The sequence below is a fragment of the Mycobacterium triplex genome, assembly GCF_000689255.1.
Lineage (GTDB): Bacteria > Actinomycetota > Actinomycetes > Mycobacteriales > Mycobacteriaceae > Mycobacterium > Mycobacterium triplex.
The window spans coordinates 1,154,073-1,209,405 of sequence record NZ_HG964446.1 but is presented as its reverse complement, the minus strand read 5'-3'; the positions used below and the strand labels follow the sequence as shown (position 1 = coordinate 1,209,405).

At 67.8% G+C, this 55,333-nt stretch carries 60 protein-coding genes, 2 pseudogenes and 1 riboswitch (2 of these 63 only partly in view); of the genes and pseudogenes, 37 read left to right on the top strand and 25 right to left on the bottom strand.

Translation table 11 applies throughout. The features are described from left to right. The 3 genes from BN973_RS05565 to BN973_RS05555 form a co-directional block, all read left to right on the top strand. A protein-coding gene (locus tag BN973_RS05565; RefSeq protein WP_036466492.1) for a crotonase/enoyl-CoA hydratase family protein crosses the window boundary here: on the top strand, positions 1-45 show its 3' portion. It extends 864 nt beyond the left edge of the window; only the last 45 of its 909 coding nucleotides appear in the window; its start codon lies off the left edge, out of view; the stop codon is at positions 43-45. Positions 46-109: 64 nt separating this feature from the next. Beyond that, positions 110-562, top strand: coding sequence for a DUF5078 domain-containing protein (locus BN973_RS05560; protein ID WP_036466491.1), 453 nt, complete (start codon positions 110-112; stop codon positions 560-562). Positions 563-705: 143 nt separating this feature from the next. Beyond that, on the top strand, positions 706-984 hold the full coding sequence (locus tag BN973_RS05555; RefSeq protein WP_085200668.1) for a hypothetical protein: 279 nt from the start codon (positions 706-708) through the stop codon (positions 982-984). A 4-nt stretch (positions 985-988) separates the two neighbouring features. On the opposite strand, the gene BN973_RS05550 is transcribed toward BN973_RS05555, so the two are convergent. From BN973_RS05550 to BN973_RS05540, 3 genes are all read right to left on the bottom strand, one after another. Beyond that, the gene (locus BN973_RS05550) at positions 989-3,910 is read right to left on the bottom strand and encodes an MMPL/RND family transporter (protein ID WP_232232179.1); all 2,922 of its coding nucleotides are present in this window, start codon (positions 3,908-3,910) and stop codon (positions 989-991) included. A gap of 29 nt (positions 3,911-3,939) precedes the next feature. Next, entirely contained in the window at positions 3,940-4,383 is a 444-nt protein-coding gene (locus tag BN973_RS05545; RefSeq protein WP_232232025.1) for an MmpS family transport accessory protein, read from the bottom strand. Positions 4,384-4,578: 195 nt separating this feature from the next. Next, positions 4,579-5,268 carry a TetR family transcriptional regulator gene (locus BN973_RS05540; RefSeq protein WP_036466486.1) on the bottom strand — a complete coding sequence of 230 codons (690 nt, stop codon included), beginning with the start codon at positions 5,266-5,268 and terminating at the stop codon, positions 4,579-4,581. Positions 5,269-5,379: 111 nt separating this feature from the next. Between BN973_RS05540 and BN973_RS29855 the strand changes: the two genes are divergently transcribed. The 7 genes from BN973_RS29855 to BN973_RS05510 are packed head-to-tail and all read left to right on the top strand — an operon-like array spanning position 5,380 to position 12,528. Further along, complete coding sequence (locus BN973_RS29855; protein WP_051641133.1) at positions 5,380-7,122, top strand: cytochrome c biogenesis protein DipZ; 1,743 nt, start codon at positions 5,380-5,382, stop codon at positions 7,120-7,122. Between the two features lie 56 nt (positions 7,123-7,178). After that, complete coding sequence (locus tag BN973_RS05535) at positions 7,179-8,474, top strand: NAD(P)/FAD-dependent oxidoreductase (protein ID WP_036472073.1); 1,296 nt, start codon at positions 7,179-7,181, stop codon at positions 8,472-8,474. Then, entirely contained in the window at positions 8,468-9,166 is a 699-nt protein-coding gene (locus tag BN973_RS05530; protein WP_036466485.1) for a DUF1365 domain-containing protein, read from the top strand. The genes BN973_RS05535 and BN973_RS05530 overlap by 7 nt, the downstream gene beginning before the upstream one ends. Further along, complete coding sequence (locus tag BN973_RS05525; protein ID WP_036466483.1) at positions 9,163-10,434, top strand: class I SAM-dependent methyltransferase; 1,272 nt, start codon at positions 9,163-9,165, stop codon at positions 10,432-10,434. The genes BN973_RS05530 and BN973_RS05525 overlap by 4 nt, the downstream gene beginning before the upstream one ends. Next, positions 10,431-11,222: a DUF1295 domain-containing protein gene (locus BN973_RS05520; RefSeq protein ID WP_036466482.1), complete on the top strand. Its 792-nt coding sequence runs from the start codon at positions 10,431-10,433 to the stop codon at positions 11,220-11,222. The genes BN973_RS05525 and BN973_RS05520 overlap by 4 nt, the downstream gene beginning before the upstream one ends. Positions 11,223-11,266: 44 nt before the next feature. Then, a complete protein-coding gene (locus tag BN973_RS05515; protein ID WP_036466480.1) occupies positions 11,267-11,830 on the top strand; it encodes a sigma-70 family RNA polymerase sigma factor in 564 nt (187 codons plus the stop codon). Continuing rightward, entirely contained in the window at positions 11,827-12,528 is a 702-nt protein-coding gene (locus tag BN973_RS05510; protein WP_036466479.1) for an anti-sigma factor, read from the top strand. The genes BN973_RS05515 and BN973_RS05510 overlap by 4 nt, the downstream gene beginning before the upstream one ends. On the opposite strand, the gene BN973_RS05505 is transcribed toward BN973_RS05510, so the two are convergent. Continuing rightward, a complete protein-coding gene (locus tag BN973_RS05505) occupies positions 12,525-13,370 on the bottom strand; it encodes a hypothetical protein (protein ID WP_036466478.1) in 846 nt (281 codons plus the stop codon). The two genes, BN973_RS05510 and BN973_RS05505, sit on opposite strands and share 4 nt — an antisense overlap. 9 nt (positions 13,371-13,379) lie before the next feature. Continuing rightward, a complete protein-coding gene (locus tag BN973_RS05500; RefSeq protein ID WP_036466477.1) occupies positions 13,380-13,895 on the bottom strand; it encodes a mycothiol transferase in 516 nt (171 codons plus the stop codon). 162 nt (positions 13,896-14,057) lie between these two features. On the opposite strand from BN973_RS05500, the gene BN973_RS05495 reads away from it, so the two are divergent. From BN973_RS05495 to BN973_RS05480, 4 genes and pseudogenes are all read left to right on the top strand, one after another. Next, on the top strand, positions 14,058-15,800 hold the full coding sequence (locus tag BN973_RS05495) for an N-acyl-D-amino-acid deacylase family protein (protein ID WP_036466475.1): 1,743 nt from the start codon (positions 14,058-14,060) through the stop codon (positions 15,798-15,800). A 38-nt stretch (positions 15,801-15,838) separates the two neighbouring features. After that, a pseudogene (locus tag BN973_RS32160) lies at positions 15,839-16,379 on the top strand (PPE family protein); the annotation flags it as partial. 324 nt (positions 16,380-16,703) lie between these two features. Next, positions 16,704-17,102, top strand: coding sequence for a hypothetical protein (locus BN973_RS05485; RefSeq protein WP_036466473.1), 399 nt, complete (start codon positions 16,704-16,706; stop codon positions 17,100-17,102). Between the two features lie 18 nt (positions 17,103-17,120). Further along, on the top strand, positions 17,121-17,681 hold the full coding sequence (locus BN973_RS05480) for a carboxymuconolactone decarboxylase family protein (RefSeq protein WP_036466472.1): 561 nt from the start codon (positions 17,121-17,123) through the stop codon (positions 17,679-17,681). Here the strand turns inward: BN973_RS05480 and BN973_RS05475 are convergent. After that, a complete protein-coding gene (locus BN973_RS05475) occupies positions 17,670-18,494 on the bottom strand; it encodes an SDR family NAD(P)-dependent oxidoreductase (RefSeq protein ID WP_036466471.1) in 825 nt (274 codons plus the stop codon). The genes BN973_RS05480 and BN973_RS05475 overlap by 12 nt on opposite strands. Positions 18,495-18,504: 10 nt before the next feature. Further along, positions 18,505-19,356, bottom strand: coding sequence for an endonuclease domain-containing protein (locus tag BN973_RS05470; RefSeq protein WP_232232178.1), 852 nt, complete (start codon positions 19,354-19,356; stop codon positions 18,505-18,507). A 162-nt stretch (positions 19,357-19,518) separates the two neighbouring features. On the opposite strand from BN973_RS05470, the gene BN973_RS05465 reads away from it, so the two are divergent. Beyond that, positions 19,519-19,893: a hypothetical protein gene (locus BN973_RS05465; RefSeq protein WP_036466470.1), complete on the top strand. Its 375-nt coding sequence runs from the start codon at positions 19,519-19,521 to the stop codon at positions 19,891-19,893. Between the two features lie 58 nt (positions 19,894-19,951). Here BN973_RS05465 and groL read toward each other — a convergent pair whose 3' ends face one another. Beyond that, positions 19,952-21,577, bottom strand: coding sequence for a chaperonin GroEL (gene groL / locus BN973_RS05460; protein ID WP_036466469.1), 1,626 nt, complete (start codon positions 21,575-21,577; stop codon positions 19,952-19,954). Between the two features lie 301 nt (positions 21,578-21,878). Beyond that, a complete protein-coding gene (locus tag BN973_RS05455; protein WP_036472070.1) occupies positions 21,879-22,445 on the bottom strand; it encodes a TetR/AcrR family transcriptional regulator in 567 nt (188 codons plus the stop codon). A 102-nt stretch (positions 22,446-22,547) separates the two neighbouring features. Between BN973_RS05455 and BN973_RS05450 the strand changes: the two genes are divergently transcribed. Then, the gene (locus BN973_RS05450) at positions 22,548-23,459 is read left to right on the top strand and encodes an SDR family NAD(P)-dependent oxidoreductase (RefSeq protein ID WP_036466468.1); all 912 of its coding nucleotides are present in this window, start codon (positions 22,548-22,550) and stop codon (positions 23,457-23,459) included. A 55-nt stretch (positions 23,460-23,514) separates the two neighbouring features. Here BN973_RS05450 and BN973_RS05445 read toward each other — a convergent pair whose 3' ends face one another. Further along, a complete protein-coding gene (locus BN973_RS05445; RefSeq protein WP_036466467.1) occupies positions 23,515-24,207 on the bottom strand; it encodes a M24 family metallopeptidase in 693 nt (230 codons plus the stop codon). 31 nt (positions 24,208-24,238) lie between these two features. On the opposite strand from BN973_RS05445, the gene BN973_RS05440 reads away from it, so the two are divergent. After that, complete coding sequence (locus BN973_RS05440; protein WP_036466466.1) at positions 24,239-24,730, top strand: cupin domain-containing protein; 492 nt, start codon at positions 24,239-24,241, stop codon at positions 24,728-24,730. Here BN973_RS05440 and BN973_RS05435 read toward each other — a convergent pair. Further along, positions 24,718-25,326: a TetR/AcrR family transcriptional regulator gene (locus BN973_RS05435; RefSeq protein ID WP_051641537.1), complete on the bottom strand. Its 609-nt coding sequence runs from the start codon at positions 25,324-25,326 to the stop codon at positions 24,718-24,720. The two genes, BN973_RS05440 and BN973_RS05435, sit on opposite strands and share 13 nt — an antisense overlap. Positions 25,327-25,412: 86 nt before the next feature. Here BN973_RS05435 and BN973_RS05430 point away from each other — a divergent pair, with 86 nt between their 5' ends. Further along, positions 25,413-27,173 carry a CocE/NonD family hydrolase gene (locus tag BN973_RS05430; RefSeq protein WP_036466464.1) on the top strand — a complete coding sequence of 587 codons (1,761 nt, stop codon included), beginning with the start codon at positions 25,413-25,415 and terminating at the stop codon, positions 27,171-27,173. On the opposite strand, the gene BN973_RS05425 is transcribed toward BN973_RS05430, so the two are convergent. Further along, positions 27,170-28,612, bottom strand: coding sequence for a flavin-containing monooxygenase (locus BN973_RS05425; protein WP_036466463.1), 1,443 nt, complete (start codon positions 28,610-28,612; stop codon positions 27,170-27,172). The genes BN973_RS05430 and BN973_RS05425 overlap by 4 nt on opposite strands. Continuing rightward, a complete protein-coding gene (locus BN973_RS05420) occupies positions 28,603-29,082 on the bottom strand; it encodes a VOC family protein (RefSeq protein ID WP_036466460.1) in 480 nt (159 codons plus the stop codon). The genes BN973_RS05425 and BN973_RS05420 overlap by 10 nt, the downstream gene beginning before the upstream one ends. A 64-nt stretch (positions 29,083-29,146) precedes the next feature. On the opposite strand from BN973_RS05420, the gene moeA reads away from it, so the two are divergent. After that, entirely contained in the window at positions 29,147-30,361 is a 1,215-nt protein-coding gene (gene moeA, locus BN973_RS05415) for a molybdopterin molybdotransferase MoeA (protein ID WP_036466458.1), read from the top strand. Here moeA and BN973_RS30965 read toward each other — a convergent pair. Next, positions 30,358-30,597: pseudogene (locus tag BN973_RS30965) on the bottom strand (MFS transporter); the annotation flags it as partial. The gene moeA and the pseudogene BN973_RS30965 overlap by 4 nt on opposite strands. 129 nt (positions 30,598-30,726) lie before the next feature. On the opposite strand from BN973_RS30965, the gene BN973_RS05410 reads away from it, so the two are divergent. From BN973_RS05410 to BN973_RS05400, 3 genes are read left to right on the top strand one after another with little or no spacing between them, the layout of a single operon-like run. Further along, the gene (locus BN973_RS05410; RefSeq protein ID WP_269147637.1) at positions 30,727-31,458 is read left to right on the top strand and encodes a phosphatidylserine decarboxylase; all 732 of its coding nucleotides are present in this window, start codon (positions 30,727-30,729) and stop codon (positions 31,456-31,458) included. After that, the gene (pssA, locus tag BN973_RS05405) at positions 31,455-32,348 is read left to right on the top strand and encodes a CDP-diacylglycerol--serine O-phosphatidyltransferase (RefSeq protein WP_036466456.1); all 894 of its coding nucleotides are present in this window, start codon (positions 31,455-31,457) and stop codon (positions 32,346-32,348) included. The genes BN973_RS05410 and pssA overlap by 4 nt, the downstream gene beginning before the upstream one ends. Beyond that, the gene (locus BN973_RS05400) at positions 32,345-34,516 is read left to right on the top strand and encodes an AAA family ATPase (RefSeq protein WP_036466454.1); all 2,172 of its coding nucleotides are present in this window, start codon (positions 32,345-32,347) and stop codon (positions 34,514-34,516) included. The genes pssA and BN973_RS05400 overlap by 4 nt, the downstream gene beginning before the upstream one ends. Here the strand turns inward: BN973_RS05400 and BN973_RS05395 are convergent. Next, entirely contained in the window at positions 34,490-35,095 is a 606-nt protein-coding gene (locus tag BN973_RS05395; protein ID WP_036466453.1) for a TetR/AcrR family transcriptional regulator, read from the bottom strand. The two genes, BN973_RS05400 and BN973_RS05395, sit on opposite strands and share 27 nt — an antisense overlap. Positions 35,096-35,116: 21 nt before the next feature. Between BN973_RS05395 and BN973_RS05390 the strand changes: the two genes are divergently transcribed. The 6 genes from BN973_RS05390 to BN973_RS05365 all read left to right on the top strand — a co-directional run bounded on the left by BN973_RS05390 (position 35,117) and on the right by BN973_RS05365 (position 42,048). Beyond that, the gene (locus BN973_RS05390) at positions 35,117-35,938 is read left to right on the top strand and encodes a DUF2867 domain-containing protein (protein ID WP_036466452.1); all 822 of its coding nucleotides are present in this window, start codon (positions 35,117-35,119) and stop codon (positions 35,936-35,938) included. Positions 35,939-36,069: 131 nt separating this feature from the next. Beyond that, positions 36,070-37,524, top strand: coding sequence for an MFS transporter (locus tag BN973_RS05385; RefSeq protein WP_232232024.1), 1,455 nt, complete (start codon positions 36,070-36,072; stop codon positions 37,522-37,524). A 153-nt stretch (positions 37,525-37,677) separates the two neighbouring features. Continuing rightward, complete coding sequence (locus tag BN973_RS05380; protein ID WP_036466451.1) at positions 37,678-39,108, top strand: long-chain-fatty-acid--protein ligase; 1,431 nt, start codon at positions 37,678-37,680, stop codon at positions 39,106-39,108. Beyond that, the gene (locus tag BN973_RS05375) at positions 39,105-40,562 is read left to right on the top strand and encodes an acyl-CoA reductase (protein ID WP_084163308.1); all 1,458 of its coding nucleotides are present in this window, start codon (positions 39,105-39,107) and stop codon (positions 40,560-40,562) included. The genes BN973_RS05380 and BN973_RS05375 overlap by 4 nt, the downstream gene beginning before the upstream one ends. After that, entirely contained in the window at positions 40,559-41,479 is a 921-nt protein-coding gene (locus tag BN973_RS05370; protein ID WP_036466450.1) for an SDR family NAD(P)-dependent oxidoreductase, read from the top strand. The genes BN973_RS05375 and BN973_RS05370 overlap by 4 nt, the downstream gene beginning before the upstream one ends. Beyond that, entirely contained in the window at positions 41,476-42,048 is a 573-nt protein-coding gene (locus tag BN973_RS05365; RefSeq protein WP_036466448.1) for a TetR/AcrR family transcriptional regulator, read from the top strand. The genes BN973_RS05370 and BN973_RS05365 overlap by 4 nt, the downstream gene beginning before the upstream one ends. A gap of 58 nt (positions 42,049-42,106) precedes the next feature. Here BN973_RS05365 and BN973_RS05360 read toward each other — a convergent pair whose 3' ends face one another. The 7 genes from BN973_RS05360 to BN973_RS05330 are packed head-to-tail and all read right to left on the bottom strand — an operon-like array spanning position 42,107 to position 47,300. Beyond that, entirely contained in the window at positions 42,107-42,943 is an 837-nt protein-coding gene (locus BN973_RS05360; RefSeq protein ID WP_036466447.1) for an enoyl-CoA hydratase-related protein, read from the bottom strand. Beyond that, positions 42,940-43,962: a TIGR03617 family F420-dependent LLM class oxidoreductase gene (locus BN973_RS05355; RefSeq protein WP_036466446.1), complete on the bottom strand. Its 1,023-nt coding sequence runs from the start codon at positions 43,960-43,962 to the stop codon at positions 42,940-42,942. The genes BN973_RS05360 and BN973_RS05355 overlap by 4 nt, the downstream gene beginning before the upstream one ends. Positions 43,963-44,009: 47 nt before the next feature. Next, positions 44,010-44,633 (bottom strand): LON peptidase substrate-binding domain-containing protein, encoded by a 624-nt coding sequence (locus BN973_RS05350; RefSeq protein WP_036466445.1) that lies wholly within the window; start codon positions 44,631-44,633, stop codon positions 44,010-44,012. Then, the gene (locus tag BN973_RS05345; RefSeq protein WP_198048973.1) at positions 44,633-45,772 is read right to left on the bottom strand and encodes a glutamate--cysteine ligase; all 1,140 of its coding nucleotides are present in this window, start codon (positions 45,770-45,772) and stop codon (positions 44,633-44,635) included. Before BN973_RS05345 ends, BN973_RS05350 begins: the two co-directional genes overlap by 1 nt. After that, positions 45,753-46,457: a superoxide dismutase[Cu-Zn] gene (gene sodC, locus BN973_RS05340; protein WP_036466442.1), complete on the bottom strand. Its 705-nt coding sequence runs from the start codon at positions 46,455-46,457 to the stop codon at positions 45,753-45,755. Before sodC ends, BN973_RS05345 begins: the two co-directional genes overlap by 20 nt. A 32-nt stretch (positions 46,458-46,489) precedes the next feature. Further along, on the bottom strand, positions 46,490-46,972 hold the full coding sequence (locus BN973_RS05335) for a LytR C-terminal domain-containing protein (protein WP_036466441.1): 483 nt from the start codon (positions 46,970-46,972) through the stop codon (positions 46,490-46,492). Positions 46,973-46,991: 19 nt separating this feature from the next. Beyond that, a complete protein-coding gene (locus BN973_RS05330; RefSeq protein WP_025736979.1) occupies positions 46,992-47,300 on the bottom strand; it encodes a DUF3263 domain-containing protein in 309 nt (102 codons plus the stop codon). A gap of 267 nt (positions 47,301-47,567) precedes the next feature. Here BN973_RS05330 and BN973_RS05325 point away from each other — a divergent pair, with 267 nt between their 5' ends. The 4 genes from BN973_RS05325 (at position 47,568) to BN973_RS05310 (ending at position 50,385) form a co-directional block, all read left to right on the top strand. Beyond that, positions 47,568-48,161 carry a peptide deformylase gene (locus BN973_RS05325; protein WP_036466440.1) on the top strand — a complete coding sequence of 198 codons (594 nt, stop codon included), beginning with the start codon at positions 47,568-47,570 and terminating at the stop codon, positions 48,159-48,161. Then, entirely contained in the window at positions 48,161-48,913 is a 753-nt protein-coding gene (locus BN973_RS05320) for a GNAT family N-acetyltransferase, cg3035/Rv0428c family (protein ID WP_036466438.1), read from the top strand. Before BN973_RS05325 ends, BN973_RS05320 begins: the two co-directional genes overlap by 1 nt. A gap of 56 nt (positions 48,914-48,969) precedes the next feature. Beyond that, positions 48,970-49,776 (top strand): exodeoxyribonuclease III, encoded by an 807-nt coding sequence (locus BN973_RS05315; RefSeq protein ID WP_036472066.1) that lies wholly within the window; start codon positions 48,970-48,972, stop codon positions 49,774-49,776. Between the two features lie 171 nt (positions 49,777-49,947). Then, positions 49,948-50,385, top strand: coding sequence for a hypothetical protein (locus tag BN973_RS05310; protein ID WP_036466436.1), 438 nt, complete (start codon positions 49,948-49,950; stop codon positions 50,383-50,385). 12 nt (positions 50,386-50,397) lie between these two features. On the opposite strand, the gene BN973_RS31990 is transcribed toward BN973_RS05310, so the two are convergent. Continuing rightward, positions 50,398-50,652: an Rv1535 domain-containing protein gene (locus BN973_RS31990; RefSeq protein WP_084163307.1), complete on the bottom strand. Its 255-nt coding sequence runs from the start codon at positions 50,650-50,652 to the stop codon at positions 50,398-50,400. A 63-nt stretch (positions 50,653-50,715) separates the two neighbouring features. On the opposite strand from BN973_RS31990, the gene BN973_RS05305 reads away from it, so the two are divergent. The 4 genes from BN973_RS05305 to BN973_RS05290 all read left to right on the top strand — a co-directional run bounded on the left by BN973_RS05305 (position 50,716) and on the right by BN973_RS05290 (position 54,325). Then, positions 50,716-50,991: a hypothetical protein gene (locus BN973_RS05305; protein ID WP_139830165.1), complete on the top strand. Its 276-nt coding sequence runs from the start codon at positions 50,716-50,718 to the stop codon at positions 50,989-50,991. Positions 50,992-51,123: 132 nt separating this feature from the next. Then, a riboswitch (TPP riboswitch) is annotated at positions 51,124-51,234 on the top strand. Beyond that, positions 51,227-52,864, top strand: a complete 1,638-nt coding sequence (gene thiC / locus BN973_RS05300) for a phosphomethylpyrimidine synthase ThiC (RefSeq protein ID WP_036466432.1) — start codon at positions 51,227-51,229, stop codon at positions 52,862-52,864. (Overlaps the previous riboswitch by 8 nt.) Continuing rightward, entirely contained in the window at positions 52,861-53,688 is an 828-nt protein-coding gene (gene thiD / locus BN973_RS05295) for a bifunctional hydroxymethylpyrimidine kinase/phosphomethylpyrimidine kinase (RefSeq protein ID WP_036466431.1), read from the top strand. Before thiC ends, thiD begins: the two co-directional genes overlap by 4 nt. Positions 53,689-53,704: 16 nt before the next feature. Beyond that, complete coding sequence (locus tag BN973_RS05290) at positions 53,705-54,325, top strand: alpha/beta hydrolase family protein (RefSeq protein WP_036466430.1); 621 nt, start codon at positions 53,705-53,707, stop codon at positions 54,323-54,325. Position 54,326: 1 nt separating this feature from the next. Here BN973_RS05290 and BN973_RS05285 read toward each other — a convergent pair whose 3' ends face one another. Next, the gene (locus tag BN973_RS05285; protein ID WP_036466429.1) at positions 54,327-54,605 is read right to left on the bottom strand and encodes a hypothetical protein; all 279 of its coding nucleotides are present in this window, start codon (positions 54,603-54,605) and stop codon (positions 54,327-54,329) included. A 77-nt stretch (positions 54,606-54,682) separates the two neighbouring features. On the opposite strand from BN973_RS05285, the gene BN973_RS05280 reads away from it, so the two are divergent. After that, positions 54,683-54,871, top strand: a complete 189-nt coding sequence (locus BN973_RS05280; protein WP_407067567.1) for a hypothetical protein — start codon at positions 54,683-54,685, stop codon at positions 54,869-54,871. A 37-nt stretch (positions 54,872-54,908) separates the two neighbouring features. Here the strand turns inward: BN973_RS05280 and BN973_RS30315 are convergent, their stop codons facing one another. Further along, positions 54,909-55,333, bottom strand: the 3' portion of a protein-coding gene (locus tag BN973_RS30315; protein ID WP_084163306.1) for a DUF4190 domain-containing protein. 76 nt of this gene lie beyond the right edge of the window; only the last 425 of its 501 coding nucleotides appear in the window; the start codon falls outside the window, past its right edge; the stop codon is at positions 54,909-54,911.

Below are 55,333 nucleotides of genomic sequence, written 5' to 3'. Positions count from 1 at the left end.
CGGCCCGACCCGTCGCACGTCATCGTCCCTGATGGCGATAGCTAATAAGACGGCCTAAAAGTCGACCAAGACTCGCCCGCAGTCCGCCCGAAGTGCTACCGTTACGACTATGTCTCGGCTGAGTTCGTGCCTGCGCGCAGGCGCTGTTTTCCTTGCCATGGGTATGGCCGCTCTGGCCGTCCCGCAGACCGCGGTGGCGGACTCCACGGAGGACTTCCCGATCCCCCGCCGGATGATCAACACCACGTGTGACGCCGAGCAGATCCTCGCCGCCACCCGCGACACCAGCCCGGTGTACTACCAGCGGTACATGATCGACTTCAACAACCACCCGAACGTCCAGCAGGCGACGATCGACAAGGCACACTGGTTCTACTCCCTGTCGCCGCAGGACCGCCGCGGCTACTCCGAGAACTTCTACGCGCCGGTCTCCGACCCGCTGTGGGTGGCCTGGCCCAACCACATGAAGATCTTCTTCAACAACAAGGGTGTCGTGGCCAAGGCCACCGACGCCTGCGCGCAGTACCCGGCCGGCGACATGTCGGTGTGGAACTGGGCGTAATCCCCGCTCTCACAAGCAGTTAGCCCCGGGCCCCGCCCGGGGTTAACTGCTTTTCGTCCCCCGATCGGCGGACAGCCAAATCATCCGTTGTCGGCCCGTTCGGTGGATGTTTGGTGATCGGCCCTCGGGGAATAGTTGTGACCATGCGCACCGCGACCCCGGCCACGACCGCCGCCTCGGCCCTCGACTGGCGTGACCTCGTCGGCGACTCCGACGCCCCGACGACCCGTATCGTGCACGTGCACGCCCGCGAGGCGGGCCTGCTCGTCGACATGCTGTGTGTGGTTCGTGGACAGCACGTCGAGCCCGAGGCGCGGGTGAAGGTCGGACGGCTGCGCCGCTACCCGAGCACGCACTGCCGCACCTGCGGCGAGCCGGTGCCCGAGGCGAACGACGTGCTGCCCCAAGTGGTGGCGCTGTAATCCGTCAGTAGTGCGCCGGGAAGCGATCGGTTCTGGCCGCCTCCCCGTTGGTCGAGTAACCATTGCTGGGCACCAGCAGGGGTTCATTGAGCAGTGAGCGAACCGCCGGACGGGGCCCGTAGGGCCGCAGCATCTGACTGGCCGGACGGGTGCGCACCTGAGTCGGCCACCAGAACCAGCGACCCATCAACGCCGCGACCGACGGCATCATGAACGAGCGCACGATCAGGGTGTCGAACAACAGACCCAGGGCGATGGTCGTTCCGACCTGCCCCATCACGCGCAGCGGGCTGATCGCAAACGTCGCCATGGTCGCGGCGAACACCAGACCGGCCGAGGTCACCACAGCGCCGGTGCCGGCCATCGACCGGATGATTCCGGTCTTCAGCCCCGCGTGGATCTCCTCTTTGAACCGGGACACCAGCAGCAGGTTGTAGTCGGATCCCACCGCCAACAGCAGGATGACCGACATCGCCAGCACCATCCAGTGCAGTTCGATGCCCAGGATGTCCTGCCAGACCAGCACCGAGAGGCCGAACGACGCCCCCAACGAAAGCAACACGGTGCCCACGATGGTGATCGCCGCGACGAGGCTGCGGGTGATGATCAGCATGATGATCAGGATCAGGCTGGCCGCCGAAATCCCGGCGATCATCAGGTCGTACTTGGATCCGTCTCGCATGTCCTTGTAGACGGCGGCCGTGCCGCCCAGCCAGATCTTGGCGCCCTCCAGTGGCGTTCCCTTGATGGCTTCCTTCGCCGCCAGCTTGATCGGGTCGACGTGCGAAATGCCTTCGGGCGTCGCCGGAGGGACGTCGTGCGAAATGATGAACCGGGCGGCGTGGCCGTCGGGCGACAGGAACATCTTCAGACCGCGCTTGAAGTCCGGGTTGTCGAAGACCTCCGGCGGAATGTAGAACGAGTCGTCGTTCTTGGCCGCATCGAATGCCTGACCCATGGCGGTCGAGTTCTGGCTCATGATGTCCATCTGGTCATACATCGAGTTCATCGAGCTGTGCATGGTCAGCATCATCTGCTTCATCGTCGACATCGTCGCGATCATCGGCGGCATCTGCGCCAGCATCTGCGGCAGCAAGGCATCAAGCTGCCCAATGTCATTCGACAGGTACTGGAACTTTTCGACGATCTGATCCAGGCCGTCGAGGGCATCCAGGATGGATCGCAGCGACCAGCACACCGGAATGTCGAAACAGTGCTTCTCCCAATAGAAGTAGCTGCGGATTGGCCGGAAGAAGTCGTCGAAGTTCGCGATCTCGTCACGCATATTGCTTGTCACATCCAGCATTTCGTGCGTGAGGCCGTCCATGTGGTGGGTGACCGCGGCCATCCTCGACGTGATGTCGTACATGCGCTGCATCGTGTCGATGGACATCTGCATCGCGTCGGCCTGCTTGAGCATGTCGGCCATCCGCTTCTTCATGTACTCCTGGTTTTCCACCTGCGTCGTGTTCTGCATGCTGATCTGGAACGGGATCGACGTGTGCTCGATCGGCGCTCCCAGCGGCCTGGTGATCGTCTGGACGCGGGCGACGCCGGGGATGTGGAAGACCCCCCTGGCAATTCGGTCCAGCACCAACATGTTTGCCGGATTGCGCATGTCGTGATCGGTCTCGATCAACAGCAGTTCCGGGTTCATCCGGGCGTTGGAGAAATGCCGCTCCGCGGCCTCATATCCGACGACCGCCTTCGTGCTCGCCGGCAGGTACTGGCGGTTGTCGTAGTTCGTCTTGTACCCGGGCAGCGCCAGCAGGCCGATCAGCGCGATGCCGATCGACACGCCCAGGATCGGCCCCGGCCACCGGACGATGGCGGTGCCCACGCGCCGCCAGCCCCGGGTCCGCATCTTGCGTTTGGGGTCGAACAGGTGGAAGCGACCGCGGCTGCCGACCGCCAGGATGGCCGGGCCCAGCGTGAGCGCCGCGAGCACGGCGACGAGCGTCCCCACCGCGCACGGGACGCCGAGGCTCTGGAAGTACGGAAGGCGGGTGAAGCTGAGGCAATACATCGCTCCGGCGATGGTCAGGCCGGAGCCCAACACCACGTGGGCGGTGCCGTGAAACATGGTGAAGAAGGCCTGTTCTCGGTCCTCGCCGGCCGATCGTGCCTCCTGATACCTGCCCAGCACGAAGATGGCGTAGTCGGTGCTGGCCGCGATCACCATCAACACCAGCAGGTTCACGGCGAAGGTCGACAGGCCGATGATCTCGTTGTGCGCCAGAAACGCGACCACCTGCCGGGCCGCGAACAGTTCGAGCACCACCATCAGCAGGGTGACGAACATGGTGACGAACGAGCGGTACACCCACAGCAACATGATGATGATCACGACGAAGGTGAGCAGGGTGACCAGGATGACGCCCTTGTCGCCGGCCGCCGACTGGTCGGCGGTCAGGGCCGCCGCACCGGTCACATACGCCTTCACCCCGGGCGGCGGAGGCGTCTCGTCCACCAGCCGGCGCACCGATCGGACCGAGTCATTGGCCTTGGTCTCGCCCTGGTTGCCCCGGAGGTACACCTGCACGTAGGCGGCCTTGCCGTCCGAGCTCTGTGAGCCGGCCGCCGTCAGCGGATCGCCCCAGAAGTCCTGGACGTGCTCGACGTGCGTGGTGTCCGCTTCGAGCTTCTTGACCAGCTGGTCGTAGAAGTGGTGCGCATCGTCGCCCAGCGGCTTGTCGCCCTCGAGCAGGATCATGATCGCGCTGTCGCTGGTGAATTCGTTGAACACCTTGCCGACCCGCTGCGTCGCCTGCATCGAGGCCGCCTCTTTCGGGCTCATCGGCACGGTGTGCTGCTTGCCGACCGTTTCCAGGTCGGGCACGAACATGGACAGGCAGACGACCAGCCCGACCCAACCCAGGACGATCAGCGGCGCGAACTTGTACACCGTCCGCGCGAAAAACGGCATGTGCGGAAGCCCGACGGCCCGGTTGTCGGTCATGCGGACTTCACTATGCAAAAGGTTTCAGCGTTCACGCCGGTGACCGACCTTTCGTCCTTGACTACGTCGTTCACGATGATCTGGCAGCCGATCTGGTCTCCATCGGTTTGTGCGACCACGTTGACGCTGACCGACGGCAGCGTGGTGGTGACCGAGAGCGTCCAGGGCAGCGGCACGTTGTCTGTTCGCCGCGGCTGGGCATTGATGTCCAGATAGTTGATATTCGCCGTGGACCCGGACCCCCACACCTTGTAGACCACGTGCTTGGGGTTGAACGGCTTGATGTCATCCAGGCTGCTGTTACCGATCCCCGACGTGTCGTGATTGCCGAAGAAGGAGCGCAGGCGCAGGACGCAGAACGATGCCACCGCGATCACGACGACGATCACGAGGACGATCCACAGTCGCCTCACCGCGTTGGCAACAGGAGCCTTTGCCACCCAATCACCTTCCACTTACCGAGCGAGCAACCGCTCTTCCGAGTGCTTTAGCCATGGCCGGGCCCCCGCAAGCCTCGCACCGTTTGCTTTGGTGCGCTAAGTATCGTAAACGCGCCTTGCGGCGCGCGCCGGGCCGGTCCGGATTTGCCATCGGTGCGATGGCGGCGAGTTCGCACATCCCAATCCGCTTTCTGCTCATGGCGATTCGGCGAGAAGACCGATGCAGGTGGCGGTGAGCACCCGGGTGAGGGCGGGGGCGAATTCGATATTCCACTCGTCGGGCCGCGCGGCCTCCGGCTCGTCGGCGTAGGCATCGGCGAGCCGCTCCGGCGGGTTGGCGATCTGCCAGAAGGCGGCGGCCAACGAGTAGGCGGCGATCATGCTGTCGAACGCACCGGAACGGCCGAGCCCGGGCAGTGCGCGCTCGATGCCGTCGGCGAGGGCGACCGCGGCAGCAGAGATCGTTCGCCGGATGTCGACAACCCGCTCGACCTCCACTTCATGCTCGAGGTGGAGGTGCAGGTTGGCGAGCAGGTCGCAAAACAGTGGATCGGCCGCCAGCCCGTTGGCCAGCGTTTCGGCCACCCGCGCCGCCGACATCGGGCCCGGCTCGGCCAGCTCCCCGCACACCGTGTCCGACCATCGCACCCACCCCTCGGCGGCCAGATGGAGCAAGACCTCTTTGTGCGACGTGAAATACCGGCGCACCGCCGAGTAGTGAATGCCGGCGCGACCGGCGACGGCGGTGAGCGTCACCGACGCGACACCGGTCTCGCGTGCCAGGGAGCGCGCGGCTTCGACGAGTGCGGCCGCACGGCGGCGCTTGTTCTCTTCGGTGCGCGCGCGCTGAAACGTGGGTTGCGCCACCGGGGGAGCGTAACGCACATCGTGTGATTTGTATAACGCACACGATGTGATTTGCGCGGGACGGCTACCGTGGAGAGTCGTCAGCGTCTGTTACCCCGTCCGACACCGCCGCCGTCTCGAATAACACGTATGCACACCATTGCGCTCATCGGCTTGCTCGGTGGCCTGATCACCGGCATCTCGCCATGCATCCTGCCGGTGCTTCCGGTGATTTTCCTGTCCAGCATGGACAGCGGCGGCAAGGCCAGCAGCCGCGGTTTGAGCGCGGCGATGCGTCCCTACTTGGTGATCGCCGGTCTGGTGTGCAGCTTCAGCCTGGCCACGCTGATCGGGTCCGCACTGCTGTCGGCCCTGCATCTGCCGCAGGACGCCATCCGGTGGGCGGCGCTGGTGGTGCTGACCCTTATCGGCCTTGGCCTGATCTTCCCGCCGCTGCAACACCTGATCGAGCGACCGTTCGCCGCTCTCCCGCAACGCCAAAAAGGCAGCAGCACAGATGGTTTCGGCCTGGGGCTGACGTTGGGCGCGTTGTACGTGCCGTGTGCGGGGCCGGTGTTGGCCGCGATTGTGGTCGCCGGCGGCACGACGTCGCTGGGGCCCGCCACGTTCGTGTTGACCGCGACGTTCGCGCTCGGCAACGCGATTCCGCTGTTGGCGTTCGCGCTGGCCGGACGGCAAGTCGGACAACGCGTTACGGCTTTCCGGCGTCGGCAGCGCGTCATCCAGATCGCCGGCGGGGTCATGATGATCGTGCTGGCCGTGGCGCTGGTGTTCAACCTGCCCGCGATGCTGCAACGCGCCGTGCCCGACTACACGACGGCAATGCAGAATCGCCTGGGCGCCAACGATATCCAGCGTTCTGTGATCCCGAGCCGCACGACGGGGCCGACCACCGGTAGCGTGCTGCAGCTGAACCAGGGCAACACGAGCAACGGTCTGCCGACCAACTGCACCGACGGTGCTACCGAGCTGCAACAGTGCGGGCAGGCGCCTGCCATCACCGGCATCACCGAATGGCTGAACACCCCGGACGGCAAACCGCTCGACCCCGCCGCGGTGCGCGGCAAAGTAGTGCTGATCGACTTCTGGGCCTATTCGTGCATCAACTGCCAACGCGCCATCCCGCACGTCGTCGATTGGTACAACCGGTACCGCGACAGCGGATTGGTGGTCATCGGGGTGCACACCCCCGAGTACGCCTTCGAACGGGTGCCCGGCAACGTGGCCAGCGGCGCCGCCGGATTGCACATCGACTACCCCATCGCGCTGGACAACGACTACGCGACCTGGAACGCCTTCAACAACATGTACTGGCCGGCCGAGTACCTGATCGACGCGAACGGGACGCTGCGGCACACCAAGTTCGGCGAAGGCGACTACGACGGCACCGAGCAACTGATCCGCCGGCTGCTGGTCGATGCCAATCCGAACGTCGCGCTGCCCCCGCCGGTGAACGGGGCCGACACCACCCCGAAGACCAACCTCACCCCCGAGACCTACCTGGCGCCCGACAAAGCCACCGCCTACGGGGGTGACGGCAGCTACCAGCCGGGCACCGCCGGGTTCAGCTTCCCGGCGCAGCTGGCCAACGACAGATTCGCGCTGCGCGGCCGGTGGACCCTGGACGACCAGGGCATCACCGCCGACAGCGACGACGCCGCGATCCGGCTGAACTACACGGCCAAGAGCGTCTTCGTCGTCGTCGGCGGCACCGGAACGCTCACCATGACCCGGGATGGAAAAACCACCACCACGCAGATCGGTGGCGTCCCCACGCTGCACGAGATCGTCTCCGACGGCGGCGCGCATCGCGATCAGCTCGACCTGCAGGTGAGCAAGGGCTTGCAGGTGTTTTCGTTCACCTTCGGCTAGACATCGGTAAGCGCGCTGCCGCCCATCCGCCAGTTCGGCGGCTCCGAATAAGGGGTGTGGATTCGTCACACCCGCGGTCTGTCGCGGTCATCGGCAGCGGCGTGGCCGGCCTCACCGCCGCCTACGTCCTGTCCGGCCGCGACCGCGTCACGCTGTACGAGGCGGACGTGCGGCTCGGCGGCCACGCGCACACCCATTTCGTGGACGACGGCGGCCGGGTGATCGGCGTCGACTCGGCGTTCCTGGTGCACAACGACCGGACCTACCCGACGCTGTGCCGGCTGCTGCGCGAACTCGGGGTGGCCACGCAGGAATCCGAGATGTCGATGTCGGTGCGCGCCGACGAGATCGGGCTCGAATACGCCGGCGCGCTGGGCGTGCGTGGGTTGTTCGCCTGCAAGCAGGCGCTGCGGCCCCGCTACCTGCACATGCTCGCCGAGATCACCCGCTTCCACCGCGCCGCGGCGCGGCTGCTGCGCGAGGACGACGCACCCGAGCTCGAGACGTTGGACGCCTTCCTGCGCCGGCACCGCTTCTCGTCGTATTTCGTCGACTTTTTCATCACCCCGCTCGTCGCGGCGGTGTGGTCGTGCACCGGCGGCGACGCGCTGCGCTACCCGGCCCGCTATCTGTTCGTCTTCCTGGACCACCACGGCATGCTGTCGGTGTTCGGCTCCCCCACCTGGCGCACGGTGACCGGGGGTTCGGCGCACTACGTCCAGGCCGTGGCCGCCCGGCTCGCCGAAGTGTCGACCACGACGCCGGTGAACTCGCTGCGGCGGGTACCCGACGGGGTGTGGGTGCAGGCGGGTCACCACACGCCGCGGCTTTTCGACGCGGCGGTCGTCGCCGTGCATCCCGACCAGGCGCTGCTGCTGCTCGACGATCCGAACCCCTGGGAGCGCGCGGTGCTGGGCGCAATTGGCTACTCGACCAACCGGGCACAGCTGCACACCGACGAATCGGTGCTGCCCCGGCATCGCCGGGCGCGCGCATCATGGAATTACCTGGTCACTCCCGGGAAGGACCACGTCGTGGTCAGCTATGACGTCAGCAGACTCATGCGGCTGAATGGCAACCGCCGCTACCTGGTGACCCTGGGCGGCCACGACCGTGTCGATCCGACATCGGTGATCGCCGAAATGACCTACAGCCATCCCTTGTACACATCGGAATCCGTTGCGGCACAAGCATTATTGCCAACACTCGACGACGACCGGGTGGTCTTCGCCGGCGCCTACCACGGCTGGGGTTTTCACGAGGACGGCGCCGCGTCGGGCCTGGCCGCGGCGCGGCGCCTCGGTGCCGACTGGCCGACGGCCACCCGGCGCGAGGCGGTGGCCCGATGCTGACGCCCGCGATCTACCGCACCACGATCAGCCATTCGCGCCAGGCCCCGGTACGGCATTCGTTCGAATACCGAAGCTACAGCTGGTATGTCGACGTGGACGACCTGCCGCGGCTGCCCTGGTGGCTGCGGCCGTTCGCCCGGTTCCGCGCCGCGGACCACTTCGCGGTTCAGCAGCAGGGCTCGCTGCGCGAGCGGCTCGCCGCGTTCTTCGCCGACCGGGGCGTGGCCGTTCCCGAGGGCCGCATCACCGCGCTGTTGCAGGCCCGGGTGTTCGGGTACGTCTTCAACCCGCTGAGCGTGTTCTGGTGCCACGACCGCGACGGCCGGTTGCGCCATGTGATCGCCGAGGTGCACAACACCTACGGCGAGCGCCACGCCTACCTGTTGCCCCCGGCCGATCTGCCGGTGGTCACCGAGAAGAAGTTCTACGTCTCGCCGTTCAACGAGGTCGACGGCTACTACCTGGTGCGCGCGCCGCGGCCCGACCGCGAAGTCGACATCACCATCGAGCTGCGCCGCGACCGTCAGCCGGCGTTCGTGGCCAGCATGCGCGGACCGCGGCGACCGGCGACCGTCCGGCAGGTCGCGATCATGCAAGTCATTTCGCCGCTGGCACCGCTGGTGGTGGCGGCACGTATCCGAGTTCAGGGGATCAAACTGTGGTTACGTCGAGTTCCGTTGGTACCACGATGACCGTACCGACCATCCGAAAGCCTTCGGCGGCAATCGATTCGGATCGCTGGCCGGCGATCGTGAAGGTGCCCTCCGGGCCGTTGAGTGCCGCGTCGGCCGCGGCAGCCGACCGGCTGCTGCGGCGCGCGGTCGCCCGCCTGCCGCTGCGGGTGGCCTACCCCGACGGCACGGTCGTCGGCGCGGCCGACCCGACGGCGCCGACCCTGGTGGTGCACCAGCCCGCAGCGATGGCGCGCAGGATCGGGCGCTCCGGCCTGATCGGTTTCGGCGAGTCCTACATGGCCGCTGAATGGTCGTCGGACGACCTCAGCGGGCTGTTGACGGTACTCGCCGGCTCGGTGGGCGATCTGGTGCCGCGGCCGTTGCAATGGCTGCGCCCGGTCGCGCCGGCCTTCCGGCCGCGGTGGTGGGGCGCCAGCCGGGAGCGGGCCCGGCGCAACGTCGCCGAGCATTACGACCTGTCCAACGATCTGTTCGCCGAGTTCCTCGACGAGACCATGACGTACTCCTGCGCGCTGTTCGACCGATTGCCAGCTGCGGCTTCGGATTTGGCCCCCGCACAGGAGCGCAAGATCGATCGGCTGCTCGACCTCGCCGGAGTTCGCCGGGGCAGCCGGGTGCTCGAAATCGGCACCGGGTGGGGCGAGCTGTCCATCCGGGCGGCCGCCAGGGGAGCGGAGGTCCGCTCGGTCACCTTGTCGGTCGAGCAACAACAGCTGGCGCGGCTTCGGGTTGCCGCGGCAGGGCTGTCCGACAAGGTGACGATCGACCTCTGCGACTACCGCGACGTCGACGGCGTTTATGACGCGGTGGTGTCGGTCGAGATGATCGAGGCGGTGGGATTCCATGCGTGGCAACGGTATTTCGCCACCCTGGAACGGCTGGTGCGACCGGGCGGGCGGGTGGCGATCCAGGCGATCACGATGCCGCACACCCGGATGATGGCCAGCCGCAACACCCACACCTGGATCCAGAAGTACATCTTCCCCGGCGGGCTGCTGCCCTCCACCCGGGCCATCTCCGCAATCACCGAGCGCCGCACCGGTTTACGCACGGTCGACATGACCTCGCTGCGCCCGCACTATGCGGAGACGCTGCGGTTGTGGCGCGAGCGCTTCCTGCAGCGGCGAGACCAGTTGGCGCGCTTGGACTTCGACGACGTGTTCCAGCGGATGTGGGAGCTCTACCTGGCCTATTCGGAGGCGGGCTTCCGGTCGGGCTACTTGAACGTCTACCAGTGGACGTTCGCGCGCGAGGGGTGCCGATGAATTGGCAGAATTTGGCGCAGGTGTGCGGCGTCTCGATTTTGGTTCTGGCCGTGGTGCATTCGGTGACGTTCGCCATCGGCAGGCGCATCGGCCGCTACAACGTCGTCGACGTGGCGTGGGGCATCGGCTTCATCGCAATCGCCGCCGTCGCCGCGGCGCTCGGCCAGGGCGACCCGATCCGGCGCTGGCTGCTGCTGGCGCTGGTGACGATCTGGGCAGCGCGGCTGAGCTGGCACATCCACCGAAAGACCGCCGGCAAGGGCGAGGATCCGCGCTACGCCGCGATGCTGCGCGACGCCACGGCCGGGCAAGTGCTGCGCAAAGTCTTTGTGCTGCAGGCGCTGATCACCTGGTTCGTCTCCTTCCCGCTGCAACTGTCGGCGGTGACGGGGCCCGCGCCGAAATCGCTGATCGCCCTCCCGGGGCTCGGTGTGGTGGTGTGGCTGGTGGGCGTGACCTTCGAAGCGGTCGGTGACCGCCAACTGCGGATCTTCAAATCCGACCCGGCCAACCGCGGTGTGGTGATGGACCGTGGCCTGTGGGCGTGGACGCGTCACCCCAATTACTTCGGTGACGCCGCCGTGTGGTGGGGGCTGTGGCTGATCACCATCACCGGCTGGTGGTCGTTGGCCACCGTCGGCTCGCCGCTGCTGATGACGTACTTCCTGGTCTACGTCACCGGCGTCCGGCTGACCGAGAAGTTGATGGCCGGTCGGCCGGGCTTCGCGGAATATCAGCAACGAACCGCGTGTTTCTTTCCGAGACCACCGCGACCGGCACGGCGATAACCGTCGCCGCTGCGGCCGGGTGGGGAGCGATAGGCTACCTGACAATGACCGGACTGCCGCAGCTGAGCAGCGACCTGGATGAGTTGCTGCGTCAGGTCGCGCGTGGAGACACCCAGGCTTTCGCCGCCGTCTACGACCTGACGAAGAGCCGGGTGTTCGGGCTGGTGATCCGGGTGCTGCGCGATGCCGGCTACAGCGAGGAAACCACCCAGGAGATCTATCTCGAGGTGTGGCGGTCGGCGTCGGACTACGACCCGTCCCGCGGCTCCGCGCTGTCCTGGCTGCTGACCATGGCGCATCGGCGAGCCATCGACCGGGTGCGCGCCGAGCAGGCCGGCAGCCGCCGCGAATCGCGCTACGGCGCGGCCAACGTCGACACCGACCACGACGTGGTCGCCGACTCGGCGATCGCCGGAGACGAGCGCCGACGGGTGGCCGATTGCCTCGGCGGGCTGACCGACGCGCAGCGCCAATGCATCGAGCTGGCCTACTACGGCGGGCTGACGTACACCGAAGTGGCGCAACGTTTGGCCGCCAATCTGTCGACGATCAAATCGCGGATTCGCGACGCGCTGCGCGGTCTGCGCAATTGCTTGGACGTGCCATGACCGCGCCCAATGACTTCGAGCTGCTCGAGCTGGCCACGCCGTATGCGCTGCACGCGGTGTCCGACGCCGAGCGCGTCGACATCGACCGGCAGGTCGCGGCCGCCCCGGCGTCGGTCGCGTCGGCCTTCGCCGACGAAGTCCGCGCCGTGCGCGAGACGATGGCCGTCGTCTCCGCCTCGACCGCCGCCGAACCGCCGGCACAGCTGCGGGCCGCCGTGCTGGCGGTGGCCGCTTCGAGCCCGCCGAAGCGCCAAAATCGTTGGCGCACTACCGCATTGATATCGGTCGCGGCAGCGATCGTGGCCGGCCTGACGGCGTTCGGCGTGCAGACGCTGTTGCGCCCGGCGCCGACGCAATCGGTCGCCGAGCAGGTGATCGCGGCCCCGGATGTGCGGACGGTCTCGCGCCCGCTGGCCAATGGGACGGCCACGGTGGTGTTCTCCCGCGACCGCGACGCCGGGGTGCTGGTGATGAACAACGTGCCGCCGCCGAGTCCGGGCACCGTCTACCAGATGTGGTTGATCGACGCCAAGGGCCCGACGTCGGCGGGCACGATGAGCACCGCGGCCGTCTCGCCGTCGACGACGGCGACGCTGACCAACCTCGGAAAGTCGACGGCGCTGGCCTTCACCGTCGAACCGGGCGCGGGCTCGCCGCAGCCGACCAGCCCGATCTTGGCCACCCTGCCGCTGAGCTAAGCCTTCTTGACCAGGCCGCCCAGCACCGCGACGATCACACCGAAAACCACCAGCCCCGCCCCGGCGGCCAACGTCAGGTTCAGCCACTCCCGCATACCGGCCTCGGCGCTGTGCACCATCACGTCGGCGATCTGGCGGATGTCACCGGTAGTGCGGTTGAGCCCGTCGTTGACGTAGCGGGCCCCGACCTCGATGCCGACCCATCCGGCCGCCCCGACCAGCAGCGCCGAAACACCCAGACCGGTCAGCGCCTTGCCGCGGCGCCGGGCGGCGAGCAGCGTCAGCAGTGCGAACAGCCCGCACACCGCTACCGCGCCCAGGCTCGCCCACTTGCCCCAGGCGCCGACCCGGCTCAGCTCCCCCTGCCGCAGCGAGTGCGGCATCGACGACGTCAGCGGAACGGTCAGCGTGGTGGGCACCTTGACGTCGTACTCGCTCAAGATCGGCTGGAACGCACTGTCGTTGAGCATCGGGGCCACGTCGACCGCCCAGGGATCGCCGGAGCCCGCGGCGGAGAACAGCCAGCGGTGCGCGGCCCGATTGGCCGTCGCGAACAGCGGCGGGAACGACGGCCCGGCGGTGAACGCGGCGGCCGCGTCGTGCACGTGCGCGCTGTCGACCGGATAGCCTGCGCCGCCGTGCTCGGCGATCAGCGTCCGCGTCCGGGTGGTGAGTTCACCGGCCATCGCCGACTGCAGGGCGGGATCCCCCGCCGCCTTCCGGGCCAACGCGGCGTAGCCGTTCTCGTCGACGAGATTGAGCTGTGCCCAGGCCGCGGGAACCGCCACCGCCAGCGCGACCGTGGTGGCGAGCCACAGTACGAGCGTCGCGAGAAATCGCACCCGCCCAATCTACGGCGCGATCCCCCGCACATATGCCGCTTGCCCGAGGTGCTGGGCGCAATCGTCGATGATGCTCACCAACCGGGCGCTGGCCGTCACGGGCGGATCCCAGTTGGTGTCGACGACGCGGGTCAGCTCGTCGGCGGTGACGCCGGCGATGTACTCGCACGACAGCTGGTGCACCGCGTGGTAGTAGCCGGACAGCAGATCGGCGGGCGCGCGCACCTTCGCGACGTCCGCGGCGCTGTGGCCGTAGCCGGTGTCACGGCGCGGCAGGTCCAGCCCGAAACGATCCACCCAGCCGTCGCGGGTCCAGACCTCCTCGACACCGGCGACGTGGGCCAGCTGAATGTCCTGTACCCGGGCGCTGTGCCAGATCAGCCAGGCGATGGTGTTGGCGTCCGGGGTGGGTCGGTAGTCGGCGAGTTCATCGGTCAGTCCGTCGGTGAGCTCGTCGACGTGTTCGATCAACCGGGTGAACGCGTCGCGGAGCAACTCGCGGGCGGCGGCGTCGGCATCTGACATACCCACGACACTACGAGCCGGCTTCGTGGCCGTACCGCCCAGGACGCCCGGCGCCGCGTCGCAGAACTGCGGCGATTTCGGGTGATCGGCGCAGTTGACACCGATGTGGTCAATCGCGAAATGATCGTGGCACGACTACGGGCACGGTCGTAGATTGATTAGGTGATCTACGACCTCCTCATCCGCAATGGCACCATCGTCGACGGGCTGGGGGGTGAGCCGTACGTCGGCGACGTCGGGGTGGCCGGCGGCGTCATCACGGCCGTCAGGCCACAGAAAGACTCCGTGAACGGCGATACCGCCGAGCGCGAGATCGACGCCACCGGCCTGCTGGTCACGCCGGGCTTCGTCGACCTGCACACCCACTACGACGGCCAGTCCATCTGGTCGGAGCGCCTTACCCCGTCCTCCGCGCACGGGGTGACCACCGTCGTGATGGGCAACTGCGGTGTCGGGTTCGCACCGTGCCGTCAGGAAGACCACGACGTGCTCGTCGACGTGATGGCCGGGGTCGAAGACATCCCCGGTGTGGTGATGACCGACGGCCTGCCGTGGAGCTGGGAGACCTTCCCCGAATACCTCGACGCGCTGGAAGCCGGCAAGCGTGACATCGACGTGGCCGCCTACCTTCCGCACTCACCGCTGCGGGTCTACGTGATGGGGCAGCGCGGCGCGGACCGCGAACCGGCCACCGCCGACGACCTGGCCAAGATGCGGGCGCTGGCCAAGGAGGCCATCGAGGTCGGCGCGCTGGGCTTCGCGTCGTCGCGGTTGACCATCCACAAGACCGAAAGCGGTTCGCCCATACCGAGTTACGACGCCGCCCGGGAGGAGATCGAGGAGATCGCCAAGGGCGTGGTCGACGGCGGCGGCGGGCTGCTGCAATTCGTGCCCGACATTCCGGCCGGTGGCTATCAGCCGGTGCTGCAGACAGTGTTCGACGTCGCCGAGGAGGTCGGGCTGCCGGTCACCTTCACGCTCGTCGTCGCCAACGCCGGCGACCCCACCTGGCCCGACGCGATCAACATGGTCGAGAAGGCCAATGCCGCGGGCGGTGACATCACCGCGCAACTGCTGCCGCGCCCGATCGGGCTGATCATCGGGCTGCAACTGACCGCCAACCCGTTCGTGCTGTACCCGAGCTATCAGGAGATCGCGCACCTGCCGCTGGCCGAGCGGGTCGCCGAGATGCGCAAGCCCGAGGTCCGCGCCCGCATCCTGGCCGACAAGCCGGGCCAGGGCCACCCGATCCTCTACGTCGCGCAGATGTGGGACTGGATCTTCCCGCTGGGCGAGAACCCCAACTACGAGCCGGACCCGGCGGACAGCATCGGCGCCCGGGCCAGGGCCCGCGGGGTGAACCCGATGGAGGAGGCCTACGACCGGCTGCTCGACGACGACGGCCGCGCCATGCTGCTGGTTGCGACCAGCAACATGGAGCGCAACTCGCTGAACACCGTCGGCGAGCTACTGCACCGCGACGATGTGGTGCTCGGCCTCGGCGACGGCGGCGCCCACTACGGGATGATCTGCGACGCCAGCTATTCCACGTTCTTCCTGTCGCACTGGGCCCGGGACCGGGCGTCCGGGCGCTTCTCGGTGCCCGAAGCCGTCCGCGAGCTGACGTCGGTGCCGGCGCGGGTCGCCGGGCTGGCCGATCGGGGCCGAATCGCGGTCGGGTACAAGGCCGATCTCAACGTGATCGACCACGCCGCGCTGCGTCTGCACAAGCCGGTGATCACCTACGACCTACCCGCCGGCGGGCGTCGCCTGGACCAGACCGCGGACGGATATGTGGCCACGATCGTGTCCGGTGAAGTGATCGCCGAAAACGGCAAACCCACCGACGCGCGTCCCGGCAAGCTGGTCCGCGGCCGCCAACCAGCGCCCGCACCCACGCCATAACGCCACGAAGAACGGCCTGTCCCGGTTAAGTTATTGCAGTGACGAGCCCGCATTTTGCGTGGTTGCCGCCAGAGATCAATTCGGCCCTCCTTTACGCCGGTCCTGGATCGGCGCCGCTGCATGCTGCCGCGGAAGCCTGGGATGGGCTTGCCGAGAACCTCTCCTCGTCCGCATCCTCGTTCTTCTCCGTGGCCTCGGATCTGGCCAACGGTTTCTGGCAGGGCCCCTCGGCGACGGCGATGCTGGCCGTCGCGACCCAATACGTCAGCTGGCTCAAGGCGGCGGCGGCCCAGGCGGAGGCGACGTCGAGCCAGGCGTCGGCCATCGCGGGCGCGTTCGAGACGGCGCTGTCGGCCACGGTGCAGCCGGCGGTGGTCAACGCCAATCGCGCCCTGGTGCGGGCGCTGGCGTCGCAGAACCATCTGGGGCAGAACGCTCCGACGATCATGGACATCGAGTCCGCCTACGAGCAGATGTGGGCGACGGACGTGGCGGCGATGTCGGGGTATCACGCCGACGCGTCCGCGGCCGCCGAGCAGCTCGCACCCTGGCAGCAGGTCATGCAAAACCTCGGTGTGCAATTCGACAACGGCGACCTGATTTTCGGGCCCCACTCGGGCACCGGGAACTTGGCGCACCACATCAACACACTCGCCAGCATCGATCACACCGGCGGTCACGTCGGGTCCTGGCTGACCGACGCCCCCGGCACCGGGTTCACCCATGCCGTCACGAGCGGCCCATCGGACCTCGGCACGAGCCTGCTCAACTCACCGACCGCCGGCACCGGCTTCAACCCGGGAACCGCCAACCTGAGCCTGCTCAACGATCTGGGCTCGGGCTCCATACCGACGGATCTGGCGGCGGACTGACGGCCCGCCCGCGACGCCTATCCTCGAGAGCATGCGAACAAAGAAGAGGGTGGACCTGGACCGGCTGGCCGCCGCGCTGTCCGACTTCCCGTTCGCGTACCTGATCACCGTCGACGACGGATACCGGGTGCACACCGTGACGGTCGAACCGCGGCTGCGCGACGGGGCCGTCCTCGACGTCGGGCTGATCGGCGGGCGCACCCGCGAAAACCTGGCCCGGCGCGCCGATGTCACCCTGCTGTGGCCGCCGCGCGAGCCGGGCGGCTATTCGCTGATCGTCGACGGCCGCGCCGAAGTCACCGAGTCCGATTCGGAGACAGTCCGGTTGGATGTGGTGCCGACCCGCGCGCTGCTGCACCGCGACGCCGACCCCGCCGCCGCGGCCAACGGCACCCTGCACGACTGCGTGGTGTTCTCGCTGCCGGCCTGACCTCGTACAGTCATTCCCATGAGCCGCGTCGCGCCGCTAGCCCCACCGTGGAGCGAGGAAGATGCCGCCAGCATCAACAGCTGGGGTCACCCGGACCGCTCCTATGAGCCACTGCTGCTGGTGCGCTGCCTGCAGCGCCATCCGGCGCTGGCCAGCCGACTGCGCAAGCTTGGTGAATCCCTTTACATCGCAGCGCTTTTGCCGCCCCGGACCCGGACCATCGCGATCCTGCGCATCTGCGCCCTGGTCGGCTGCGAGTACGAGTGGGGCGGGCAGGCCGCGTTCTGGGGCCCGATCGCGGGGGTCAGCGACGACGAGTGCGACGCGCTGGTGACCGGCGGTGCGGATGACCCGCGGTGGAGCCCGGGCGAGCGGACGCTGATCGAGGCGGTCGACGAGCTGGAGCGCACCGGCTCGTGGTCGGAGGCGACGTGGGCGGCGCTGGGCCGCGATCTCGACGACGAGCAGCGCATCGAATTGCTCACGGCCGTCGGCTGGTATCGCACGATCTGCACGCTGTGCAACGCGCTCGCGCTTCCGGCCGAGGGCTGGATGCGACCCTGGCCCCTAGGACGCTGAACGGTCTTTCTGCAGACCCGGATGCTGCTTTTTCAGTAGCGGCAGCAGCAGCCGTCGCGGCATGAACTGAAACAGCCGGGTGCTGACTTGGCTTGGCAGCCCGGGGATCACGCTTCCGCGATCGCCGTCGAGCGCGTCGATTCCGGTGCGCGCCACCTCTCCGGCGGGCAGCCACATGAACTTCGGGAACGCGTCGGCGAATTTCCGCTCGTCCATGCCGGCGTTCTTGAGGAACTCGGTGCGCACCGGCCCGGGGTTCAGCAGCGCGACGGTGACGCCGGTGCCGGCGAGTTCGCCACGCAGTCCCTCGGTGTAGGTGATCACGAACGCCTTGGTGGCGGCGTAGCCGACCTGGCCCGGGAACGGGTAGTAGCCGGCGGTGGATCCGACGTTGAGGATCGCGCCGCGCCCGCGGGGCACCATCTGCTGGACCGCGCGCGTGGACAGGTCGATGACGGCTTCGACGTTGACCCGCACCTGGGCGATCTCGTCGTCGACCGGCACGTCGGTCACCGGCCCGATGGTGCCGATGCCGGCGTTGTTGACCAGGATCTCGGCCGTCAGTCCGCGGCGCTCGACCTCGTCGAAAAGGCCGGCGCGAGCAGCGGAATCCGCGACGTCGCAACCGATCACCTCGACGCGGACCCGGCTCGCGAGTTCGTCGGCCAGCTGGCGCAGCCTGTCCTCGCGGCGCGCTACCAGGGTGACGCCGTGCCCACGATCGGCGAGCTCGCGGGCGAGGGCGGCGCCGATGCCCGACGACGCACCGGTGACGACGGCGGTGCCGGTGGGTGAGGGAGTCGGAAGAGCCATTGCGTAAACCCTAGGACGTCGAGCGTGGGCCCCAGGTACGGGGCCGGCCGTCACTTCGTCCATAGGCCCCACGCTCGCGGAGCTTGTCCCTCACGCGCTGGACGACCGCCTCGGGCCGGCGGGACAACATCTCCGCGCTGACTCTGATCACGGCCCAGCCGGCCGCTTCCAGCAGGGCGATCCGCTCGATGTCCCACGACCGTTGATAACGGTCTTCCCAGTGCTGAAGGCCGTCGTACTCCACGGCGACCTTCCACTCACGCCACCCCATGTCGACGCGGATGTGCAGATCGGGGAACTCGATCTGTGTTTCCGGCTTCCGGAGTCCCGCCCTTACCAGGAGCAGCCGAACCCTCGTCTCCTGCGGAGACTCCGCTCCGCCGTCGACCGACTCCAGCGCGGCCCTCAGCCGCCGAACGCCACGTCTTCCCGGGCGGCGATCGGCCAGGGCGATGACGTCTGCGGGCTTGATACCCGTCGCGTTGAGCAACGCGTCGAGGATCGGAATCGCGTTGGCGATTGGCATGCCGCAACCGATGTCGTACGCCGCTCGGGCCGCGGTAGTAACTCGCATTCCCCTGATCGTGCACACCTCGTCATCGGTCAGCTGGTAACTGTGCACCACGATGCCTGGCTGACCGTGCCGATCGGGCCGCACGATCTCTGCGGGGGCGGCTGCGTCGAGCCACTTCGTGCCGAGCACGGCGGCAGCGGATAGACCAGCCAACGTCGCACCCGTCGACAGCCACGCCGCGCGAGCTTTCCTGGCGGCAGTCAGTTCGACCTCCCGGCCGATGTATACGTCCCGGAACACCGCTCGATACCGGGTGCGCAATTGACTTCGGGTGACGCGACCATGCATCAGCGCCTGACTGCCGCGAAAGGGAACGTCCTGCATGTCGGCATGTTCGGTGTCCGGGCCGACCACAGGGCCCGTGGCCAACCCGCCGAGCGTGGGCCCTGTGCACGCATTTCGGGGTGTGGAAGTACCTAGGCCCCACGTTCGCCGTCGTATCCTCGCGGCATGAGCGTGAAAGTGGATCTGGATCAACTGGCCGGCGCGCTGGCCGACTTCACGTTCGCGTATCTGATCACCTTCGGCGACGGCCGGCACGCGCACGCCGTGGCGGTGGACCCGATGCTGATCGACGGTGTGTTCGAGGTGGGCTCCATCGGCAACAGCACGCGCAACAACATCGCGCGCCATGACGGCGTCACGCTGGTCTGGCCGCCGCGCGAACCCGGCGGCTACTCGCTGATCGTCGACGGCACCGGCCGCACCGGCGACGACGCGCTGCAGGTGGTGCCGAGTCGCGCGGTCCTGCACCGCAAGGCGACCCCGCAGACCGTGACCAAGCCCGGCTGCAAGGACGACTGCTTGCGTCTCGAGCAGTCCTGACACACGAAAAAGCCCGGCCCACTGGGGTTTCCAGGGACCGGGCTTTTTCGTAGCGGACTTAGAAGTCCATACCGCCCATGCCACCGGTCGGGTCGCCGACGGGGGCGGCGGCCTTCTCCGGCTTGTCGGCAACGACGGCCTCGGTGGTCAGGAACAGCCCCGCGATGGACGCCGCGTTCTGCAGCGCCGAACGGGTCACCTTGACCGGGTCGGCAACGCCGGCCTGCAGCAGGTCCTCGTACTCACCGGTGGCGGCGTTCAGGCCGGTGCCGGCCTTCGCGTTGCGCACCTTCTCGGCGACAACGCCGGGCTCCAGCCCGGAGTTGAAGGCGATCTGCTTCAGCGGAGCCTCGAGCGCCACGCGCACGATGTTGGCACCGGTGGCCTCGTCGCCCTTGAGCTTGAGCTCCTCGAGCGCCGGGGCTGCCTGCAGCAGGGCTACGCCACCACCGGCGACGATGCCCTCCTCGACGGCGGCCTTGGCGTTGCGCACCGCGTCCTCGATACGGTGCTTGCGCTCCTTGAGCTCCACCTCGGTGGCAGCGCCGGCCTTGATCACCGCAACACCGCCGGCCAGCTTGGCCAGGCGCTCCTGCAGCTTCTCGCGGTCGTAGTCGGAGTCGCTGTTCTCGATCTCGGCGCGGATCTGGGCCACCCGGCCGGCGATGGCGTCGGTGTCACCGGCGCCCTCGACGATGGTGGTCTCATCCTTGGTGATGACGACCTTGCGGGCCTTACCGAGCAGCGAGATGTCGGCGGTCTCCAGGGACAGGCCGACCTCTTCGCTGATGACCTGACCACCGGTGAGGATGGCCATGTCCTGCAGCATCGCCTTGCGGCGGTCACCGAAGCCGGGGGCCTTGACCGCCACCGACTTGAAGGTGCCGCGGATCTTGTTCACGACCAGGGTGCTCAACGCCTCGCCCTCGACGTCCTCGGCGATGATCAGCAGCGGCTTGCCGCCCTGGATGACCTTCTCCAGCAGCGGGAGCAGGTCCTTGACGGTCGACACCTTGGAGCTGACCAGCAGGATGTAGGGGTCCTCCAGGACCGCTTCCTGACGCTCGGCGTCGGTGACGAAGTAGCCCGAGATGTAACCCTTGTCGAACCGCATACCCTCGGTGAGCTCGAGCTGCAGGCCGAAGGTGTTGGACTCCTCGACGGTGATGACGCCCTCGTTGCCGACCTTGTCCATCGCCTCGGCGATCAGGTCACCGATCGACTGGTCGCCCGCGGAGATGCCCGCGGTCGCCGCGATCTGCTCCTTGGTCTCGACGTCCTTGGCCGACTTCAGCAGGGTCTCGGTGATCTTCTCGACGGCCTTCTCGATGCCGCGCTTGAGGCCCAGCGGGTTGGCGCCGGCCGCGACGTTGCGCAGACCCTCCTTGACGAGCGCCTGAGCCAGCACCGTGGCCGTCGTCGTGCCGTCACCGGCGACGTCGTCGGTCTTCTTGGCGACTTCCTTGACCAGCTCGGCGCCGATCTTCTCGTACGGGTCCTCCAGCTCGATCTCCTTGGCGATGGACACACCATCGTTGGTGATCGTGGGGGCGCCCCACTTCTTCTCCAGGACGACGTTGCGGCCCTTGGGACCCAGCGTCACCTTTACCGCGTCGGCGAGGCTGTTCAGACCCCGCTCGAGGCCGCGACGGGCCTCTTCGTCGTACGCAATTGTCTTGGCCATTGCGAAGTGATTCCTCCGGATTGGGAATGAAACTGAGGTCACCGGATGGCGACGACCCAGTTACTTACGCTGGCCGGGCGCAGTGCCCGCGACGGACGACCAGAGCTGGCCTCACCGTCCCGACCTAGCACTCACACGCTGCGAGTGCCAACGTCATTCTTAGCACTCGCCTATGCCGAGTGCAAGAACGGGGGCGGCCGCTACCGGGGCGCCCGCCGCCCGCGTTCGGCGCCGAGCGTGAAGCTGACCGCACGTTCGGCGCCGAGCGTGAAGCTGGCCGCACGTTCGAGCGGGCCCGCCGCTATCGCTCAGCGCGTAAACCGTCGACGACGACGTTGGTAACCCGCTCGGCCAACTCGGCGTTGTAGGCCTCCATCGCCTGGCATCCGACCAGGATCGTCTTGACCTCGCGCACGCCGATGTCCGGCCGGGCGGTACCCGCCCGCTGCGCGGCACGCAGCAACTCGTCGAGCACCGCCAGGAAGGCGTCCTCGGCATCGGGTGCGGCGGCGGCGATGTCGATGCCGAATCCGGCCAGGGCGTCGACCAGGCCGCGGTCCGCCGCGCCCCACTGCAGCACCAGGGAACGCAGGTAGGCGAACAGCGCCTCGCCGGGTCCGGCGGATTCCAGCAGGGCATGCCCCTCGTCGACCAGGTGCTGCATGCGGTCCTCGATCACCGCCTGAAACAGCGCCTCCTTGGTCGGGAAGTGCCGATAGACGGTGCCGGCCCCGACTCCGGCTCGCCGGGCGATCTCGTCGATGGGCACCGACAGGCCCTCGGCCGCGAAGGTGTCATAGGCGACTTCCAGCACCCGCGCCCGGTTGCGCGCCGCGTCGGCCCGCAGCCGACGTTCGGGCTGTGCCATCTGTTCACCACCCATCGGTTGACAAAGCGGGGCGCACGTTCCGTATAGTTGCAAATCAACCGGAGCGATCGCCCCGTTTAATGTACTAGTAAGGAGTTTGCCATGGCCAAGTGGACAGCTGCGGACATTCCCGACCAGAAGGGCCGCGTCGCCGTCATCACCGGAGCCAACACCGGCCTGGGCTACGAAACCGCTGCCGCGCTCGCCGAGCGGGGCGCCCACGTGGTGCTGGCGGTGCGCAATCTCGACAAGGGCAAGGACGCCGCCGCACGCATCACCGCCCAGAGTCCGCACGCCGACGTCGCGCTGGCCGAACTCGACCTGACGTCGCTGGCGTCGGTCCGGGCCGCCGCCGAGGAGCTGCGTTCCGAGCACGACCGCATCGACCTGCTGATCAACAACGCGGGGGTGATGTGGACGCCGAAGTCGACCACCGCCGACGGCTTCGAGTTGCAGTTCGGCACGAACCACCTCGGCCACTTCGCCTTCACCGGCCTGCTGCTGGACCGGCTGCTGCCGGTCGCCGGCTCCCGGATCGTGACGGTCAGCAGCATCGGCCACCGCATCCGCGCCGACATTCACTTCGACGACCTGCAATGGGAGCGCAGCTACAACCGGGTCGCGGCCTACGGGCAGGCCAAGCTGGCCAACCTGCTGTTCACTTACGAACTGCAGCGACGGCTGGCACCGCGCGGGACGACGATCGCCGTGGCCGCCCACCCCGGCGGCTCCCGCACCGAGCTGACCCGCAATCTGCCGCCGCTGCTCAGCCGGATCACGCCGCTGGTCGAGCCGCTCTTCCAGGGAGCCGACATGGGTGCACTCCCGACGCTGCGCGCGGCCACCGACCCCGGGGTGCTCGGCGGGCAGTACTACGGCCCCGACGGATTCGGCGAGCAGCGCGGCTACCCCAAGATCGTGTCGTCCAGCGACAAGTCGCACGACCTCGGGGTGCAGCGCCGGTTGTGGGCGGTCTCCGAGGACCTCACCGGAGTGATCTACCCCGTCGACTGAGCCAGATGGTGCCGACCCGCTACGCCCGGCGCATGCGCCGGGCTTGCGATCGGAATTACGGCAGATCGAGCAGCTGCTCGTAGAAGCCGCCAAAACCACGCGGGCGGTCGACCAGATGGATCTCCAGGATCCAGTGGCACGGCCGCCCGCCGGCGTCTTCGCGCCGCAGGGGTTTGCGCGAGCCGGGCCTGATGTACCACTGGGCGCCGTCGCCGGAGATCTTCTTGTGCGGAAACTCGCCGACCAGGTGACCGGCGATCGGGCTGCCCCACTCGAAACCCTCGGCGCGCGCGACGTCGACGACATGGTTGTACAGCTCGGCGCCGGTGACGCAGGCGTGCGCGTCGAAGTAATCCCGCCCGGCCTGCCACACCCGCGGAAGTGCTTCGCGGACAGCGGTTTTGGCCGGATCATCGCCCAGCACGAAGGTGCGCCCGAAGTCGGCCTCCCACTCCTCGAAGATCGGCCCCAGGTCGAGGAACGCGATGTCGTCGGCGGCGATCACCCGGTCCGGCGGATGCTCCTTGAAGGGCAGCAAGGTGTTCTCACCGGCGCGCACGATCCGCCGGTGCCAATGCCGGGTCACGCCGAACATCTCGGCGGCCAGGTCGCGGATCTCGTCGGATAGCGCCTGCTCTCCGACGCCGGGGCGGATCATCGCGCGCCGTTCGATCTCGTCGAACAGTTGCGCCGCCTTGGCCTGGGCGTCCACCAGACGCGCTACTCGCACGTCTTCCGGGAACTCCACCCACGCGATGCTAACTGGCAGGCTGGAAACCATGTCGTTGGTCGTGCCGCCGTATCCGCCGCCCCGCTACACCGCCGACGAGCCAGAGGTCAGCGCCTGGCTCAGGCGGGCCGACTCCCCGCCGGACTACCAAAGCGCCGCCGTCAAATACCACTACCTCGCCGACCAGCAGGCAACCAACGGCGACTACGGCCTGTACCGCGTCGACATCGCCCCGGCCGGCGGCGGACCCCCGGCCCATTTTCACCGGGCCATGTCGGAGGCCTTCTTCGTGCTGTCCGGGACGATCAAGCTCTACGACGGCACCGACTGGACCGATGGACACCAGGGCGACTTCCTCTACGTCCCGCCGGGCGGCATCCACGGTTTCCGCAACGAGGCCGACGAACCCACGTCGATCCTGATGCTGTTCGCGCCCGGCGCACCGCGCGAGGCCTACTTCGAGGGCTTCGGCGCGCTGGCCGACATGACCGACGACCAACGGCGCGAGTGGTTCATCCGCCACGACAACTACTGGATCTGACCGCTGACGTAGCGCTGCAGGTTGGGCGCGATCGCGGCGATCACCTCGTCGTCGGTCATCGAGGCGATGGGCTCGATCTTCCACACGTAGCGCATCAGCGCGAAGCCCATCATCTGTGACGAGATCAGCCCGCTGCGGACCAGCCGGTCACGTTCGTCGTTGCCGAGTTCCGCGACGCCCATCAGGCTGCCCTCGACGACGCGGCGCAGCTTCTCGCGGGTGGCCGGTTCGTGCGCGGCGGTCTGCAGGATCGCCCGCAGCGTCGGGCCGACCTCGTCGTCGGCCCAGCTGGCCAGCAGCAGCGTGATCAACGCGGCGCCGAGCTGATCGATCGGCGTGGTCCACGCCGCGGCGACGTTGTCCAGGAACTTCTGGGGTGGGTTCGTCGCGGCGTCCAGCAGGCCTTCCTTCGAGCCGAAGTAGTGATAGACCAGCGCGGGGTCGACGTCGGCCGCCCGGGCGACGGCCCGGATGGTGCTTCCGGCCCACCCGTGACGGGCGAACTCGTCGCGGGCCGCGGCCACGATCCGGGCCGCCAGCACCCCGCGTTCATCCCGCGGGCCGGGAGTTAACGATCTCTTCGGCACGAGTTTCATCATATCGTGAATTTCCCCTTGCGTTGAAACTTGTCTCAACGTACCGTGAGACCATCTCAACGCAGTATGAAACTTTTGGAGAGCCCATGAGCACCACTTCGAAGCGCGTCGCCGGAATCGAGCCAGGCCAGCGTCGGCTGAACGGGCCGCAGACATCGGGCCGCGAATTCGGCAACCTGAGCCAGCCGCGGTACCGCATTCGCAAGCACTTCAACGTCAAAATCCCGATGCGCGACGGGATCGAGTTGGTCGCCGACATCTATCGGCCGGACGCCGACGGCTCGTTTCCGGCGCTGGTGGCCGCGTCTCCCTACGCCCGGCAGATACAAGACCTCGGCGCGCCGGCCGGCTTCATCGAAGCGGGGGCCACCGACTTCTGGGTGCCGCGCGGTTATGTCCACCTCATCGTCAACCTGCGTGGAACCGGCGGCTCCGGTGGAACTTTCGCCTTCTTCGACAGCCAAGAGCGCCGCGACATGCACGACGTGATCGAGTGGGTCGCCGAACAGCCTTGGTGTGACGGCAATGTCGGCATGCTGGGCATCAGTTACTTCGCCATGACTCAGCTCGAGGCCGCCGTCGAACGGCCCCCACATCTCAAGGCCATCTTTCCGTTCGCCGTCACCAGCGATCTCTACGAAGGCGCCACACACCACGGCCTGCCCAGTACGAAATTCGTCAGTTCGTTTCTGTCGATGCTTGGGCTGACGGCACCGAAGAGCGACCGGTTCTACCGCAGCGCGCCGTTCGCCATTGCGCGGCGGCTGCTGAATCTGCCCCCGATCCACCAGAAGTTCGCGACGATGAACGGCGAATCGGCCAAGGGGGTGCTCGACCTGCTGATGAAACTTCCCCATCCGCCGCGCCCGTGGGACGAGCTCTGGCAGAACGCCGTCGTCAAACATCCGATACGCGATGCCTGGTGGGACGAACGCGACCTGACCCCGCTGCTCGAAAAAATCGACATACCAGTCTATTTGGGCTGCGATTGGGAGAACGCGCCGCTTCATCTGCCGTCGACCTTTGCGACGCTGCGCAACCTGACCAAGAGCCCGTGTGTCCGGGTCGCGATGCTCGGCAAATACGGCCTGACCTGGCCGTGGGAGAGCATGCACATCGAGGCGCTGGCGTGGTACGACCATTGGCTCAAGGGACAGGACACGGGGATTCTCGAGGGTCCCGCGTTCCGCTACTTCCTGCCCGAAGCCGACGAGTGGCAGGCGGAGGAGTCGTGGCCGCCGCTGAACAGCTCCCATGTGGAGTTCGCCCTGCGTGCCGACGGAGGCCTCGCCGCCGACGAGGGCGAGCCCGGCAGCCGCGAATACTGGGCCCTGGGAAGCGGACTCAACCGCGCCAGGCCCAGTGAGATCGATCCACCGTCGCTGCTGACCTGGACCACCGCACCGTTGGACGAGGACTTGGACGTGGCCGGCGACATCGAGCTGCGACTGGTCGCCTCGACGACGGCATTGGACACCGGATGGATCGTGACCGTGTCCGACATTGCCGCAGACGGCTCGCTGGTCGACCACCTCACAAGTGGCTGGCTTCGGGCCAGTTTGCGCGAGGTCGACGAGGACGCCAGCCGTCCGGGCGCCCCGGTGCTGCCGTGCCGGACCGCGGTCGGGGTTCCCATCGGCGAAGACGTCGTGTACCGAATCCCGTTGATCCCCAACGCACGCCGGTTCCGCCGCGGACATCGCATCCGGCTGACGCTCAGCAGCGACGACCAGAATCCCGAAGTTCCAGCGATCATGGACTTCCGTCACGCGCCCGTCGGCACCAGCACGATCAACACCGTGCGATCGTCGTCGCGGCTGCTGCTGCCGGTGCTCGGCGAGATCTAGGCGCGCAGCCGGTAGTCGCCGTCGACCAGCGTGCGGGTGCGTTCAAAGAATGTCCTTCCGCTGTAAGGCAATTGGGTGACGACCTTGCCGCTGGGATGGCGAAAGTAGTTGGTGCAGGCCAACCACACCTTGCCCGCCATCGCGGCCTGGATCTCGTCGTTGTAGCGGCGCTGCGCGCCCGGGGTCACCTCAATGGTTCGCGCCCCGCGACCGCCTAGCATGTCGAGGATCTGGCGGATGAACGTCGTCTGCGCCTCGTGGATGTAGATGATTGAGTTGACGCCATTGGTGTTGGGGCCGTAGAGCATAAAGAAGTTCGGGTAGCCCGCGACCAGCGTGCCCAGGTAGGCCTCCGCGCCGTCGCTCCAGTCGTCTCGCAGGTGCCGGCCACCGGTCCCGTACACGTCGATGCTGGCGAGGTAGTCGGCGGCTTTGAAGCCAGTGCCGTAGATGATGGTGTCGACGCGGTGCTCGGCACCGTCGGCGGTGCGCAGGCCGCGTTCGGTAATCTCGGCGATCGCGTTGGTTTCCAGGCTGACGTTCGGCAACCCGAACGTCGGGTACCACTCACGCGACATCAGCGGCCGCTTGCACCCCACCGGGTAGTCCGGCGTCAGCTTGGCGCGCAGCTCGGGATCGGCGACCTTACGATGCAAATAACTGCGGGCGAGCTCGGTGGCTTCGCGCGTCTGGTCGGCGTCGACGTCGAAACTGGATGACTCGTAGGCGTCGAAGGCCTCGTCGCGCAGTTTCTGCACCGCCGCGGGATCGCGTTCGAACTCCGCGTGCTGCTGCGGGGTGAACGGAAAATCGAAGCGGGGTGAGATCCAGATCGGGGTCCGCTGAAACACGGTGAGATGCGCGGTTTCTGGGGCAATCGCCGGGACGTACTGGATAGCGCTGGCGCCGGTGCCGATGGACGCGACCCGCTCGCCGGCCGTCGACTTGCTGTGATCCCAGCGCGCGGAGTGGAATTGCCGGCCCCGAAACCGTTGTGCGCCTGGAATATCCGGAACGTGGGGCACATCGAGCATCCCGACGGCGCTGACCACGGCGTCGAACTCGTGCTCATCGCCGTCGTCGGTGATCAGCGTCCATCGTCGCTCGCTGTCCGACCAGCGCACCGTGCTGATCGACGTGTGCGGCCGCAAATGCGGGCCCAGCCCGTGCTCGGCGGCCACCCTTTCGAGGTAGGCCAGGATTTCGGGTTGGTTCGCATAAGTCTTGCTCCAGCGCGGATTCAGCGCGAACGAATACGAGTACAGATGTGAGGGCACATCGCAGGCCGCGCCCGGAAAAGTATTGTGCCGCCAGGTGCCTCCGAATCCGTCGGCACGGTCGAAGAGGGCGAAGTCATAACCGCCCTGCGCCAGCTGGATGCCCATCGCGATGCCGCCGGCGCCCGCGCCGATGACCCCGACCCGCGGCTTCAGTCCCATTGCGCGAAGTAGGGTCGCTCGGGCCGGCTCTTTTCCACCAGGATGAACACCACGCCCCACGGATCGACGAACCAGCTGGTGCGCACCCGCGCAACGTCGGCTATTCCGCTCACCAGGAACCGGACTCCCTTGCCCTCGAGTTCGGCGCGGGTGGCGTCGAGATCCTCACAAATCAGCCCGACGTGCGAGAGCCCGTAATCGGTCAGGGCCGCGGCGGCTCGCTGGTGCCCACCGTCGACGTTGAGGTACTCGATCACCTCCAGGACACGGTCGCTGCCGTCGGCAAAGCCGACGATGGCCGCCTTCATGGTCGGATCGGTCACCAGCTCACCCATGTCGTTGCGAATCGCGTTACCGGCCATCACATACGGCGGCGACAGCACACGTAGGCCCAACACGTCTCGGTAGAACGCCACGGCGGCCTCACAATCCGAGACGCACACCCCGGTGTGAGCTAACCCGGTAATCACGTTCTCGACTCTACGTGGGGGTAGCGCTGATAGCGCCAAAGTCCGAGAGGCCGATAATGGCCGGGTGCGGTCAGTCGAGGAACATCAGCGCGTCGTAGCTGCAGTGATCAGTGCCCGCCCCGCCGTGACGGTGCCGCTGGCCCAGGCGCAGGGCCTGGTCCTGGCCGACGACGTGGTGGCCGGGCTGGCGTTGCCGGTGTTCGACAACTCCGCGATGGACGGGTACGCGGTGCGCGCCGAGGACACCGAGGGCGCCACCCCCGAGCGCCCGGTGGTCTTGCCGGTGGCCGAGGACATTCCGGCCGGGCGCACCGACCAGTTGTCGCTGCAACCCGGAACGGCGCACCGGATCATGACCGGGGCGCCGATGCCGTCGGGCGCGACGGGCGTTGTGCCAGTGGAGAACACCGACGGCGGCGTGGACTCGGTGGCGATTCACCAGGGTGCACAGCCCGGCAAGCACATCCGCCGAGCGGGCGAGGACGTGGCGCCGGGCACCACCGTGCTGGGCAAGGGCCAGGTCGTTACGCCGGCGGTGCTGGGCCTGGCCGCGGCGCTGGGATTGCCTGGGCTGCCGGTGATCCCGCGGCAGCGGGTGCTGGTGATCTCGACCGGGACCGAGCTGGTGACCCCGGGCACCCCGCTGCGGCCCGGACAGATCTACGAGTCCAACTCGATCATGCTGGCCGGGGCGGTGCGCGAGGCCGGCGCCGACGTGATCGCCGTCGCGACGGCCGAAGACGATGTCGCGCAGTTCGGTTCGATCCTGGATCGGCATGCGGCTCCCGAAAACGAAGTCGACCTGATCATCACCAGTGGCGGTGTCAGCGCCGGCGCCTACGAGGTCGTCAAGGACGCCTTCGGCCGGGATGGCGATCAGGGCGTCGAATTCGTCAAGGTGGCAATGCAACCCGGCATGCCGCAGGGCGTCGGCCGGGTCGCCGGCACGACGATCGTCACCCTGCCCGGAAACCCGGTCAGCGCGCTGGTGTCCTTCGAGGTGTTCATCCGTCCCGCGCTGCGCACGGCGATGGGGCTGCCCGATCCGTACCGCCCGCACCGGCCCGCGGTGCTCGCCGAGTCACTGACCTCGCCGCGAGGCAAGCGCCAATTCCGGCGTGCGATTCTCGACACCGACTCCGGCAGCGTGATCAGCTACGGCCCGCCGGCCTCGCACCACCTGCGCTGGCTGGCGTCGGCGAACGGACTGCTCGACATTCCCGAGGATGTCGTCGAAGTGTCGGCCGGGACCGAATTGCAGGTCTGGGATCTGAGCTAAGCCCGTCGGTGGAATTCGTCGGCCGTGTCGAATGCGGTCGTACAGCGGATCGCGATCGCGGCGACGCAGACCGTCACCGGAATGGTCACCAACGCCGCGGACAATCCGAACCAGTCGACGAGATGGCCGGTCAACGGCGGCCCGAGCAGCTAACCCGGCCGGCCGCTGACGGCGACGATCGCGATGGCCGAGCCCGCGTTGCCCGCCGAGTGGGCGGCGCTGAACGCGGTGGGCACCGGCCAGTTGTGTGCGGCGCGTCGCCGCGCCATCGCGCGTCCGCGATTCAGTCGAAATCCGGGCACCCCCTATGCGCGTGCTGGCCCGGACGACGCGACCGACCACCGGGGCTCCGTAAGATGACGCGGGTGGCACGACGCCCCCGCCATTCCGCCGAGGAAGGCCAGTCCTACCAAGGCCCGACCGTCAGCGCCCGGCACATGCTCGAGTTGGTGCGCGAGACCGTTCCGCCGGTGCATCCCGCCGGGCTGCCGTTCATCTCCGCCGGCTTGGCCCTGGCCCTGGCCGGACGCAACCACCGGTGGCCGCGCCGGGTCGGCCTGCTGGCCGCCGGCGCCTGCGCCGCTTTCTTCCGGCACCCACCGCGGGTGCCGCCCACCCGCCCCGGTGTCGTCGTCGCCCCCGCCGACGGCGTCGTCTGCCTGGTCGACTCCGCGGCCCCGCCCGCGGAGCTGAGCATGGGCGACGCGCCGCTGCCGCGAGTCAGCATTTTCCTGTCGGTCCTGGACGCCCACGTCCAGCGCGCCCCGGTCGGCGGCGAAGTGATCGCCGTGCAACACCGGCCCGGCCGCTTCGGGTCGGCCGACCTGCCTTCGGCGAGCGAGGTAAACGAGCGCACCAGCGTGCGGATCCGGACCGAGCTCGGCGCCGAGGTGGTCGCCGTGCAGATCGCCGGGCTCATCGCGCGCCGCATCGTCTGCGATGCGCACGTCGGGGACAAACTGTCGATCGGTGACACCTACGGCCTGATCCGGTTCGGCTCGCGGCTGGACACTTACTTACCGCCGGACACCCGGCCTATCGTCGCGGTCGGGCAGCGCGCGGTGGCCGGCGAGACAGTATTGGCCGATCTGCGATGAGCAACAAGATTCGGGGCCGGGCGGTCAACCTGCAGATCCTGCCCAGCGCGATGACGGTGCTGTCCATCTGCGCGGGGCTGACGTCGATCAAGTTCGCCCTAGAGCATCAACCGAAGGCCGCGATGGCGCTGATCGCCGCGGCGGCGATTCTCGACGGACTGGACGGCCGGGTGGCCCGCATCCTGGACGCGCAGTCGCGGCTGGGTGAGGAGATCGATTCGCTCGCGGACGCGGTCAACTTCGGGGTGACCCCGGCGATCGTGCTCTACGTGACGCTGCTCGAGACGTCGCCGGCCGGCTGGATCGTGGTGCTGCTGTACGCCGTGTGCGTCGTCCTGCGGCTGGCCCGGTTCAACGCGCTGCAAGACGACGGAACCCGGCCGGCCTACGCGCGGGAGTTCTTCGTCGGGATGCCCGCGCCGGCGGGCGCGATCTCGATGATCGGCCTCGTCGGCCTCAAGCTGCAGTTCGGCGACGGCTGGTGGTCGTCGACGGTGTTCCTGTGCCTCTGGATCACCGGGACGTCGATGTTGATGATCAGCAAGATCCCGATGCGCAAGATGCACGCCGCGGCGGTGCCACCGAACTGGGCCGCGCCGCTGCTGGCCATCCTCGCGATCTGTGCGGCGGCGGCGGTGCTGGCCCCCTACGTTCTAATCTGGGTCATCATCATCGCCTACCTGTGCCACGTCCCCTTCGCGGTGCGCAACCAGCGCTGGCTGGCCGCGCACCCTGAGGTGTGGGACGAAAAACCCGAACAGCGCCGCGCCGTGCGGCGGGCCAACCGCCGCGCCCAGCCCGGCCGGCGGCCGATCGTCCGGCTGGGACGACCCGGCGGACGGTCCGTGGCGCGGCTTGGGCTGCGGAAGCCGGGCGGACGATTGCCATGACCGGTGCGGGGTCCGGACAGCTGACGCTGACCGCCCGGCTGAACACCTCAGCCGTCGACTCGCGCCGTGGCGTCATCCGAATGCACCCCAATGCCGTTGCCGCCCTGGGCATCCGGGAGTGGGACGCGGTATCGCTGACGGGATCGCGAACCACTGCGGCGGTCGCGGGACTGGCCGAGACGGCCATCCCGGTGAGCACGGTGCTGCTCGACGACGTGACGCTGTCCAACGCCGGGCTGCGTGAAGGCACCACGGTGATCGTCAGCGCGGTCACGGTCTACGGCGCGCGGTCGGTCACCCTGAACGGCTCTTCGCTTGCCGTCCAATCGATTACCTCGGCCACCCTGCGGCAGGCCCTGCTGGGCAAGGTGATGACGGTGGGCGACGCGGTGTCGCTGCTGCCCCGCGACCTCGGCCCCGGCACCTCGACGTCCGCGGCCAGCCGGGCGCTGGCGGCGGCGGTCGGGATCAGCTGGACTTCGGAGCTGCTCACCGTCACGGGCGTGGACCCCGACGGACCGGTCAGCGTGCAACCGAACTCGTTGGTGTCCTGGGGCGACGGCGCCCCGGTCGGCACCGCGGCGCCTCGACCGGAGCGTGTCGCGGTCGCCGATCCCGCCATCGGAGTCGACGATCTCAAGGGTTCCCAGGTGCAGGCGGGCAAGCTCAGCGAATGGCTCAAGCTGGCCCTCGACGAACCGCATCTGCTGCAAACCCTCGGCGCCAGCACGAATTTGGGCGTGCTGGTGTCGGGCCCGGCCGGTGTCGGCAAGTCGACGATGGTGCGTGCGGTGTGCGCGGGCCGCAGGCTGGTCGAACTCGACGGCCCGGAGGTGGGCGCGCTGGCGGCCGAAGACCGGCTCAAGACGGTGGCCGGGGCGGTCACCGCAATCCGTGATGGCGGCGGCGTGCTGCTGATCACCGACGCCGACGCGCTGCTACCGGCCACCGCCGAGCCGGTGGCCGCCCTGATCCTCGCCGAGCTGCGCGCCGCGGTGGCCACCGACGGCGTGGCGTTGATCGCCACGTCGGCGCGACCCGACCAACTCGACCCGCGGCTGCGCTCCCCCGAGCTGTGCGACCGGGAACTCGGCTTGCCGCTCCCCGACGGCGCGACCCGCAAGGCGCTGCTGGAGACGATTCTGAAGTCCGCGCCCACCGGCGAGCTGGACCTCGATGAAATCGCTGGCCGGACACCGGGTTTCGTCGCCGCAGACCTGGCCGCGCTGGTGCGCGAAGCAGCGCTGCGGGCGGCGTCGCGGGCCAGCGCCGACGGTCAGCCACCGAAACTGAACCAGGACGACCTGGTCGGCGCGTTGTCGGTGATCCGGCCGCTGTCGCGCTCGGCCAGCGAAGAGCTGACCATCGGCGACGTGACGCTCGACGATGTCGGTGACATGGCCGACGCCAAGCAGGCACTGACCGAAGCGGTGCTGTGGCCGCTGCAGCACCCCGACACCTTCACGCGCCTCGGTGTCGATCCGCCGCGCGGCGTGCTGCTCTACGGTCCGCCCGGCTGCGGCAAGACCTTCGTGGTCCGCGCGCTGGCCAGCACCGGGCAGCTGAGCGTGCACGCGGTCAAAGGCTCCGAGCTGATGGACAAATGGGTGGGCGCATCGGAGAAGGCCGTCCGCGAATTGTTCCGTCGGGCACGGGATTCGGCGCCGTCGCTGGTGTTTCTCGACGAGGTGGACGCGCTGGCCCCCCGGCGGGGGCAGAGCTTCGACTCGGGCGTGACCGACCGGGTGGTGGCCGCGCTGCTGACCGAGCTCGACGGCATCGACCCGCTGCGTGACGTCGTGGTGCTGGGCGCCACCAACCGGCCCGATCTGATCGATCCGGCGCTGCTGCGCCCGGGCCGCCTGGAGCGGCTGGTGTTCGTCGAGCCGCCCGATGCGGCTGCGCGTCGCGAAATCTTAAGGACCGCAGCCAAATCCATCCCGCTGAGCTCCGATGTCGATCTCGACGACATCGCCGCCGAACTCGACGGGTACAGCGCGGCCGACTGCGTGGCGCTGCTGCGCGAGGCCGCACTCACCGCGATGCGGCGCTGCATCGACGCCGCCGATGTGACGGCCGCCGACCTGGAAGCGGCCCGCCAAACCGTGCGGCCCTCCCTGGACCCGGTTCAGGTGGAGTCGCTACGGGCGTTCGCCAAAGCTCTCTAGCACCGCCCGCACCGACACCGCGACGTCGGCCTCCAGCCAGGACGGCATCGGATCGTCGCGGGCGTGGCGCCGGACGACGGCATAGGGCAGGTCGGCAACCGCGCGGGCAACGGCGTCAACGGATCGGGAATCCTTGCGCCCGTATAGTTTTCGGGTCAGCACACCGATCCGTTCGGTCAGCGGCGCGTTCATCGCGGCCACCGTCTCCTGAAACTGCGCGTCGGGCTCGTCGTCGAGCAGGTCAGCCGGGCGGATGGTCAGCAGCAGCCGGGCATCCTCCGGGAGCTCACGCGCGAAGCTGATCGCGGTCACCGCCATCGCGACCGCGGTGTCCACCGGCGTATCGCGGTTGGTCTCCGAGGCCGCCATCGCCCGGGACTGGAAGCGTTCCAGCGCGCGCAGCCACGCGGCCGCCAAGATGCCGTCGCGGTTGCCGAAACGGTGATACAGCGTGCCCGCCGGCGCGCCGCTGGATTTCGCGATCGCCGCGACACTGGCCGCGCGGGGCCCGCCCTCGAGCACCAGCGTTCGGGCCGCGTCGAGGATCACATCGGTTTCATGCTTCCGCGGAGGTGCCATGATCTAGTACGATCCTTCTATATGGAACGATTACCCTATATCGATGAGCATGCCATAACCCTCGACGCGGATCGCGCAGAAACGTGGTCGGCGCTGCTGCGGGTGATGTGCCGCGACCCGCACGACCCTTTCACCGTGCCAATCGGTTTCGTGCTCGACGAGGCACGGCAGCCCGAACGCTTCGCGCTGCGGGGCCGCCACCTGTTCGCGGTCTACCGGTGGGTGTTCGAGCTGGACGCCGAATCCGCGGGCCGCACCCGGCTCCGCGCGATCACCTGGGCGGCCTTCCCGGGCGTGCACGGCAAGGCGTATCGCGCCCTGGTCATCGGCACCGGCGCACACCGGGTGGTGACGCGGCGGACACTCAAACGTATTGCGGCAGCGGCACTGTCCGAGCAGACCGAGACCGGTCAGACCGCGTCCGATTACACCGACGTCTTCGAAGTACCGATCCCGCACGGCGACGCACGCAGCGCCGAACAGATGTTTCGCGACGCGCTGCGAAGCGACCGAGGCGGGGGCGTCGTGCAGTGGATCCATCGCCATGTCCTGAGATTTCAGCTCGCACCGCATTCCTCGCCCGATCACCTCATCGGCTGGTCGATCGCGCGTTCGGATCCCGACGAGCTCGTGCTGACGACGAGCGGTGCGCTGATGCGCGGCGAGCTGACGCTGCGACGCGAGGACGGTCGGCGTGCCACGCTCACCACTCGCGTGCACTATCGCCGCGGCATCGCCGCCCGCGTGGTGTGGGCCGCGATCGGCCCGCTGCATCGGGTCGTGGCACCGCGGCTGATGGAGCGCGCCGCCCAACCCGGCCCACACCGAACGGTGATCATATGAGTTCCACCTGAACGTTTCGGCGGCACCGGACGTAACCAGTTCACATACATCATCCTGAACAGGTCGCCGGCCCAACACGTTACGGCGGCCTCGAGGAGGACTCGGATGAGCGACCGCCCCGTGAGACGGCCATGCTCGTGATACGGCCGTCCCCCGGGGCCGTGCGATCGGCACGCCGAGCGGGATTGCTCGCGAGGTTTCGCCAGACCGCGCCCACCACCCGGGTCATGGTGGTGGCCGTCATGGTGTCGATGGTCGCCTTCCTCGACAGCACCGTGGTCAACCTGGCACTGCCGGCCACCGAGCGCGAGCTCGGCGGAGGCCTGTGCTTGCAGCAGTGGGTGGTCGACGGTTACCTGCTGGCCCTGGCGGCCGCCATCTTGCCGGGCGGTTCCATTTCCGACCTGTTCGGCCGGGTGCCGGTCATGCGCTTCGGGCTGGTGGCCTTCGGGACCGGCTCGGCCCTGGCGGCCACCGCGGCCTCGCCGGTGATGCTGATCACCGGGCGCATCGTCCAAGGTCTGGGCGCGGCGTTTTTGGTGCCGGGGTCGCTGGCGATGATCAATTCCACGTTCGCCCCAGAGGATCGTCACAAAGCGATCGGCACCTGGACCGGGTGGACCGGTACCGCGTTCGCGATCGGACCGCTGCTGGGCGGGTTGGCCGTGGATCTGCTGAGCTGGCGCTGGATCTATGCGTTGTCGGCCGTCCCGATCGTCATCGGTTTCGCGTTGACGTTTTGGCTGCGCCCCGTTCCCCGTCCGACGCAACGCGCCAGCCTCGATGTCCGGGGGGCCGTGCTGGCGGCGATCGGGCTGGCCGCCACCGTGGACGCACTGATCGAGGCCGGGCAGCGCGGATGGTCCGGTCGCATTGTCGCGACGCTGATCGTCGGGGTCGCGGCGCTGTTGGCATTCGTGAGCTGGCAACGGCGCGCCCCGCACCCGCTGATACCGCTGCGCCTGTTCAGGGTCGGTAACTTCGCGGCCTCCAACTTGATCACCGCGTTCGTCTACGGCGCCATCGCGATGGCCTCCCTTGCCGTCGCCCTGTACACCCAGGAAGTTGCCGGTTACTGCGCGACGGTCGCGGCGTTGGCCACCTTGCCTAACCCCGTGCTGTCGTTTCTGTTCGCCAAGCGCGTCGGCGGTTTGGCGGCGCGAGTCGGGCCTCGCGTCTTCCTGACGGCGGGCCCCATCCTGGCCGGACTGGGGCTGATGCTCATTCGGCCCGGCCACGGGTTCACGATCGTCTCGAATCTGCTGCCCGGCACGACCGTGCTGGCCATCGGACTGGTGCTCACCACGACGCCGTTGGGCGCGTTGAACCTGTCCTCCGTCGACGCCGGCCGCAGCGGAATCGCGGCGGCGGTGCAAAACGCGGTGGGCCGGACGTCGGCGCTGACCGCCGTGGCATGCGTGGGATTGATCGCCGCGGGCACGCTCACCGATGCCAGTTTCGCCCGGCTGCTGCAGATCGCCGCGGCGTTGTTCTTCATCGCCGCCCTGATTGCCACCGTCTGCGTCGTCAACCCGCGTCGTACCACCGCCGACGTCGTGCTCACCGAACCCGCTTCCGTGGGATAACGGCCCGGCGCTACCGGCCGCGGCCGCCCCGAGTGTGGGGCCTACGTACCAGAACTGCCGCGAATCGATCCATAGGCCCCACGCTCGGCGACCAGTATTTTGCAGTTAACTGCACTATTGCGCTCAGCTGCATCACCTGTTTACCATGGCCCGATGACGAGTACGGCGGCGCGGCCGGTGACCGAGTTCATGAACGACCCGATCGGCTTCTTCGGCCAGTCCTACACGCGAATGCACAGCATCGGTCGCGACGAGCTCGAAGAGCTGCAGCGCCAGGCCATGGGCATCCGATTTCGCGAGCACTACCGGGACATCGAGATGCTGCGCAAACTGGCCGACCGGCTGGGCATCAAAGAACTCAACCAGTTCAATGACGTTGTACCACTGCTGTTTTCGCATACCGCATTCAAGTCGTACCCGGCCGCACTGGTGGACAGGAAGCGCTTCGACCTGATGACCAAGTGGCTGGACAAGCTCACCAGCTACGACCTGGCGGGCGTGGACACCGACGGCTGCACCGGGATCGACGACTGGATCGAGCGACTCGACGCGCAGACGCCGCTCGAGGTCATCACCTCCAGCGGCACCACCGGAACCATCTCGATCCTGCCCAAGGACAAACGCGGCGCCGAAGAAGGCATGACGCTGTGGAAGATCTGCCTGTTCCAAACCTTCGGCCGGGAGCCGACCGACGCCGAACTCAACCCGTCGGTCGATGTGGTGTGGCCGAACTTCGCCAATGGCAAGCTTGGTCATCTGCGCATTGCCAACATGATCAAGCGCGGTTTCACCGGCGGCGACGAATCCCGGTTTCACGCGCTCTACCCGTTCGCGGTCGACACCGACCTGATGTTCCTGGCGTCCAAGATGCGCGCGGCGGCGTCGCGCGGTGAACTCGACCGCCTGCAGATCGACCCGGCGCTGGCCGCCCGCAAGGACGAGTTCATCGCCATGCAGGCCCGCCAGGCCCAGGACATGGATGCGTTCTTCGCCCGCATCACCGAGCAGTTGCGCGGCAAGCGAGTGTTCATGCTCGGCACGTACCACCTGATGTACGACATCGCCAAGGCGGGCCTGGAGCGCGGCGTGCGTAACGTCTTCTCCCCCGACTCCGCGATCCTCACCGGCGGCGGTATGAAAGGCGTTGCGCTGCCTGATGATTTCATGGACGTCATCAAGGACTTCCTCGGCGTCGACCGCATCCAGGTCGGCTACGGCTTCTCGGAGTCGAGCACCTTCCATTGGGGCTGCAGCGAGGGCCGTTACCACGTCGCGCCATGGGTGGTGCCTTTCGTGCTCGACCCGGACACCAGCGAGCCACTCCCCCGGACCGGCGTGCAGACCGGACGCGCCGCGGTCTACGACATCCTGCTGCGCGCGCATTGGGGCGGCGTCATCTCGGGCGACGAGGTCACGATCGACTGGGACCTGCACTGCCCGTGCGGTCAGGCCAGCCTCGCGTTCGAGCGCGACATCATGCGCTACAGCGAGAAGCAGGGTGTCGAAGACGACCGGATCACTTGCGCCGCAACACATGAGGTGCATAACGAGGCGGTGAACTTCATGAAGGGAGTCGAGCTGTGATCGCCTACACCGTCCCGCTGTTCCTGCGGGGGCAGGTCATCACCGACGACCTCGTTCCGTTCGACACCCGCATCGGCGCCTCGCGGTTCCAGGCGCCGGACATGGGCAAGTACGTCGAGCTGCTGCCGCTGCACAGCCCCGGCGAGATGAGCGACCTCTACGAGCTGAGCTTCGACGAGATCCTCGACGTACTGGCCGCCCTCGGCGATGCGCTGGACTTCGAGTCGAACACCCATCTGCAGGAAGCCTACGAGGCCTCGCTGGTCGCCAACGTGCTGCCGACCGAGATGATGAAGAACAGCTATCGCGTACTGCGGCCGCTGTTTTCGCGGGAGAACGTCACCGAAATCGCGGACAGCCAGGTCGGTTTGGACTACCTCAACGGATGGGTCCCGCAAACGTTGCACGACGGACGCGAACTACGGGTGCGCGCCTTCGGATCCCGACTGCTGCACATCCCGGCGGGCAACGGCGGATTGGTGTCGGCGGTGACGATCCTGCGGTCGGTGATCACCCGATCCGACGTCATCATCAAGGCCCCGTCCAACGATCCGCTGACCGCGATCGCCATCGCCCGCACGCTTGCCGATGTGGCGCCGGACCATCCGATCACCCGGCACCTGGCGGTCGGGTATTGGAAGGGTGGCGATCTGGCCGTCGAAGAGCAGCTCTACCGGCCCCAGCACATCGAAAAGATCGTGGCGTGGGGCGGGATGGCGTCGGTCAAGCACGTAACCCGGTACATCCAGCCGGGTTTGGAGCTGATCGCGCTCGATCCGAAACGCAGCGCGACGATCATCGGCCCGGAGGCGTTCGCCGACGACGACACCTTGCGTGAGGTGGCGCGACGGGCCGCAACCGACATCGGCGTGGCCAATCAGGAAGGCTGCGCCAACGCCCGGGTCATCTATGTGCTCAGCGGAACCGACGCCGACGGGTTGGCCGATGCGAACCGGCTCGGCGAATTGATCTACCAAGAACTGGTCTCGCTGCCCGACATCGTCAGCACCGCGCCGCGCTATCCCAACCGCGAGTTGCTCGATCATCTCGAGGCCTCGCGCCTGACCGACGACTTCTATCGGGTGATCGGCGGCGAGCAGTGCGAAGGCGCGATCGTCGTCTCCCAATTCGACGAACCGGTCGACTATTCGCCGATGTTGTCGGGGCGCGTCGCCAACATCGTGCCGGTCGATAGCATCGACAGGGTGACCGCCGCAGTCAACGCCTACACTCAGACGATCGGCATCTATCCCGAGTCGCTCAAGCGACAGTTGCGAAACACGCTGCCGCTGTTCGGCGCCCAGCGGCTGACCAGCCTGGGCTACGCGTGCAGCGTCGCGATCGCGATGCCTCAGGACGCCATCGAACCGATCCGGCGGATGTGCAAGTGGATCGTCGACGAAGAATGCGACCCGGCCACGGTCGTTCCGCTCTGGCAACTCGCCCGCCGATGAGGACCGCCCTGGGGGTGGTCGAGGGAATCGACCTGTCCGGCAAGACATGTGTGATCACCGGAGCCTCGTCCGGCCTGGGCCGGGAGTCGGCGCGAGCGCTGGCCGCCGCGGGCGCCCACGTGATCCTGGCGGCGCGCAACCAAGACGCCCTGGCCGAGGCCGACGCGTGGGTGCGAGCCGAAGTACCGGGTGCGACGACCTCGACCGTCGAGCTCGACCTCACCGCGCTGTCCAGCGTCCGCGCGGCGGCGACGGCGATCCGCGATATCACACCCGCCGTGCATGTGTTGATGAACAACGCCGGGGTGATGTTCACCCCGTTCGGCCGGACCCGGGACGGGTTCGAATTGCAAATCGGGACAAATCATTTCGGGCATTTCGAGTTCACCCGGTTACTGGTCCCGCAGCTGACCGCCGCGCAGGGCGCCCGGGTGGTGATCCTGTCCTCCGGCGGCCACGTGCTGGGCGACGTGGACTTCGACGACCCGAACTGGGAGCGTCGCGAATACGACAAGTTCGTGGCCTACGGCGCCGCCAAGACGGCGAACATCCTGCACGCGGTCGAGGCCGATCGGCGGTTGCGCGACTTGGGCATTCGCGCCTACGCCGTGCATCCCGGCACCGTCGCCACCTCGCTGGCGCGGTACATGTCGCGCGGGGACTTCTCCGATCTGCGCAAGCTCGTCGTGGGCAACAGCGCGCTACGAGGTGAAACGAGCAACGGCCGTCTCGACTTCGCCACACCCGAGCAGGGGGCGGCCACCCAGGTGTGGGCCGCGGTAAGCCCCGAGCTGGCCGACCGGGGCGCGCTGTACCTGGAAGACTGCGGGATCGGCGAGGCCACGCCCTACGCGCGCGACGAGCAGCGGGCCGCCGAGTTGTGGACCCTGTCCGAGAAGCTGTGTGCCGGCGCATGAACCGACACGAACGGCGCAAGCACGAGATGCGGGAGAAGATCCTCGTCGCCGCGTTCGACCTGTTTCTGGCGCAAGGGGTCGCGGCCACCACCATCGAGGAGATCTGCGAACGCGCCGACGTCGCCAACCGGACGTTCTTCAACCACTTCGCCACCCGCCAGGACATGATCCGCGCGCTGGCGCAGCGCCGGCTGGTCAACCTGCACGACGTGGTCTTCGACCGCGCCGACCAACCGATCCCGGCGCGACTGGTCGGAGTGTTCGACGACATCGCCACGACGCTGGTCAAATCCGGCGACACCTACCGCGAGCTGATCGGCGAGATGCTGGCCACCTCCGGCTACGGCATTCAGCGCGGATTCAACCTGCACGCCACGTTCGGCGAACTGATCAAGGAGGGCGTGTCCCGCGGCGAGGTCAGCACCCGCCACGACGCGGACACCTTGGCCGACATCATCGTTGGCGCGCTCTCCGGCGGCATCGTCAACTGGACGCTCGATCGCACCTATTCGCTGGAAACCAACCTGCACAACCTCGGTGTCGCGCTGGCCGACCTGCTCACGAGCTGAGCCGCGTTTCGGCGACCCGGTAATTCTGCCGACAAAGTGCGAGTGCGGGTCTGCTAATTTACCGGCTCGGCGAAGTCGGCGGCTCCGGCAGGGCTTTCCAGTCCCGCGACACCCGCGATCCGAACCGCGGCTCCCGCCGCTCAACGAACGCGGCGACGCCTTCGGCCGCGTCGGGGGTGCCCATCACGCGGTGGTGCAACTGGGTCTCTAGCGAGGCCACCTGCCGCGGTGTGTAGCCGCGAATCGCGGTGTCCCACAACAGCCGCTTGCTCAATGCCGCCGACATCGGTGCCACATTGACCGCGATGTCGCGAGCCATGTCCAGCGCGCCGTCGAGCACCTGCGCGGCGGGTAGCGCGCGATTCGCGATGCCGTACGCGACGGCCTCGGGCCCGTCGAAGGTGCGCCCGGTCAGCAGCACCTCGGCGGCGACACCGAGATTCGTCAAGTGCGCCAGCGTCCAGTGCGACATGCAATCGGGTATCACTCCGCGACGCACCTGCACCACACCATATTTCGCGTCCTCGGCGAGAATGCGGATGTCGGCCTGCAGCGCGATGGTCAGTCCGATTCCGATGGCATGCCCGTTGACCGCGGCGATCACCGGTTTGCGCAATTCGAACGCCGGCGGGTCGATCGGCGACGCGGAGAACGCGGCGACGTCTTGCGGGCTGTCGAACGGCGTTGCGCCGCCAGAGAAATCGGCGCCCGCGCAAAAGGCCCGGCCCGCGCCGGTCACCACGATGGCGCGGACGTCGTCGTCCTCGTCGCACTCCCGGTACGCCCGGCTCAGCAGTGCGCCCATCTCGGCGGTGTAGGCGTTGAGCTGGGCGGGCCGATTGAGCGTCAGCACCGCCACGCCCGCGGCGACCTCGACCACCAGATCGGTGCTCATCGCCGCGCGGGGCTCCGGTGCAGGGCGTCGATCAGGCCGGCGAGATCGGTGTTGACCGGTGTGTAATACGGGAAGTAGCAACATACTTCGTCGACGCGGTCGCCGAACCGCTCCACGATCTGCTGGGCACATTGCTCCGGGGTCCCGACGATCCCGATCCGGGCCACCATGTCGTCGGTGATCAGAGCGCGCATCTCGGCAAACCGGCCCTGCTTGGACAGCGCGTTGAGTTCGGGCTGCACGTCTGCCCAGCCCTCGACCTCGAGCACCGGCAGGTAAGCCGGTGTCGAGCCGTAGAACGCGATCAGCGACGCGACACCGTTGACGGCGGCGGCCAGGTCGCCTTCGTTGCTGCCGACCGCGACCATGGCCTGGGCGATCACCTCAAAATCGTTGGCGCAGCGCTGCGAACGGCGCAGTCCCTCGTCGATCGCCGGGATGGTGCGTTCGGAGAAATGGCGGGCGCTGTGGAACGGCATCACCAGCAGGCCGTCGGCGACTTCGGCGGCGGTGCGCGTCATGATCGGACCCAGCGCCCCCATCAGCACCGGCGGCGGTCCGAACGGGTTCGGGCCGGGGTTGAAGTTGGGTGCCATCAGGGTGTGGGTGAAGAACTCACCCCGAAAGTTAAGCGGGGACTGGCCTTCCCACGCGGCGAATATCGCCTTGATCGCGGCGATGGTTTCGGCCATCCGCGCCGCGGGCCGATCCCAGGTGCTGCCGTAGCGCTTTTCGATGTGGACCCTGATCTGCGAGCCCAGCCCGAGCCGGAATCTGCCCCCGCTGAAGACCTGCAAATCGTAGGCGGCATGCGCCAGGTGCAGCGGACTGCGCGGCGCGGCGATCGCGACGTTGGTCATCAAGTCCAGGCTGGTCTCGCTGGCGGCGATGACCAGCGGAAAGAACACATCGTGCTGACCCTCGAAGGTGAACAGCCCGTCGGCGCCCGTCTCGGCGATCTCGGCCGCACTCGCCGACGCACCGGTCGGCGATCCGTTGACTTGCAGATGTACTTTCACTCAACCATCCAGTCGCGCAGTCAGTTTCCCTATAGGAAAGCACATCGCTACTCCGACAACTGGAACTCCACCATCTCGGCGATCGCGTCGACCGCCTCACCCAGCGCCGCGAGCCGGTCGGCCGCCGATGGCGCCGACAGCACGGCGTACCGGTCGGCGGCTCCGATCGGGATGCGAGTGGCCAACGTGTACAGCCGCTCTCCCGCGTCGGCGTCGTCGGAGCCCAGCAGCACCTCGCGCTTCGGCAGCATGGCGCCGCGCGCCTCCGCGATCCGCTCGAACAAGGCCATCATCCGGTCTTCGACATCGACAAGCTGTGCCAGAGTGACCGTTTCCCCCGCCTCGTCCGGCCACGGCTGCACCGACGCCCGGGGGTAGGGATCGTCGGGCAGCCACTCCGACACCCGAATCCGCTCGCCGGTCCGGCAGCGCAGCGAGTATCGGCCCACACCCTGCTCGACGCATTCGTCGATCCGGCACAGCACGCCGACGTCGCAGCGCGCATCGCCGCCGCCGACCTCACGGCCGCGCGAGATCAGCACCACGCCGAAGGGTTCACCGGTACCGACGCAATGCCGCACCAGTGCAACGTAGCGAGGCTCGAAGATGCGCAATGGCAGATCCTGATTCGGCAGCAGCGCCGACTCCAGCGGGAACATCGCGAGCTCCATCAGACGTCCAGTTCGCCCACCAACGCATCGACGACCGCGCGCAGATCGCCGTCGTGCTCTTCGGCCACCCGCCGCTGCCGTTGATAGGAGGCCCCGTGGCGCCAGATGTCCTCCACCGCCGCGAGTTCGTCGCTGCAGTGCAGCGACTTGGCGACCGGCTCCAGCCGGGTCAGCACGTCGGCGAGGTCGTCGGTGACCAACCGCTCGTTGCTGTCGGCGTCCTGGATGATCACCGCGTCCAGCCCGTAGCGTGCCGCGCGCCACTTGTTCTCCTGGGTGTGCCACGGCGGCATCGTCGGCAACGACTCGTCGGCTTCCAGCCTGCGATCCAGGTCGACCACCAGGCAATGGGTCAGGGCGACCAGCGCACTCAGCTCACGCAGGTTGGACACGCCGTCGCAGACTCGCACCTCGAGTGTGCCCAGATGCGGGGAAGGCCTTATATCCCAACGGACTTCGTCGACGTGGTCGATGATGCCGGTCTTCTTCTGGTCGTAGACGAATCCTTCGAACTCACCCCAGGTCTGAAACTGGAACGGCAAGCCGGCCGTCGGCAACTGCTGGAACATCATGGCCCGGTTGCTGGCGTACCCGGTGTCCACGCCGGTCCACCACGGCGAGGACGCCGACAACGCCAGCAGGTGTGGGTAGTAGCGCAGCAGCGACGTCATGATCGGCATCACCTTGTGCGCCGAGGAAATCCCGACGTGTACGTGCACACCCCAGATCAGCATCTGCCGTCCCCACCACTGGGTGCGCTTGATCAGCTCGGCGTAGCGGGGCGCATCGGTGAGCTTCTGGGTGCTCCACTGCGCGAACGGGTGTGCGCCCGCACAGAACAGCTCCATGCCACGGTCCCGGACGATTCGGCGCGCGGGGCCCAAGGTCTGCCGCAGATCCTCGATCGCCTGACCGGTGCAGTCGCAGATACCGCTGACCACCTCGACGGTGTTGCGCAGCAATTCCTTGTGCACGCGTGGGTTTTCGCCGATCTCGGCGATCACCGAGGTCGCCTCGTTGCTCAGGTCGCGGGTCTGGGCGTCGACGAGCGCGAACTCCCACTCCACGCCGAGCGTCGGCCGCGGCGACCGGGCGAAATCGATGTGCGGGACGGGCCTGTTAGCCGGCACCAATGACACCGCACGCCACTCGCTTGCCGGCGTCACCAGTGCTCATCGTCGTCGCGTCCGGACCCGGCGTTCCGTTGGCCTGGCTGTAGCGCTCCGGCGGAATGTTGGCGAAGTTGTCCGCACCCGCGTGGATGATGATCGCGGTCTTTTCACCCGAGAGCAGGTCGTCCATCGCGAAGGCGTCCGTGGTGGTCACCAACATTCCGGCACCGTCCTTGCGAACCTCGAGCGAGGTGAGATCCCCGCTGGCGGGTTCGTTCGAGTGGCCGGGCGCCTGGAAGTGACCGCCCGCGGACAGGAAGTCGCCGGGCGCCCCGCCGGTCGGGCCGACCGAATTGGCCTCGCATTTGCCGACTTTGTGAATGTGCACGCCGTGGAAGCCGGGCGCGATCTGACCCTCGCCGGTCGTCGCGATCGTGACGGTGGCATAGCCGTTGGCGAATTCGAACGTCGCGGTCGCGACCTGGGTGCCGTCGGGTGCGCGCAGATGGGTGGTGATGCTCTGCTTGCCCTCGCTCGCGGTTCCCGCGGTTGCCGACGGCGCGGGCGATCCCGTCCAGACGGCCGGCGTGGTGCCCGGCACCGACGACGCGTGCTGCGGCGAGGAGCACGCGCTCAGCAAAACGACGCTGGTGGCCGCGCCGAGTGCGGACAGGGTGACGACGACATTGCGGTGACCGGCAAGCGTAGGCATAGCGAGAGCCTAACCCGGCTCACGACCCGGAGTCAGCCCGCGACCAAGACGATTACGCCGGGCGGTTCTCCGCTGAGCGCGGGCAGGCGCGGTTCGACCGGCGCTCCCAGATTTTTGCCGACCGCGTCGGCGGTGGCGTGCTCACCGTCGGCGTCGGTGAAGTACACGGTCGTGACCGTCACTTCGGGCAACGTCAGGTTGCCGACGTCAACGACCTTGAAGCCGCCGGCCTTGAGTTGGTCCGCGGCATGCCCGGCGACACCTTCCTTGCCGGAGATGTTGTACACGTGGATGTCGGCGTCGGTCGCCGCGGGCTTCGCGCTCGTCGAGGTCGGCGAGGCGGGGGCGCTGGAGCTGGTCGCACTCGAGGCCGGTGCGGCCGAGTCGTCGTCCGACTTTCCCGAGGAGCTCAACGCCTGCCAGCCGAGCAGCAAAAAGATGACGCCGAGGAACAACAGCACCATCACCATGGCCCGCAGTGGGAGTCCCGTGGAATCGGGAACACGCTCTTTCATCGAGCCCTACTGTAACCAGTCAGGTCACCTCGAACCCGAGGCGCCGCGCTGCGCGCGCCTTCTGACGGCTGGCCCGCAGCCGCCGCAACCGCTTCACCAGCATCGGATCGGCGGCCAGTGCCTCCGGCCGATCCACTAACGCGTTGAGGACTTGGTAGTACCGCGTGGCCGACATCGAGAACAACTCTTTGATCGCGTCTTCCTTGACACCGGCGAACTTCCACCACTGGCGCTCGAAGGCCAGGATGTCGTGTTCGCGTCGGGTCAGCCCATCGGCGATTTCAGCATCGTCCCCCGCTCGATTTGCCCGCGCCATGGCGCTGTCCATATTGCTTCCCCTGGACCCTTCCGCCGAATTCCCTGTAGCTCCACTGACATGACTTACACCGGGGCATGTTTCGGCGAATATTGAACCACGCCGCGAACCCTCAAGCCTTCATCCAGACCCGCGAGTCGGCGGATTGGCTACATTGCTTACCTCGCGGCCCCTAGGTCGATTGCCCGCCTCGCCCCCTCGCCGCTTCGCGGCCGGGTGGTACCCCCACCGCCCGCCGCTTTGCGGCGCGCATCGTCACCGGGCTTAAGCTAGCCGACCATGGCAGTGGTACCCATTCGCATAGTGGGCGATCCGGTGTTGCACACGTCGACCGAACCGGTGCCCGTCGGTGCCGACGGTTCACTACCGGCAGACCTCGCCGGATTGATCGCCGATATGTACGACACCATGGACGCCGCTCACGGTGTCGGGCTGGCCGCCAATCAGATCGGCCACGGCCTGCGGCTGTTCGTCTACGACTGCGCCGACGATCGCGGCATGACCGAGCGCCGCCGCGGCGTGATCATCAATCCGATCCTGGAGACCTCCGAGATACCCGAGACCATGCCCGACCCGAGCGATGACGACGAGGGATGTCTATCGGTTCCCGGTGAGTCGTTTCCCACCGGGCGGGCGAAATGGGCACGGGTCACCGGCCTGGACGCCGACGGGAAAACGGTCACGATCGAGGGCACCGGCCTGTTCGCCCGGATGCTGCAACACGAAACCGGGCACCTGGATGGATTCCTCTACTTGGACCGCCTGATCGGCCGGCATGCTCGCGCCGCGAAGCGAAGCGTCAAATCCCACGGCTGGGGCGTGCCCGGACTGTCCTGGCTGCCGGGCGAGGGACCGGATCCGTTCGGTCACTGATGGTCTCGTGGCCGGACCTCGGAACGCGGGTGACGGTTCGCTACCGGCGTCCGGCCGGATCGGCTCCGCCGCTGACCGACGCGGTGGGACACCTGTTGGCGGTGGATCCGGTGGTGCGGGTGCAGACGAAGACGGGCGCGGTCGTCGAGTTCTCGGCCGGTGACGTGGTCGCGCTGCGGGTGCTGACCGACGCGCCGGTGCGCACGTCGGCGATCCGCGCGCTGGAGCATGCCGCCGCCGCGGCCCGGCCCGGCGCAGCGCGCGCCTGGGTGGACGGCTGGCTGCTGCGGGCCGGAGACGAAACCAACCGTATCGCCAATTCTGCTGTGCCACTGGATATCTCGGCACAGCTCAGCGCGGTACCGGCGATCGTCGACTGGTACGACCGGCGCGGCCTTCCCCCGCTCCTGGCGATCCCGGACCGGTTGCTGACGCTGCCACGCACCCTGGTGGCCGATCACACCGAGCGGGTGTTGGTGCGCGACGTGGGTGACCTCGCGTCCCGCGAGTCCGATCCGTCGGCCACGGGTGCGGCCGTGACCGACGCGCCGGACGGCACCCGGTGGGTCGGACTTTCGGCGCCGCGCGAAGCCCTGTTGGTCTGGGGTGCACACCACGGCGCCACCCGCGCCTACATCGCGGTCGACGAGGCGGACGAGGCCGCCGGCGGCCTCGCCGAGAGTCTGGGCTTCCGGCTGCACCACCGCCGTCGCTACTTCGATGCCCGGCCGGGTGGCTGGGATACCGTCTAGTCATGCCCGACGGCAGTGTCGATGACGGCGACCCGTTACACCCGACGTCGCCGCGCGTGCGACTGGCGACCTGGAACGTCAACTCGATCCGCACCCGCCTCGACCGCGTCACCGACTGGCTCGCCCGCGCCGAAGTCGACGTGCTGGCCATGCAGGAGACCAAGTGCTCCGACAGCCAGTTCCCCGCCCTGCCGTTCGTGGAACTCGGCTACGAGGTCGCCCATGTCGGCTTCAACCAGTGGAACGGCGTGGCGATCGCCTCACGCGTAGGCCTGGAGAATGTGCAGATCGGGTTCGACGGCCAGCCCGGCTGGAGCAGCAAGCCGGAGGTCGCCGCGACCGCGGAAGCCCGGGCCCTGGGCGCCACCTGTGGCGGCGTCCGGGTGTGGAGCCTGTATGTGCCCAACGGTCGAACCCTGGCCGACCCGCACTACACCTACAAGCTGGAATGGCTTGCCGCCCTGCGTGATGCGGCCGCGGGCTGGTTGGCTGACGATCCCACCTCGCAGATCGCGATGGTCGGCGACTGGAACATCGCACCCACCGATGAAGACGTCTGGAGCATGGAATTCTTCGCAGGCGCCACGCACGTGTCCGAGCCGGAACGCCGGGCGTTCAAAGCCATTGTCGATGCGCAATTCGCCGACGTGGTAAGGCCTTTCACTCCGGGCCCCGGTGTCTACACCTACTGGGATTACACCCAGCTGCGGTTCCCGAAGAAGCAAGGGATGCGCATCGACTTCATCCTCGCCTCACCGGCGCTGGCGGCACGGGTGGCCGGCGCGCAAATCGTCCGGGACGAGCGCAAGGGAAAAGCTCCCAGTGATCATGCGCCGGTTTTGGTCGACCTGAATCCTGAGTAAACCGAGGAAATTCAGGCACCTTCGCGTTGTCTGAGCGTTTACAACGTGGCAGCATTTCCCCCTGTTAGATGCGTGAACAATTTGTTGCCGCCGCCGTTAACTTTCCGTTCGGCGGGTATACATGTTGCTACGCGTTCCCAACGAGCGCGACCGAGGAACCAGGGAGTCATCATGGGTGTCGTCGGAGGGGCAGTCCGTAACGCGGGGAAGACGGTCAACCGCGCGGCGGATGCGACCACCGCCGCCGCGGGCGCTGTCGGGGGCGCCGCAATCAGTGGAATCGTCGGCGGAGTCACCGGCGCCGCCGAAGGCATCAAACGCGGCATCAGCTCGGGCAGTCATTCGACGCCGGCGGCCGCACTGACCCTCGGCGCGCTGGGCGTGGCCGGATTGATCGAGTGGCCGGTGCTGTTGGCCGTCGGTGGCGGGGCATTGGTGTTGCACCGGCTCAACCGATCCAACGGATCGCCGGCGAAAGCCCAGCTCAAGCCGGTGCCCAGCGAGTCGTCGCCCCAAAAAACCGCCCCGCGGAAATCCGCCGCCAAGTCGCCCGCCAAGAAGACCACGGGACGTCGGGCCGGTGCCGCGGAGTTGCGCAGCACCAACTGAAACAGAGCGGACTTACGCCGACGCGCGCTGCGGACGGCCGTGCGGCCGTGCGGGCGCATGGGCGGACGGGTCCGGGCAGATCGTCCCCCGGGGCCTCGAAACCACTCGCGACGAAAACCGCGGCGCCCTGCGATGTGTCCGATCGGGCTGGACTATCTCCACGATCCCGACGCGCCACAGAAGCGCATAGAGTTCGAGTAACGGGACTCGCAGCACCGAAGCAACAGACGAAAATATCGGATCGGCCAGGGAATCGGTCGTCGACATAGGTCCGACGGTGACCAAGTCACCCGGCGAGTTGGGAAACCCCTCGTTACTGAAAGGCAAATGATGGCGGAAAAGAAAACTCGCCGTGCAACATCTCAACGCGATGCGGTAGAGAAAATTCGCGAAGGCGAAACCTTCGTCGTAAAGCTGCCGGTGGTCGGGCAGACCGAGATTCCACGGCCCGAACAGCTGGCCTACTACGGCGGGCTGGCCGCGCTGGCCGCCCTCGAACTGATCGACTGGCCGGTGGCTCTGGTGATCGCCGCCGGACACATGCTGGCCAGCAATCACCACAATCGGCTGCTGGAAGAAATCGGCGAGGCGATGGAAGAGGTCTAGCTGCGGGCTGGCGCGGATCCCGGCGCTGCCATGCCTGTGAGACAGGCTCCCGCCACGTTCTGCACGCCCGCGCGGCGCCGCCGGTCGGGTGTGGGGGTAACGTCGCCTGCGGGGCTTTCTGCCCACCGAAAAGTAAACAACCGCGGGAGCGCACGCCGAGTGTGCTGAGAGGACGGCTTGGGGCCGTCGACCGTACGAACCTGACCGGATAATGCCGGCGTAGGGAGATGAAAGTATGACCGTCACCGTCGAACCGTCCGTGACCACCGGGCCCATCTGGGGCAGCACCAAGGCTTATCGGGAGCTCGACGAAGTTCCCGGGGCCCGCGTGCCGTTGCGCCGGGTCAACCTGTCCAACGGAGAGCACTTCGATCTGTACGACACCTCCGGGCCCTACACGGATCCGGACGCCGTGATCGACCTGGCGGCCGGCCTGCCGCCGCGCCCCGGCGTGGTCCGCGATCGCGGCACTCAGCTGCAGCGGGCCCGCGCCGGCGAGATCACCGCCGAGATGGCGTTCATCGCCGCGCGCGAAGGCATGCCCGCCGAGCTGGTGCGCGACGAGGTCGCCCGCGGGCGGGCGGTCATCCCGGCCAACCACAACCACCCCGAGATCGAGCCGATGATCATCGGCAAGACGTTCGCCACCAAGGTCAACGCGAACATCGGCAACTCGGCGGTGACGTCGTCGATCGCCGAGGAGGTCGACAAGATGGTGTGGGCCACCCGCTGGGGCGCCGACACCATCATGGATCTGTCCACCGGCAAGAACATCCACGAGACCCGCGAGTGGATCCTGCGCAACTCCCCGGTCCCGGTCGGCACCGTCCCGATCTACCAGGCGCTGGAAAAGACCAACGGCGACCCGACCGAGCTGACCTGGGAGCTCTACCGCGACACCGTGATCGAGCAGTGCGAGCAGGGCGTGGACTACATGACCGTGCACGCCGGTGTGCTGCTGCGCTATGTGCCGCTGACCGCCAAGCGGGTCACCGGCATCGTGAGCCGCGGCGGGTCGATCATGGCGGCCTGGTGCCTGGCACACCACCGAGAGTCGTTCCTGTACACCAACTTTGAAGAGCTCTGCGACATCTTCGCCCAGTACGACGTCACCTTCTCGCTCGGCGACGGGCTGCGGCCGGGATCCATCGCCGACGCCAACGACGCGGCGCAGTTCGCCGAGCTGCGCACCCTGGGCGAGCTGACCAAGATCGCGAAAGCCCATGGCGTGCAGGTGATGATCGAGGGCCCCGGGCACGTCCCGATGCACAAGATCGTCGAGAACGTGCGGCTGGAAGAGGAGCTGTGCGAGGAGGCCCCCTTCTACACGCTGGGGCCGCTGGCCACCGACATCGCGCCGGCCTACGACCACATCACCTCGGCGATCGGCGCGGCCATCATCGCCCAGGCCGGCACCGCGATGCTCTGCTACGTCACCCCCAAAGAGCACCTCGGGCTGCCGGACCGCAAGGACGTCAAGGACGGGGTGATCGCCTACAAGATCGCCGCCCACGCAGGCGATCTCGCCAAAGGACATCCGCACGCGCAGGACCGCGACAACGCGTTGAGCCAGGCGCGGTTCGAGTTCCGGTGGAACGACCAGTTCGCGCTGTCGCTGGATCCCGACACCGCGCGGGAGTACCACGACGAGACGCTGCCCGCCGCGCCCGCCAAGGCCGCGCACTTCTGCTCGATGTGCGGGCCGAAGTTCTGCTCGATGCGCATCACCCAGGATGTCCGCGACTACGCCGCCAAGCACGGCCTGGAGACCGAAGAGGACATCGAAGCCATGCTCAACGAGGGCATGGCCGAGAAGTCCCGCGAGTTCGCCGAGCACGGCAACCGGGTATATCTGCCGATCACGACCCAGTGAGTTTCCTGCCGCTGCCGCCGCGGGGCACGACGCCACTGCGGGTGCTGACCATCGCCGGATCGGATTCCGGTGGCGGTGCTGGCATTCAGGCCGACATGCGCACGATCGCGCTCCTGGGCCTGCACGCGTGCGTGGCGGTAAGCGCCGTGACGGTGCAGAACACGTTGGGCGTCAAGAGTTTTCACGAGATACCCGACGATGTGGTCGTCGGCCAGATCGAAGCGGTGGTCACCGACATCGGTATTCAGGCCGCCAAGACCGGCATGCTGGCGTCGCCGCGCATCATCGACATTGTGGCCGGTACCTGGCGCCGGCTCGGATTGACGGTTCCGCTGGTCGTCGACCCGGTGGCCGCGTCCATGCACGGCGACGCGCTGATGGCGCCCGCAGCCCTGGATTCGCTTCGCACCCAACTGTTTCCGTTGGCGACGCTGGTGACGCCGAACCTCGACGAGGTGCGACTGCTGGTCGGCATAGATGTGGTGGACGGCGAGTCGCAACGCGCGGCGGCCAAGGCCCTGCACGCGCTGGGCCCGCAGTGGGTGCTGGTCAAGGGTGGTCACCTGCGGTCGTCGCAACGCAGCAGCGACCTGCTCTATGACGGTGCGGATTTCCACGAGTTCGATGCCGAGCGCATCGCGACCGGCAACGACCACGGCGGCGGCGACACGTTGGCCGCCGCGATCGCCTGCGCACTGGCCCATGGATCCGCCGTTCCCGAGGCCGTCGAATTCGGGAAGCGATGGGTCACCGAATGCCTGCGCGGCGCCTACCCACTCGGCCACGGCCACGGCCCGGTCTCCCCGCTGTTCCGGCTGTCATGATTGCCCGCCTCCTCCCATGAATCTCGAACCGATCGCGGGCATCGCACACCAACCCGACGGCGTGGCGCGTGGCGTCGTCGTGCTGACCCACGGCGCCGGGGGCAACCGCGAATCCGAGCTGCTGCAACGGATTTGCGACGAGTGGGCGCGGCGCGGCTGGCTCGCGATTCGGTACAACCTGCCCTACCGCCGGCGCCGGCCCAAGGGGCCGCCGTCGGGTTCGGCGGCAACCGACCGCTCCGGAATCGAGGAGGCAATCGCGTTGTGCCGCACCCTCGCCGACGGTCCGCTGATCGCGGGCGGGCATTCCTACGGCGGGCGGCAGACGTCGATGGTGGTCGCCGAGTCGAGTCCGCCCCAGGTCGATGTCCTGACGCTGTTTTCCTACCCGGTCCACCCGCCGGGAAAACCGGAACGGCCCCGCACCGAACACCTGCCCGACATTCGAGTGCCCACCGTGTTCACCCACGGAACGTCGGACCCGTTCGGCACCCCGGCCGAAGTGCGCGACGCCGCGGCACTGATCGCGGCGCCGACCGAGGTCGTCGAAATCACCGGCGCGCGACACGACTTGCGCAGCAAGACGCTCGATGTGCCCGCGCTCGCGGTGGACGCGGCGCTGCGACTGGCGGGCTGAGTTACTGGCCCGCCACGGTGCACGTGGTGGGAAGCAGCAACAGCGCGGGCCACAGTGCGGCTGCTTCGCCGAATGCGACCAGGTCCGGACTGATGGGGGTCACTTTCGCCCACTCGGCTTGCAGTTCGTGCACCCGATCCGGGTGGATGGTGGCCCAGAAGAAGCCCATCAGCAGGTAGGGCAGCGCGAGCCACAAGGCCAACTCGACGAGTGCCTGCACCGACACCGGATGCGCGAGGCCGCGCCGAATGCGGGCCATTCCTGCCGCCAACGCTGCCATATGCGCAACGATAGGTCAGACGCCCAAAAGGAGTGAGCCGGTTGATCGCCAAGCTGCGAAAGTTGCTGAACTACGAGATGACGGTGGCCGAGTGGATCGCACTCGCGGTGCTGCTGGGCATTCCCTACTCGATCGTCGGGCTGATCTGGTCATCGACACACACCAACCATCTTCGCGGCATGCAGGGCGCGGACCTGGTGGTGTCGTTCCTCGGCTCGATCGTCTCCTGGCCGGTGCTGCTGTTCTCCGACGTCTGCATGACATGACGCCACCAAGACTGAGAGCGGTTGGGCGCCAGTCTATTCAGGCGGCAATGCGCGAGATGGCCGGCGGCGCAACGCGGTCGACGGTAAGCACGACGGCCGGAGCTCCGGAATACCTGTCGTGATACCGATCGTGCTCCACACTCCCGGTGATCGCACTCAGGATGCCGACGACGATGCCGACCACGATCAGCACCGCGCCGATCGCGATTCCGGCAATGGCCAAACCGCGGCCACCTTCACCGGTCTGCTTGATCTTGCCCAGGGCGACGATGCCGAAAATGATGCCGAGGATGGGCCCGATGCCGCAGAGCCATCCCAACAATGAGCAGACCAACGACGCGATGGCCATGCCATTGGTGCCGGCGGCGGCCGGATAACCGGGACCCGGCGGGGGCGCATAACCCGGTCCCGGCGGCGGGTAGCCCTGCGGCGGCGGGGGTGGGTAACTCGGTCCCGGCGGGG

Bases quoted from the DNA above. Each gene is read 5' to 3' on its own strand.
- BN973_RS29855 (WP_051641133.1), top strand. From the start codon at position 5,380: ATGCACACCATTGCGCTCATCGGCTTGCTCGGTGGCCTGATCACCGGC.
- groL (WP_036466469.1), bottom strand. From the start codon at position 21,577: ATGGCCAAGACAATTGCGTACGACGAAGAGGCCCGTCGCGGCCTCGAG.
- BN973_RS05320 (WP_036466438.1), top strand. From the start codon at position 48,161: ATGGTCTCGTGGCCGGACCTCGGAACGCGGGTGACGGTTCGCTACCGG.
- BN973_RS05305 (WP_139830165.1), top strand. From the start codon at position 50,716: ATGGCGGAAAAGAAAACTCGCCGTGCAACATCTCAACGCGATGCGGTA.
- BN973_RS05360 (WP_036466447.1), bottom strand. From the start codon at position 42,943: ATGAGCACCGATCTGGTGGTCGAGGTCGCCGCGGGCGTGGCGGTGCTG.
- BN973_RS05325 (WP_036466440.1), top strand. From the start codon at position 47,568: ATGGCAGTGGTACCCATTCGCATAGTGGGCGATCCGGTGTTGCACACG.
- BN973_RS05395 (WP_036466453.1), bottom strand. From the start codon at position 35,095: ATGGCACCTCCGCGGAAGCATGAAACCGATGTGATCCTCGACGCGGCC.
- BN973_RS05285 (WP_036466429.1), bottom strand. From the start codon at position 54,605: ATGGCAGCGTTGGCGGCAGGAATGGCCCGCATTCGGCGCGGCCTCGCG.
- BN973_RS05475 (WP_036466471.1), bottom strand. From the start codon at position 18,494: ATGGCTCTTCCGACTCCCTCACCCACCGGCACCGCCGTCGTCACCGGT.
- BN973_RS05385 (WP_232232024.1), top strand. From the start codon at position 36,070: ATGCTCGTGATACGGCCGTCCCCCGGGGCCGTGCGATCGGCACGCCGA.
- thiC (WP_036466432.1), top strand. From the start codon at position 51,227: ATGACCGTCACCGTCGAACCGTCCGTGACCACCGGGCCCATCTGGGGC.
- BN973_RS05530 (WP_036466485.1), top strand. From the start codon at position 8,468: ATGCTGACGCCCGCGATCTACCGCACCACGATCAGCCATTCGCGCCAG.
- BN973_RS05400 (WP_036466454.1), top strand. From the start codon at position 32,345: ATGACCGGTGCGGGGTCCGGACAGCTGACGCTGACCGCCCGGCTGAAC.
- BN973_RS05455 (WP_036472070.1), bottom strand. From the start codon at position 22,445: ATGGCACAGCCCGAACGTCGGCTGCGGGCCGACGCGGCGCGCAACCGG.
- BN973_RS05550 (WP_232232179.1), bottom strand. From the start codon at position 3,910: ATGCCGTTTTTCGCGCGGACGGTGTACAAGTTCGCGCCGCTGATCGTC.
- BN973_RS05510 (WP_036466479.1), top strand. From the start codon at position 11,827: ATGACCGCGCCCAATGACTTCGAGCTGCTCGAGCTGGCCACGCCGTAT.
- BN973_RS05470 (WP_232232178.1), bottom strand. From the start codon at position 19,356: ATGCATGGTCGCGTCACCCGAAGTCAATTGCGCACCCGGTATCGAGCG.
- BN973_RS05440 (WP_036466466.1), top strand. From the start codon at position 24,239: ATGTCGTTGGTCGTGCCGCCGTATCCGCCGCCCCGCTACACCGCCGAC.
- BN973_RS05350 (WP_036466445.1), bottom strand. From the start codon at position 44,633: ATGGAGCTCGCGATGTTCCCGCTGGAGTCGGCGCTGCTGCCGAATCAG.
- BN973_RS05450 (WP_036466468.1), top strand. From the start codon at position 22,548: ATGGCCAAGTGGACAGCTGCGGACATTCCCGACCAGAAGGGCCGCGTC.
- BN973_RS05390 (WP_036466452.1), top strand. From the start codon at position 35,117: ATGGAACGATTACCCTATATCGATGAGCATGCCATAACCCTCGACGCG.
- BN973_RS05525 (WP_036466483.1), top strand. From the start codon at position 9,163: ATGACCGTACCGACCATCCGAAAGCCTTCGGCGGCAATCGATTCGGAT.
- BN973_RS05330 (WP_025736979.1), bottom strand. From the start codon at position 47,300: ATGGACAGCGCCATGGCGCGGGCAAATCGAGCGGGGGACGATGCTGAA.
- BN973_RS05465 (WP_036466470.1), top strand. From the start codon at position 19,519: ATGAGCGTGAAAGTGGATCTGGATCAACTGGCCGGCGCGCTGGCCGAC.
- BN973_RS05480 (WP_036466472.1), top strand. From the start codon at position 17,121: ATGAGCCGCGTCGCGCCGCTAGCCCCACCGTGGAGCGAGGAAGATGCC.
- BN973_RS05425 (WP_036466463.1), bottom strand. From the start codon at position 28,612: ATGGGACTGAAGCCGCGGGTCGGGGTCATCGGCGCGGGCGCCGGCGGC.
- BN973_RS31990 (WP_084163307.1), bottom strand. From the start codon at position 50,652: ATGTCGACGACCGATTCCCTGGCCGATCCGATATTTTCGTCTGTTGCT.
- BN973_RS05310 (WP_036466436.1), top strand. From the start codon at position 49,948: ATGGGTGTCGTCGGAGGGGCAGTCCGTAACGCGGGGAAGACGGTCAAC.
- BN973_RS05485 (WP_036466473.1), top strand. From the start codon at position 16,704: ATGCGAACAAAGAAGAGGGTGGACCTGGACCGGCTGGCCGCCGCGCTG.
- BN973_RS05500 (WP_036466477.1), bottom strand. From the start codon at position 13,895: ATGTCAGATGCCGACGCCGCCGCCCGCGAGTTGCTCCGCGACGCGTTC.
- BN973_RS05370 (WP_036466450.1), top strand. From the start codon at position 40,559: ATGAGGACCGCCCTGGGGGTGGTCGAGGGAATCGACCTGTCCGGCAAG.
- BN973_RS05520 (WP_036466482.1), top strand. From the start codon at position 10,431: ATGAATTGGCAGAATTTGGCGCAGGTGTGCGGCGTCTCGATTTTGGTT.
- BN973_RS05365 (WP_036466448.1), top strand. From the start codon at position 41,476: ATGAACCGACACGAACGGCGCAAGCACGAGATGCGGGAGAAGATCCTC.
- BN973_RS05335 (WP_036466441.1), bottom strand. From the start codon at position 46,972: ATGAAAGAGCGTGTTCCCGATTCCACGGGACTCCCACTGCGGGCCATG.
- BN973_RS05380 (WP_036466451.1), top strand. From the start codon at position 37,678: ATGACGAGTACGGCGGCGCGGCCGGTGACCGAGTTCATGAACGACCCG.
- sodC (WP_036466442.1), bottom strand. From the start codon at position 46,457: ATGCCTACGCTTGCCGGTCACCGCAATGTCGTCGTCACCCTGTCCGCA.
- BN973_RS05290 (WP_036466430.1), top strand. From the start codon at position 53,705: ATGAATCTCGAACCGATCGCGGGCATCGCACACCAACCCGACGGCGTG.
- BN973_RS05430 (WP_036466464.1), top strand. From the start codon at position 25,413: ATGAGCACCACTTCGAAGCGCGTCGCCGGAATCGAGCCAGGCCAGCGT.
- pssA (WP_036466456.1), top strand. From the start codon at position 31,455: ATGAGCAACAAGATTCGGGGCCGGGCGGTCAACCTGCAGATCCTGCCC.
- BN973_RS05280 (WP_407067567.1), top strand. From the start codon at position 54,683: ATGACGGTGGCCGAGTGGATCGCACTCGCGGTGCTGCTGGGCATTCCC.
- BN973_RS05555 (WP_085200668.1), top strand. From the start codon at position 706: ATGCGCACCGCGACCCCGGCCACGACCGCCGCCTCGGCCCTCGACTGG.
- BN973_RS05515 (WP_036466480.1), top strand. From the start codon at position 11,267: ATGACCGGACTGCCGCAGCTGAGCAGCGACCTGGATGAGTTGCTGCGT.
- BN973_RS05435 (WP_051641537.1), bottom strand. From the start codon at position 25,326: ATGAAACTCGTGCCGAAGAGATCGTTAACTCCCGGCCCGCGGGATGAA.
- BN973_RS05560 (WP_036466491.1), top strand. From the start codon at position 110: ATGTCTCGGCTGAGTTCGTGCCTGCGCGCAGGCGCTGTTTTCCTTGCC.